We start from the raw sequence: 40386 nt of genomic DNA on the forward strand, positions 1-40386 counted from the left end.
CGCTCTCAGCTCCGGGCATAGGCTATGTACTTGCTGGATACCAATCACTTCAGTCGCCTGATTCAAGGTGATTCTGCCGTGCGCCACTTTCCCCTGGAATCCTGGTTTTAGAGATGCCGTCCAGCCCCCTGTTCACCGCCGATAGAACGTCTTTCCCCCCATCTGGGAAGTGTGATCTGGGCTGCGGCAGACAAACTGCTGCATGCCCTTGTAGGTGTTCCGCCCCTTGCCGTTGGGCTTGAGTGTGTCCCCACAGATTGGGCAGGTGGGCTCTCCCTCGGTTTTGGGCAGCACCTTAGGATCGACGGCGACAGCGACATTGCCCTGGCTGGGGAGATCTGGGGCATGGCTGCTGGCTAACCCGTTGCTGGCAGCTCCTTGGCCCCCGCTAGAGGCCAGCAGGGGCAGTAGACTGGTGCGCTCCACCTGCTCCCTAGAGGCCATCAAGAGCGCCTGGTCGAGGCTTCTGGCCCCGGCGTACTCATAGGCGTTGAAGTCCTCAAAGTCGTAGGGCTGGCTGGGATCGAGCTTGTCAAAGCCAAATTCCCCCAACGGTGGTAGCTCGATCACCTCCCGCTTGCCCTTGTTGACGAACAGGGCCGGACGGTACTTGCGGGCCTCGTCGGGGATGGTTTCATTCTCCTTGTCACACCAGTCGTAGACGGCTCGGTAGTCGCTGGCCAGACGGGCACTCTTGGTCTGGTCGGTGGAGGCGGCTAGGTAGTCAAACACATTGGCTTCCACCACGATCTGGGCCAGGTTGTTGAAGAAGGCTTTGTCGATCACCTCTGACTTGCGCAACTGCATGACGTTGGGGGTCTGGGTGCAGAGAATGACGCCGATTTGTAGGTGCTCCCCTTCCTTGACGGCCTTGGCGATCGCGTTAATCACCACCTTGGCGGCGGAGATCTCATCGTCCCCTTCCACCACCTTTTCCCCAGCCAAGGTAGACAGGGTGTTGTCCAGCTCATCGATGACGTAGTATACCCAGTCAAATTCCGCGCCCTGGCGAGCACTCTTTTCCCGCTGCCGTCGCAGGATCAGGCTTTCGATATCCGCTGCCATCTTCAGGGCTTCGCGGTAGGAGCGCCAGGTGGGAGCTACCCGCCAGTAGTCCTTGCGACTCCCGGCACTGGGGTCATAGCGCCGTAGCTTGAACTTCTCCCCCTCCAGCAGCTTGGCCCCCAGGATGTTGCGCACGGTGGGGGATTTAGAGCCGCCTTTGTTGGCGGAGACGCGAAAGGCACAGGCATCCTTGACCAGGGCTTTGAATTTGGATGCCTTCAGCCACTTGCGGTCAATTTCATCCCTCGTCAGCCGCTTCTGGAAGAGTTGAATGGCGCAGCGGTAGGTGAGGGACTCGGAATCGTACTCAAACTGCACGGTCTTTTTAGAATCCAGCTCGTGCTGAAGTTTCAGGGATTGCCCGTTGAGCTGGGCCAAGACTTCGCGGGGGGGTGCAGGGCGGCGGGCGGCAAAGTAGTAGGTTTCTTGCCCTGCTTCAGTATTGCGGCTGCGGTGGAGGGCATCCAGGAGGATGCCCTGGGCGTGGGCATGGCGAATCAGGAGATTGCCCCGGTGGTGCTCATAGCCTCCGGGAAACAGTCGCGGGGCTTCTAGATCCGCGATCGCACTTTGGTAATTCTGAATCGTGCGATTTTTCTGCTCGATGGCCCCCTGGAGAGATTCCACCTGGGCCTGGAGCGCCTGGTGCAGGTCAGCGTCATGGATCTGCTCCACATCCGCAGCAAGGCCGACAAATTCCTGCTCGTAGTGCTCCAGCTTCTGGAAGGCGCGATCGCGCTCTGCCGTGACGGTGGCCAGTTCCGCCCGCAGCTCCGCCAGCCACTTGTCCCGATACTTATCGCAGCGCTTCCGCACCGCTTCCGGAATGGCATTGGCCACCCGCTGAAGGCGGGCCTCGTAGTCTTGCCTGACCGTCGCGACGACTCTCGCCAGAATGGCCTGTTCCTGCTCATCGGCAAGGCGTTGGAGCTGGGTTTCAAACTCGGTTTCCCATGCCTGGATTTCGGCTTGTGCCGCTGCCAGTGCCGTGGACACCGCCGCAACTTCCTGGGCCATCTGCTGTTCCATCGCCGCGATCGCCCGCGACTTGTCCGCCTGCACTTGGGCTATGCGGTGTTCAGCGGCGCGGTGCTCGTAGGCGCGACCCCGCTTGAAGTCGGCTTCCCGATTAACCGCGATCGCGGCTTGGAGAGCCTGCACCCGTGCTTCCGCCTGGTGGAGTTTTGCCATCAAGGAACGCTCAGAGGCAGTTAAGGCCGTGACCGTAGCTTCCGCCACCCCCAGCCGTTTTTGCGTGGGTTCAAGGGCATCTGCCGCTGCCTGGGCCTGGTGTGTGGTCTCAGTGAGCTGGGTCTGGAGAGTCTGATTTCGGGTCTCTAGACCCGCCTTGTTGCGTTGGACTTGGGTCAGCTCGTGGTTGAGAATCGTCAGCCGCCTGTGGAGATCACGGGTTGCGAGGCGGTGATCTTTAGCGGCTTGGCTACCGTGCAGCGTCGCGATCGTCCCCACCAGCACCGACCCCGTGAGCAGGCCCATGGTGAACCCAGTCCGAGCATGATTGCCCTGAATCCGCGCCACCAGGTTCGCCCCGACCATAAAGCCCCCGATGGCAACGAGAGCCCAGAGCCAGAGTCGTGGCGTTAGTGCAGCCGCTCCAGAGGAGCATCGCCGACCGTGTTTCATGGTGTCTCCTCGTTTGCCCCTGTATACAAACCTGCCTACAACCTGATTCCACCCTCCACCCTCCACCCTTCACCCTCCACCCTCCACCCCCCTACTCCCCTACTCCCCCACTCCCCCACCCCCCCACGCCCTAATACTCCGCCCCAATCGGCAAAGGTTCAGCGCTGTCAGCATTAATGTCCTCATCCAGTAGCTTCGCCGTCTTCCGCTCCAGGCGGGCAATCTGGGCGGCTCGAAAGGCGTTTTCCTGTTGGGCCTTTTGGGTCACCAGTTCCCGCAAGCCCTCCAGTCCCTCCGCTTCCAGAGCTTTGTGGAGGGTTTTCTCCCGCTCTAGGCGGGTGGTCTCGATTTGGGCTTCATGGCGAGCCACTTCCGCACTCACCCCTTCTAGTCCCGTCGCGGCCTTGACGCGGGCGGTCAGCATCCTGGCCAGGTCGCCGCGCAGCCCCTCCACCTCATTACCGAGGAGGGTGTTCTCTCGCATGATTTTGATGCTGTTGATCTTGTGGCGAATGGCGGCCAGCATCCGATTGAATTCCGGGTCAGTCACCTCTGGGGCATTGCCGGAGACCTGGGTATAGTCCGTGGGGGACAGGTCAGAGACGTTTTCCAGGTTTTGGATAGGGGGTTTGGAATGCTCATCCCGCACCAGGGCGGCGCTTTGCACCAGGGTTTGGGCCACGCTTTCCTGGGCGGTGGGGTTGGCTCCCGTTTGGACGGCCTTAGCAATGCCGGGGGAACGCTTTGCGGCCCGGTCGGTGGCACCTTGGATGTCACGAATACTGCGAGGCATGGTATCTCCTTGACTGTTGAGTCTGTGCCTTGTGTTTCAGCTCTCCGGCCCCCCGGCCCCAATACTGGGGGAGCCGGATCTGAAGTCCCCCGGACTCGGGGGATTTAGGGGGCTAGATCGCGGTGTTGCTGGTAGAGGCGGATGCAGTTAATCGCTACCCCTAGCGCTGCCTGAGTGCTGTTGAGCAGGATGGTTTTGGTTGACGCACACTGGTTCGTGACTTGGCGTTCTAGGCTGTCGCCCATGGCGGTGAGCTGGTCAGCGATTTCGCTCAGTACGTCCCGATACCCAGCCGGGGGTGCCTCCCGCAGCGGCGGGGATACCGGGTCTGCTGAACGCGGGATGGAAACGCAGTCAACCCTATCGGGCTTCTGGCCCAGGGTGGCAGCAATAACGCGGGTTTTGCCGTACTGGTGGGCCAATGACTCCCCCACAGCACCGATGCCGTGGGTTTCGACCAGGGCTTGCAGTTGCACGTCCAGGTCAGAGGGGTTGGCGGTGAGTTGGAAAGGGTTGGGTGGGATGGGGAGTGCGGTCATGGGTTTGCTGGGTGATGAGGATCATCAGAGCGATGGCGATGAGGGTGGCGATCGCGAGAAGTGCGATCGCGGCCATTGGGAGCTTTATGGTGCGTTGTTTTTTTGAGGTGGGGCTGGAGACTTTGGGTTGGTAGCTGTAACCCCCATCTCGGCAAGAGCATTAGCCTTCAGAGCTTCGACGGTGTGTTCGATCTCCGTAAAGGCTTTTTGAACTCGTGCTCTGGCATATTGCGAAAACAGGCCATCCAGGTTTTCTACTTGGTGGCTGATGTCGTCCTGGATCAGCGCTAGTTCTCCGTCAGCCAGTTCCTGATCAAATTCAGAAAAAGAGCTTGTAATGGCTGTCGAGCGTCGTTTAACCAGCGATCCTCCTCTCAGAACGCCCGTATAGTCAGTGTTTCCGTTGACTGACTGGGGTTGTCGGCTATGGCCATCCAAGTCAAATTCGAGATGCGGATTTGCCTGGAAAACAGCTTTTATATAGCCAGTCCGATCTCCTTTTTGGATGAAGTGGGCAGCCTTCCTTAATTGCTCAAGCCCATATCCCGTAAGGCTTCCATTGGGTTCTGTGACGAGTGACGGCTCTTTTCTGAATGCTTCGAGCACAAGCTTCTTATAAATTTTGATCGAAGATTCAGATTTTCCGAGTGCTTGGCTAGCTTGCGCGATGCTGTAAGCCTTGTCGTGCAATTGTTCCATTGCTCCACCTGTATCTGAGGTGCTGCCTTTAGTAACAGCTTGTCAATGACTGGTTAATGCCTAGTCATTACCCTGGCAATGCCTAGTCATTGACGTATCATGCATGACCTGTCATTAATGTGTCAAGGACTGATGCATGACAAAGCATGTAAACTTGACTCAACAGATTGAAAACTGGTGAGTCGCCCCAATGGATTGGAAGAGCATGGAATTGCCAAAACCCAAGAATCCAAGGCCACAGGCTGGCGAGCTAGGACTCTATGACTACTGGCGGCTTGTTGTGGCATCCAAGTTGGTTAAGAAGTCTGTGGCGGCAATGTTGCAGACTGCTGTCATTACCTACTTGGAGCGCAACTGGGAGAAGCACGAGACAAGGCTTACCTTAGAAGCCAACGAGCAAGGAATTTCACCAGAAGAGATGTTCTTGCGCTATGTCAACGAAGATAGTGACAAATAAGCTGGGCTAAGTTGAGTGGATCCATGGCCTTGGCTTGTAACGAGGATGGCTAATTCTGACGACGTTCTACTTACCCTATCGACAAGGCTTGAGAGCATCGATAATTCTCTTCAGACCGTGGTGGCCTTGCTGGAGTCTATGAACAGCCATGTTGGCGCGATCGCGACCGACACCCGCACCAACACTCAGCAACTAGCGACCCTCTCTGAGAATCAAACCCGTACCCATGATGAATTTGCTGAACTCAGGGCCATGATTCGACAACAGCACGAAGTCAGCCAGCAGCAAGCGGCTACTACAGATAGATTGGTCAGCATTGTTGAAACCCTGATCGGACAGCGGGTCGCCTAAAGCACAAACTTACATAGCAAGGTGGAGCCATGAATATCGCCCAGAATGTGGACCAAATCGAAGCCTTCATGGAAGGGCTGGCGCGACTGGAAAACACTGTCAATACTGGCTTTGATAGACTTGAACGGAATCTGACTAACCTGGAATCCCTAATTCGCCAGCAACACGAAACCACCCAAATGCAGGCTAGACACATTGATCGACTGATAGCCCTGACTGAGACGCTGATTCAACAACGGGTGGCCTAAAGGGCAAGCTCCCACAGTGCTGCGTTGTCCCACGCTGAGTTTGATCCCGAACCTTCAAAGCCAGTCAGCAGCCCCAAACCCGCTATATCTGCCGATTCAGGAGCGAGATAGAGCCATGAATATCGCCCAATTAGTCTTTTGTTGGCCCCGTGAGGCAAAATATTCGTGCGAGCCTGAAACCTATGAAGGGTGGGCTATTGAGCATCACTCCCTGGAGCTGGGAACGACACCCCTGCGGGTAGGTGATATTCGCCACTGGGAGGATCTCGATTGGAAGGTGGCAAAAATTGAAGCGTATGCGGCTCAAGGGGATACCCACAGTCGTTTCAGCGTTGTCATGCTGACCTTGGATGGGGCAGAGCCTCAACACGATCCCTGGGATGACGATGATCCCCAACTGATGTCGATTTATATCAGTGGCGAGGATTTTGTATTTGGGTGGCCAGAGCACAGTGAATTTTTACCCAAGCTCGGTGGCTCGGCTCCCCAGTTGGATGGCTGGGAAGTCGCAAGCCTTCAAGACTTTGAAGGTCTGCACGTTACTAATAGCTATACTCGTGTGCGGGTCTGCTGGTGTGCGCCCACTAGGGTCAGTGAACCGGCAGTAGCTATGGCATCCGCATAGGTTAGGCAGCAAGCGCTTTCCCTATGGCTCCCAGAGGGGAGCGTCCAACATTGTCTGAATCACTAGCGATCGCCGCTCCAGCTCCAGCAAGGCATCCCGCCGCTTAATGTGGTTTTGCCAATCTCGATGCTCAGACGAGCCTACCCGTTTCAACCCCCTCAACGGAAGTGGTTTGAACGAACTCAGGAAGATGGCCAATGGCGACCATGAACTTCAACACCACCAACTCCACCTTCCGCCAACTCCTGGGTAATGGCCTCACTTATCATGTCCCTCCCTTTCAGCGCGACTATTCCTGGGGCGAAGACGAATGGGATGATCTCTGGCAGGACATCATTGGCCTTTTTGAGGAAGATGGTGAACCCGCCCACTATATGGGCTACCTGGTGTTGCAATCGTCCGACAGCAAGCGCTTTGACATCATTGATGGGCAGCAGCGGATGACCACCATCAGCATTATGGTTTTGGCGGGTCTGTCGTACCTTGACGATCTGGTCGCTGCTGACCTAGATGCTGACAATAACCGTCGCCGCAAAGAGCAACTCCAAAATAGTTACATCGGCTATGTCGATCCCGTGAGTCTGGTGCCGCGCTCTAAGCTGGAACTCAATCGCCACAACAATCGGTTCTACCAAACTTATCTGGTGCCTCTAGAACGCATTCCCCAACGGGGACTCAATGCCTCAGAACACCAACTCCGCAAAGCCTTTGGTTGGTTCAAAGACCGCCTCAAAGCCCGCTTGGGTATGCAGCCCAACAGTGGGCAAAACTTTGCGGCCTTTATTGATTCTCTGGTGGACAAACTGTTCTTCACCGTCATTACCGTTACCGATGAGCTAAACGCCTTTAAGGTCTTTGAAACCCTCAATGCCCGAGGCGTCCGCCTTTCTGCAACCGACCTACTGAAGAACTACTTGTTCTCTCTAATCAGCACTGGGGAAACCCACGAAACTGAAATCCAGTCCCTGGAAGAGCGGTGGGAGCGCATTGTGGGCTTGCTGGGGAGTGAAAGCTTTCCAGAGTTTCTGCGGGTATTTTGGAACAGCCGAAATCGGTTGGTGCGTAAGACCGACCTGTTTAAGGCCATTCGCCGACATATTACGACCCGTGAGGGGGCGTTTACCCTGGTGCGGGATCTCGACTACTGCGCCGATATTTACTCAGCCCTGCGAGATTCCCAAGATGCCCGGTGGGATGTAGACGAGCGCCAAGCCCTGAAGCATCTGGTAATGTTTGGTGTGCGCCAGCCGTTGGCAATGCTGCTGGCCTCTTATCAACGCTTCTTTGATGCTGAACGGGCCTCTTTTACGCGCATTCTTCGGGCCATAGCAGTAATCTCGCTGCGCTATAACGTCATCTGCAACCTGCCGACCCATGAGCAGGAGACGCTCTACAACGACATTGCCTGGAAAGTCTCTGATGGCACCTATGGGAGCTATCAGGCAGTCCAAGCAGCCCTGCGGCGAGTTTATCCAGACGATCGCCAGTTCAAAGGGGCCTTCTCGGAAAAAGAACTCCGCACGACCAGCAGCCGGAACAAGAAAGTGGTGCGCTATATCCTGTTTGAAATTGAACGACAGCGATCAGGGCAAGATTTTGACTTTGAAAGTGAGACCTATAATCTGGAGCACATCCTGCCAGAAAAACCCTCAGAAGACTGGGCTGACATTGAGGAGGCCAAGCAAAACCGCTTGATTTATCGCCTGGGTAACATGACGCCCTTAGAGACCAATCGCAATCGAGACCTGGGGAATGCGAACTATGCCGCCAAACGAGCGGTTTATGAGACGAGTGATTTTCAGATTACGAATGCGATCGCAGAGCGCTATGAAACCTGGGATGAGACGAAGATCGAGGCCCGACAAAAGCACCTAGCGGACGTAGCAGCCAGTATTTGGCGGATAAATTTTGTTGATTCTTAGCGGCTTAAGGCCGGATTCAGATCAGACTTTTGCTGATGGGTGCTTTTCGCGATCGCGCTTTCCTTCAGGGCTCCCAGATGGGGGCATCCAGCATGGCTTGAATCGCCAGCGATCGCCGCTCAATCTCCAGTAAGGCATCCCGTCGCCGAATCCGTTGCTGCCAATCCCGATGGTCAGCCGACCCCACCCGCTGTAATCCTCTGCTGCGCGACTTGCCCCACATTGCCTTCTCCGCCTTGAGTCGGGCATAGTCCACCTCCCGGCCACCGGGACGATACACCTCGATCCAAACCCCCGATGGCGCGATCGGGCCGCTGGCTTCAATGCGATCTCGGTGGGTACGCAGTTCTTCGATGGCCTGGTGAAGGGCGTTCATATCGTTTGGCTGCACTGCTTTGACACGACAATTCTATCATCTTTGTCGTTTGATTGGCAGAAAACCAAACGACAAAAAATGAAATCAATTGCGTTCCCTAAGAGGTGCGATCGCTTAGCTACAGGTCTGCTGGGTCAACGCCGAGTTCGAGGAGTTTGGCAAAAGCGAGATCGCGTTCCTGTTGGGCCTGATCGCGTTCCTGCTGGGCCTGGTTGCGTTCCTCAATGAACTCCCTGGGATCTTTGAAGCGTTCACCGTTGGGATGGAAGATGGCAAGACCGTCCTCAAACATCTCGAAACGGATGCCCATTGTGGGAGATGCCCAGGGAAAATCCATCCGCATGATGGGGGTCAGGTCTTCGTTAGGGGCGGATCGGACTAAGCCCCAAAAGTCGAAGGAATCCGGGTCGTAGAAAAACATCTCCAAGACCCCGTACTTGCGGTAGAACCCCTGCTTCGCCAGCATTTCGCGGGCACTGTTGCTGGGGGAGAGAATTTCAAAGACAACCTGCGGCGCGATGTTGTCCTCTTCCCATTGTTTGTAGCTGCCGCGTTCGTGGAACGTCGCCCCTGGGGAATCACTATCGGGCCGTCCCAACACCACCATGACATCCGGTGCCTGGGCTGGCACTGGGGGCTCATCAACCTGAACGGGATACCACAGCAGATCCCCGGCCACTAAAGCTGTTTGCCCCTGGAGAAGCTGCTTCAGATTCGTAACCAGGCGAACAATCCACCGATACTGGAGGGTGTTGTCGGCCATTGGCTTACCGTCTGAATCAGGATAGAGTGTTGTGCTGTCTACAAGGGTTTGCACCATTGCGGGTCACCGCGTCGGGACTTCTGCGAGATAGCTGTATTGTAGCGATGACGGGCTACCCGCCCCATTTTATGTAGGAAATGGGTAATCCAAGGATGAACCCAACGATGCACTAAGTAGGTCAGGTTAATTAATCCGAGGCTTGTGAACACGTACTTGAGCACCTGAAACAGTCTGTGTGCAAGGATCTAAGAGGGTTTACTGTTCGTAACACACCTCGAACTTTATACGCTGACCTACTTAGCAACTAAAGCTAATTTATTGAGGTGTCCTATTATTTTGATTCCGTAACCACATGCGTAGTTCATTGATCAGGCTATTATGATTGTTAGATTGCTTGCCACGCTCCAGAAGATTTTCAAGACTTTCTGCTGAAAGTAACGCAAAAATTGAGCTGTATTTACACTCAACATATTCCCGCTGGTGCAATTGCAAAATTGCTAACCCCTGACGGTTATAACGCCAGATTTCTGGTACGCCCATGGACTTGTAGATATTCAGGCGCGATCGCGACGAACTAGTAATGTCTACTTCAACCACTAAATCGGGTGGAAAATCTTTTGGAGGGACAGGATCTTCGGGATTGACTCGCTCAGCATTCTGAATATAGAAACAAGAATCTGGCTCGACTCCTTGTTCTACTTCTTCGGAATCAAACGTTGTTGATCCGAGAGAGAGAACATTCATCCCTAGTTCTTCTGTCAATGTCGTGATAATGCGTTCTAATAGCCGGTTAATCAGCTCGTGTAATTTTGATGGCATCTTAATTTCCAGGGTGCCACGATCATAGGCAAGTCGAGCAGAGCGATGTTCTCCCATATCAGCAAGGAGAGCCTGATAGGTTTGCCAGGTGACGTTATGAAGAACCACAAAAGGAAGTTGTAGAACTCCCCCATCATTTGGAGGAATGTGATTAATGGTTTGTGCTGAGCTGACCATCAGGGATTACCTCTCAAGGCGATTGCTCGACTGCGCGCTGACTTTAGTCGAATTGAAACTCGACTTTAGCACCCACAAACCACTTTCATGTAATGGAAGGCCCCAAAATGGGGCTATGGTTTCCCTATGGCTGCGCGGAATCCTGTGGTGGAGGTGACCCCTCATCCTGTGGAGTCTAAAGGCATAGTCCCCATCGCGGCATCGCGGCCACCCAGATGAGAGACCGCAATCCAACCCCCTGATAGCGCGATCGCGCCAGATTTAGCACCAACTCGCCCTCTACACCCCAGGGATGTTCAGCACAGACCAGATAAAGGCTGTAGGCATAGAAGCGGCATTGGTAGCACCTGGAAGCTTGTGAAGATGGCTCATGTGCTCTGGGGCAGATTCAGGACTGTCTTACAGGACAGAGGACAAGGATGCCCAGAATCTCAGTCACCCGACTTACACCGCACCCGTGAACCCTCCCCAATGCTGTTAACAGGATACGCCTGATAGATGCGAGTCACCGCATCGGCATAGCTCTCTCGCGTGTAGGCCGCCGCCGTCCCTAGCAGCGCGTCGATCAACCTTTGGGTAAAGAAGGGAGACAGGGTAAAGAACCGCAGCCCCTTTACCGTCATACCGGGCCAGGTGGTGAGGATGGTGGCGATCGCGAGTCGAGCGTCGGGTTCGGCCCTGAACTCATCGAAGTGGGGCAGCACGTCAGGATCGAAGCGAGACAGGTGGAAGGGGCATTCCTGCCACGGCAGCACCACCTTGGCCTGGATGTGCTTGCCGAAACCTTTGGTGGGTAGGAGTTCCAAGATTCGGTAGCAGACAAAGGGCATCTGCTCAATGATGTTGAGGCCAAATTCAAATACACCCCGCTCAACGCCACGGATCTCTGCGGCGTTGAGGTTACTGAGGCTGATGTGGAGTTCGCAGGCGCTATCCATCCAGGTGAGGCGGGAGCCCTCGGCTTCTTGGGCAGGATGAAGGCGATCGCCAATGCTGATCTGCTCTAGGTAGCGCTCTGCCATGGGTGGGGTGGGTGGAGTCGCTTGTATGGTACCAGGGTTTCCTAGCGGTGTCAGGACTGTCCTGTGGGACGCTATTCCCTCTAAATCTTACGAATTGCTTTGCCAGCTCAGCCATGTGCCAACTGCCGCCGTCTTTACATCCGGCTTTCTCCAACACACTGATGTGCTTTGCGATCGCGGCCAAGGACATCGCATAGGGTTCCGCTAATTCGCTGATAGTACACTCTGTTCTCGATACCCGTTCAAGGATCTCTCGTCGTGTCACGTCGGCGAGAGCAGCAAAAATTTTATTGAGGGTAATACTTGAATCAATCATGTGGTTGAATGATGGATCCTGGCAAAGGCACTGTCAAGCGTATTGCTACTAATCTAGGTTGTAATTTCAGGAGGCCGAGGTGTATTAACCCAAATTGTCATGCTCTTAAAACTGGGTGATACAGAATCTTTCGCCCGTCTGCTTCATCGACTGGTTAGCTGGCGGCAATATTCAATCCATAAGCGCACACCTAACCCGAAATAGCCTGCTTGAGAAAATCAATGAACACGCGAACTTTGAGTGGAACATAGGCGCGAGAAGGATAAACCAACCAAGCGGCGGTACTGAACTCCGTTGCCGTTACATCGTAACTTGGAAACACATTGACTAGTTTCCCGTTCCGTAAATCGTCGTCAATTAGCCAGTGCGGTAGTAACGCCAACCCCATTCCTGTGATTGCACACTGCTGAAGAGCGATCGCATTCGAGATAATCGTATCTCCTTGAACAAGAATTTCACTTTCGTTTTGCTCGATATCTCTAAATTTCCACTTAGAGCGGAATCCTGCTAAGGGAAAAAGGAGGCAGTTATGGTTTGTGATATCACTAGGACATTGAGGATACCCTGATTGTTTAAGATACTGTGGACTTGCACAGACAGAATAACGAGTTTGCAGCAATTGTTGGACAATCAACGTTGAGTCCGCTAATAAACCTAGTCGAATTGCAAGATCAATATGTTCTGCAAAGAGATCAACGTTTGTATCTGTTAGCACTAGATCAATCACGAGATCAGGATATATCAATCGAAAGTTGGGCAATAGCGGAACAATGGACTTCAGCCCGAAAGCAACAGATGCTGTAACCCGCAGCGTTCCTTTCGGTTGGCCAGAGATATCAACCGCCACATCAATCGCCTGCTGCATCTCTTTGACCAGTGGTTCAATCCGCTGAAAATACGTCACCCCGGCTTCTGTGAGAGACAATTGCCGCGTTGTGCGCTGGAGCAAGCGGATACCAAGTTCTTTTTCTAAACCTGTGATCGCCCGTGATACTGACGAAGGATCAACATTGCGCTCCCGTGCCACCGCCGCAAAGCTGCCTTGCTTGACAACATCCACAAAGGTTTGCAGAACAGATAGTTCCATCGCTAAGTGTACAGACCTCACCCTATTCGTGCATTATAAACATTGATTTTTATTTGAATAACAGGATTCACGGATTTACGAGCATGGGTCATGGGATATTCGTGCGAAATTTGCACGAGATAAGTTCATGAATTCGTATTTATTGTTGATTTGGCAGTGACTATAGTGAGGTCATCTTGAAAGACTGCTCACAGGAGATCGGAAAAATGAACACAAAAACAGTGGCAGTAATCGGTTTGGGTGCAATGGGTTCACGAATTGCTCAGAACCTCTTAAATTCAGACTATTCAGTAGTCGTTTATAACCGCACCTCTGAAAAAGCACAACCCTTGATCAAACAAGGTGCAGTGTTTGCCACAACCCCCCGTGTGGCTGTTGAACAAAGCGATGTGGCGATCAGTATGGTGACGGATGACGAGAGTTCTCGCCAAGTGTGGCTTGCGCCTGAGACGGGTGCAGCCTGGGAATTAACACCGGGCAAAGTCGCCATTGAGATGAGTACGTTGACCGTGGATTGGGTACGAGAACTGAACAAAATCATTACTCAACGCGAAGTCGGCTTTCTGGATGCGCCTGTGGTCGGTTCTCGCTCTCAAGCAGAAGCTGGAAAACTTATTTCACTCGTGGGTGGAGAGATAGCTACTTTAGATCAAGTACAGTCAATTTTGAGTGCTGCCGGAATCACAACAATTCAGCGTGTCGGCCCCGTGGGTCAAGGTATGGCGATGAAACTCGCTGTGAATGCTCTGTTTGGTATTCAGGTCGCAGCCTTGGCGGAATTGTTAGGGATGTTATCTAAGCATGAAATCGAACCGAGCAAGGCAATGGAATGCTTGGGAGATTTACCTGTTCTGAGCATGGCTGCCAAGGGTGCTGGCAGTTTGATCGTTGCACAAAATCATGCGCCGCTATTTCCGATCACTCTCGTCGAGAAAGATTTTCGATATGTGCTTCAAACTGCCCAAGGTTTGGCGGCAGAATTGCCTACCTCAAGCGCTGTGATTGATATTTACCGAGCTGCTATCGCGCATGGTTATGGCAATGAAAACATTACAGGTATTGGTCAACTTTTTGTCTAAATGTCCTGGCTACTGACAAGTTGGACGCCACCAGAAAAAAGTCAAATAATTGCCATGCCCGAAAATCAAGCAAGCTAACGGTTATGGTCAGCGGCTGCTAATAACCTTTGCAACGCCGCAAGCAGCTTAGTTTAGTCCGCTGCACCAACATAGTGTGTACGCCCAGTAGGGGCGTGAGCTAATGGGGTGAAAGTCCTCGTGGGAGAACCAGCCATCCAAATGCTCGCAAGTCATAGGCGTCGAGAGATGGAGAACCCCTAGCTTAAGGCAAGGTCGTCTTCGCGAGGAGGAAGCCAGGGGCAAAAGTGCGAGCCGACAGACAGAAACGTCATAGAAGGCCGAATCTCTGAGGCGAATTGGCACAACACAATAAAGCCCTATGGTTCAGGAGATACGGTAAATGACGCGATGCGACTTAATTTAAGTATGCTCTTACAGCGGCAGATACAACACGACATTTTTCCATTCTGCTTGCTCGCTACAATCTAGCAGCAGCAGCAATTCGTCGATCGCTTGTCGAACAGGCATTCGATCATTGACCACAAACATCCCTGCTATCGGTTCTCCTCTAACCAGGCGGTTGTAAGCAAAATCTGGCATCGTTGCCCGGTCGTGAGTGAGCAGGATACGCCCATTACTTGCCGCCCAGGCTAAGATGGCTGGATCGTCTACCTCTCGCAGACCAACATCCTGAACTCGAAGCAAATCAAGATTGGGTTGACGCAGCATTAATCCTCGAACAATGTCGCCATTGAAATTTTCGTCACTCAACAAACTCAGCATATTCGCCGCTACGAATTCCGTTGAGATAATAACCGAGCACGGATAGAACTCAAATCGGGCTGAATATCAGCTAAACGTTGTTGTACAGCATCAGCCAACTGCTCTCTTTGACTCAAGTACACCTCTACAGCATCTCGGTGTCGAAGATAATAACCGATTGTGTTGTATACATCAGACAAGGATAGAGTCGAGTAACGATGAACGATAGCTTCAGGAGGCGCGCCATCTTGAAAAGCTCGGATCACAGTCTCTAGTAAAACCCTTGAATTTTCAACTCGAATCACTCCAGTTTCGTCTTCGCGAAGAGGCGGGATCTCACGTTCTAAAGCAAGGCTCATGGATAAACCTTCCTGCTCATGTACACAATGACTCAGTATAATCATCCCTCCGATTCTAGGCTGAACCTGTTTAGAGTTTGTTCATCATCTCTTTTCAGGCAGTCTACCCATGCAAGCAGAACCTCGTCCCAAGAAGTTACTCAACCAGGTTTGAGATGTTATTCGTCTGAGGCACTATTCCTATCACACAGAGCACCCAGCAGTTCAATAGCGAGTGCTTGGAGCAATTCATCTCCGACTTGTGCTTATTCTGTAACCCAAAAGATCTGAAACCATTGCCATATCTACCTTTTGTAGTATTTCTGGCGATTAATCCAAAGCACCCAGCTTATTGTTTCTTCTGCGATCTTTTGCCGTACCATGGGGGCATTGGCACCATGCGTGCCCCTATTATTCCAGAATAATAGCCCGTCTCAACGGCAAGGAAATGACTGAAAACCAAATCAGAGTCGCCTTGATGAGTAACGCTGGGGGGTCGGGAAAGACCACCCTGGCGGTCAATGTCGGCTACGAGCTGTTCTCGGCAGGCTTCTCAGTTTGCCTGTTTGGCCTCGATCCCAACGCCTCACTAAAAACCTTCGTAGGTCTGGGGGGGGAGAACCCAGGGCCAGATGGAAAGATTGACTGCATCTTTGAGGATGACTTCGAGGGTGCATGGCCCCTGTATGACTGCTGGGAAAAAGCAGGTATTCAGGCACTCCTGGGCGACGAGTCCTTGAGTGAGCTAATTGAAAAACTTTCCACCGCCGATCGCAAGACTGAAATTCTCCGCGATCGCTTGGAGGATTATCCGCTCCCCTATGACTACCTGATTTTTGACTGCCCTGGCACCATTGACCTCGCCCATAAGATCGCCCTCACGGCGGCTAATTTTGTCATCATTCCCATCCAGCCTGATTCCAAAGACATGATGAGCGCTGCGACCCTGTTGGGTTGGGTGATGGAAAAGTCTGACAAGCTCAGGCTACGCCCTGCCCCCAGCATCCTGGGCATTGTCCCCAACCGGGTGCAGGATCGCGCCCTCCATAGGGACAATCTAGGGTTGACCGGAAAGCCCGCTGACGAGGGGTTTCCCACCTTACCCGCCTTGCTGAGTCAGATTGGGGTTCATTGCTTCAACTACATCAAGGACTCCGCTGAAATCAGTAATGCTGCCGCTGCGGGAATGCCGCTGCGGGCCTATCGACCCGGCCACAAAGCCAATCAGAACTTCAAAGAAATTGCCCAAGCCCTTATCGACCTGCGGTAGAGAAATACAGGTAAGACCATGACCCAGAAACGTCAGGCAACTCAACAACCCATCTTTCAAAAATTCCAGCAAGTGGGAGCGGCCCAGGCTGGACAGCTTCAGCAGCGGGATGAAGAGATTGCCCAGCTCCGGCAGCAGATCGAAGAATTCCAGCAAGCCCCAGCTACTGGGGCAGGGGTGCCGCAGTACCCAATCCAGGAATTTGTGCCCCTCCGTCTGCGGCAGGGGTTAACCCAGCCCCGGAAATATTTCGATCCCACGGCCATGGAGAAACTCAAGCAATCCATTGCCAAAGTGGGGGTGAGAGAACCCCTGTTAGTTCGTCGGGGGTCTGACGATAAGCTGGAAATTATCTCTGGGGAGAGCCGCTGGCGGTGTAGCAAAGCCCTGAACCTAGAGACGTTGCCCGCAGTTGAGAGTGACCTCAATGATGAGCAGGCCCTAGAAATTGCCCTGATCTCCAACCTGATTCGAGAGAATCTGAGCCTGGTGGAGGAGACCGACAGCATCATTGCCCTTATGGGCCTAAAGTTTGCCCTGGATGCCGAAAGTCTCTCCCAAGCCCTTATCCGAATCAAGAATCTGCGTCGTGCCCGTAGCCTGGATGATGAGCAGGTGGTTGAGGAGATGGAGGACTATTATTCCGGAATAATAACCCTGGATACCCTCGCCCAAATTGACCGAATCTTTGCTCAGTTTGGTCTGACCCTGGAAAGCTTCGTGACAAATCGCCTGATTGCCGTACAAAAGATGCCGGAGAATCTGCTGGCAGCGGTGCGAGAGGGGCGGGTTGCTTTTTCCAAGGCGGATGTGATTCGCCGCTCTAACTTACCCCCTGAGGTTCAGGCGGACTTGCTGCAAGAGGCCGAAGGGGGACTGGCTAAAAGTGAGCTGCTAGAGCGGGTGAAAGAACTGAAGCAGGCTGATGCCCATGCAGATGGCGGGGCCGAAGGCGATCCCCCCCAGCAGTTCCGCCAATCTGCTCAGAAGCTCTACAGTCAGAAAGCCTGGAAGCAGATCCAATCCGATGCCAAGCTGAAGAAGAAATTTCAGCGACTACAATCCTTAGCTGATGAACTCTTGGCGGCACTTCAGGGTCAGGAGTAATATCGATTCTCCAGGCCAAGATTGGCACCCTACCCGCCGATGGTGATTCGGAGAACGGAGAGCGGAGGACGGAAATTCAAGAGTCACTCTCCAACGTGTCGGGTTTTTTGAGAGACTTTTTCTCTTCTGATGCCAACCTACGCTCCACTTTCTTGACATCTTCGTCAGGTAGCAATGACTCAGGCCGAATTCCCCTATCTAGAAGGGTTTGGCGTACCGCTTGGTTATTGGTGACATGCTCGGCTGAAATTGTATTTTCAGTATCCGTCAACTTCTTGCGGGCTGAAACTCGCTCGGCTTCTAATAACCGCTGCTCGATCAACTCCGCTCGTCGAGTCTGAAGCGCAAAGTAGGTTTGGGCAAAGGCGATCTCTTGCTTCCGAGGATCACCATTTTGGGCGATTAGGTAGCAGGCGTAGCGGGTCAGCATGATGTCATAGACCTGTCTTTGGCTCCCTGAGCCAAGTTCGACCATTTTGTTGACGTTAACAAAATGGTCAGTAATCGCGTGGCTCGACACATCACAGGCAGTCTTGGCCTTGTTGACCACTGCTCGCCACTGCTACGGCATTAGGGTTCCCAGATGGGATCGTCCAGCATGGCTTGATGCGATGGCCCTTTGTAACTGTCTCTGTCGCCTCTGAATGAGCAGAGAGGAGGATCTGTCTATAGATCATCAATCAGCTTTCCGGCAGCTAGGGGGTGGGCCGATGGAGGGGTGCCAGGGGAGGCAGTCTGAATCTTTGTGGCCCCACCTGGATTGCCTTGGTCTTCTTCCTCCCTGGAGTTTAGACTAAAGCCATAGAAAAAAGCGGCAGAGCAAGGCTCGGGCCGCTTTTTAGCCGAAGCTGAGAAAGTACAACCCATCTCGGCACCGGCCTATGACTTACGATAGCTTGTATGGATTCCGGCACCGCGCCCATAAGTATCTGGGCCGGGCACGCGACGCAACCTTTGAACTCGTTGATGCGGTGCTGACCAGCCGTCATCTCTCTAGCTTTGTGGAACTCTCGCAGTCCCCGCTATTTCGACGAAAGTGGCCGAGTGCTTATGAGGCCCTGCAAGATAGTCGCCCGCAACGGCAACGGCTGATGCGCCTCTATCTGGAGCAGCTCCCGAGCGATGGCCCGATTGTGCTAGCGGGAGACCATACCGGATGGCCACGGCCAGAGGCGAAACGGTTACGGGAGCGCACCCATGAGCATCAGGCCAATGGGGGCGGGAGTTTAGGTCCGGTGAGTCTAGGTCAAGGGTATAGCACCTTAGCGTGGGTTCCTGAAGCCGAAGGCAGTTGGGCGCTGCCCCTACGCCATGAGCGGATCACCAGTTGGGAGAGCCCGATTAGCTTAGCCGCCTTTCAACTCAGACAAGTGTGCCAGTCCTTACCCCATCGTCCGCTGAGCCTATGGGATAGCGAATATGGCTGTGCCAGCTTTGTGCTGAAAACAGCGGACATTAAGGCCGACAAGCTGATGCGTCTGCGCTCTAACCGCAATCTCTGGGGTGCCCCGCCCCCCTATTCAGGTCGGGGACGGCCCCGAGTTCATGGCGACTGTTTCAAGCCTAATGACCCCGCAACCTGGCCAGAGCCTAACCAAGACCTGACGGTTGTGGATCCGAAATTGGGTGCTGTGCGGGTGCGCGCTTGGCACCAGATGCATTTTCGCCAAGCCGCCCCGCATCCCATGACCCTGATTCAGGTTCAACGTCTTGGTGAGGACGGCCAGCCCCGCTCGATTCGCCCCTTGTGGTTAGTCTGGGTCGGCGACACGATGCCCGACCTTGAGCACCTCTGGCAACGCTACCTGCGACGCTTTGCCCTAGAGCACTGGTACCGATTCTTGAAGCAGCGCCTTCACTGGATGGTGCCCAAACTCGGTGAACCCAAAGCCGCCGAGCGCTGGAGCGATCTGATGCCCTTGGCCACCTGGCAACTCTGGCTCGCCCGAGACCTTGTGCAGGATGCCCCTCTGCCCTGGCAGAAAAAGCTGCCTATCCTTACCCCCGGACGGGTCGCTGATTCCATTGCCTCACTTTTAGCCCGGTTGGGCTCTCCCGCCCAGGCTCCCAAACCCCGTGGAAAGTCCCCTGGGTGGCCCAAAGGTCAAAACCGTAACCGCAAACCTCGCTATCCCACGGTCAGAAAACGCCCTAGTCGACCCAAAAAAACGTCGCAAACGGTCGCTTAGCTCTCCGATCGCCCTCAAATCGCTATTTCTTCTCTCCCTATCCTCAGGGAGAAAATTTGCCTTAGTCTAAACTCCAATCCTCCTCATCCGGGGGTAAAGGCAATAACCGCTCCGCCTCATCAATGCGACGCTGAAGCTGTTCCTCAATATCGAGGGGAGGTCGCCGTCGCTGCTCCCGCTGCACCAGAGATCGCCGGACTTTTCTGGCCCAGAGGTCTTCACAGTCCTGCTCTAGGGCAATCTCAGCCTGGGAGATGGTGATCTGGTCAATGTGCTGGGGCAGGTTGGCCTGGTGTTGATTGCCGTAGGCCGGATTGATGAACACACATTCCCCAGTGCCGAAGCGAGTAAATTCGTCAGGGAGAATTAGGGGACGAGTGCGGGTCTGTTCCGAGATGGTGCGGTTACGCCCCCCGCTGCCCCCCCGCTGCCTTGACCAGGACTTGTTCTGCATCGTAATTTCCGTCTCGCCGATAAAGTCGCTGTAGGACTTGGCGGTGTCCCGGTTGCCAGGGTTAAACCAGAAGTGGGTGCCGACCCCGGAGAGGAGCACGTCTGTCTTTTCTCGCCCGTAGGCATCCCGAATTTGTGGGAAAGACTGAAAGCCAAAGAGCCCGACAAATCCCTTGCTGCGGTGTTCGTTGGGCCAGGTGGGGCATTGAGGGAGATAAATGGTCGGAAACTCGTCGGCACTAAAGACCAGGGGCACCTGGCGCTGAATCGAAAAGTTGCGGTTGATCACCACATTGATCAGTGCTGCCAGTAAAGGATTCACCACGTCCTGCCGGAAAATATCCGACTGAAACACAATCAGTTCCTTCCGCCCTAGCTCAATGCTGATGTTGGTTTCCCCCAGCAGAGAAGGCAGAATGCGCTGGCTCATGAATCGGGTCAGGACATCACTGGCGGTGGCTGTGATGCCGCTGGTGGTCTTGGCTGCTCCAGCGGTCTGCATGATTTGAGAAAAGGCAATTCTGACGGCCAGGGGTAAGCGTCCCTGCTGATCGGCATAGATTAGCCGTTCGGGGAGCTGCGGTAACCGCACCAGGCTGAAGGCCATTGCCAGATCGGGATATGGGGTGGCCTTGGCAAATTGCAGTAGTGCTTGAATCAGGCGCTGGCCAGCAGGGCCAAAGAACTCATCCCCCCGGCTCTTGTCCCCCTTGAGATTCTTGTGAAAGACCTCAGCCAGTACCGCTGCGGTGGTGTCGTCATTTTCATCTTCAAGAAAGTCCAGGGGATTGATGACGCAGGTATAGTCACGGCCTGGGGCAAAGACATTCCCTTTGTAGCCGTGCCGTGCCGCCAGGGTGGCGATGTAGGCCATCTGTCCTCCGTTTCCCTGGTCGTCGGCTTTGTAGTCGTAGAGTACGATCGCCATCTCCTGCTCGATGGCAGATTTGAGCATGGGGTTAATGGCGCTAAAGGTTTTACCGGATTTTGGCCGACCAATCACCACCGCCGACTGATTGGCATCGGGAACATAAAGGGGGAGCTGAGGGAACAGACTCCGCTGGTTGCCGCCGCACCAGAGGGCGACATCATTATTGATGCGATCGCTCTCCATCTGCTTCTTGGCTCGTTTAATGGCGCGGCGTTTTTCCGCCCCCCCTGCCCACTTTGCCGAGGTGAGCACTTGGCGGTTGTGGTTGATCACGTTGTAAATATCGCCACCTCCATCGGGAAGTCTGCTTGTTCCAGGGCTTGCCGGAAGGGAACGCCCTGGCCACTGAGGCGGATCACCTGCTGCGCTTGGGCGACGATGGGATCATCGGTGGGGGTGTACCCTGCCGCGATCGCAACCTCCAACCCCAGGGTGAAGTCCTGGATGGAGCCATTCCCCACGGTGGTTTCCAGGGTGGTGGCGGAGACGGTTTGAGCCGGAGTGCCGCGTCGATTTTGTCGGTGGGCGACCCGCTCCCGTTCCGCCTCAGCAGTCGGGACAATCGCCACGCCATTGATGTCATCAGAGAGGGGCTGTCCTGACTCGGGCACCAGGTTGAAGGTGTAGGTACGCTGATTTCCGGCGGGATCAGCGGTGGTAATAATCAGGTTGGGCACTGGTGCGCCCGTCGCGCCCGCGAAGGCCAGGGGTTGAATCCTCCTCAGCACGATCAGCTTGGCCTGCCCTGACTCCAGGGGCGCATTGGTCTGGTAGACAATCTGGGAGAGGTCAGAGAGCTGGATAAAGGTGATGACTTCGTCGGTGCGGAAGTCAATGATGACGCTACGCCCCGGATAGAGGGAAACGGGGGTCGCATAGCGGTAGGCCCGGTCTTTGGAGACGAACTCCACCGACTGCTGCGCGTTGACCAGCGGCGGTAGGTGCTCTGACGGGGTTTCAGGAAAGACCTGGGCCTCCACCCGCTCCACTGGAAAGCCTGACAATGCGATGCCAGCTAGGACGGGGGGAGCGACCCAAGACAAAGGAATCGAGAAACGCGATCTCCACATGATGATTACCTCCTAACGGATTACCTCCTAACGGATTACCTCCTAACGGTCAAAAAGCCATTGACAAAGACCTGTAGATTTTCGGCATCCTCCACCACCAGAACAGGCTCAGTTTCGTCTTCACCCAGGGAAGCCTCCGCTTCTGCCAGCAACAGGTCAGAGGATGCGCCAAAGAAGCCTTCCAGCGCTGCCCCCAAAACGTTCGTTCGCCCCTGGCGGACGACGGTCGTGCTGGAGGTGGTAGTGCCTGACCCCGCAGTGCCAGCGGTGGTCTGAAGGATGTCATCGGCGTTGAGGCTGCTGCCTATCTGTGCCAGAGCAGAGGCGACACCGACCCGTAGGATGCCTCCACCATCAACGCCGGTGCGGCCCCCCTGGCGACGGGCGATCAGCGCCCCGCCATTGTTGCCGCGAATGATCAGGGTGTCCGGGGTGATGGGTTCCTGCTGCACCTGGCCGCTGGCATCCTCGTAGATGACCGCCACCACGGTCTGCTGAATCGCCAGGGAATTATTGTCGATGTCAGTGATATCTTGGCTGAGTTTAGAGTGAAATCAAAGTGTCTTGTTGTGGAAAACTTCAGTGACAAGGCGACCAGGAAATGTAATTAGTCACCGCAACAAGAGGGGGCTATTGCGAATGAGGGGAAAATCGGTAAAGTAAGAGTCATGACGATTCAGCCGCCCTCAGACCTGAACCTGCCGGAGATCGCCCCCGAAGAGCAAGGGGCGAGGTATTGGTATGAGCGCTACTGCGAGCAATGCTCAGAGACTGAGCGCCTCAAGCAACGGGTGAAAGAGCTAGAGGAACAGTTCGAGACGTTGGGCGAGAAGCTCAAGAAAGTGACCGGGCGCACCAGTGAAACGAGCTCTCAGCCGCCCTCTGCTGATGGCCCAAAGAAACCGAACCGGGATAAACGCAAGCCCCAACGCAAACGAGGCCCCAAATACAACCACCCCGGTACGACGCGCAATGGCTTTGGTTGGATTGATCACACCATATTGCTCGACGTGGAGAAATGCCCTGTCTGCGGCGGTGCCGTCGAGCGCCAACCCCAGGGGACAAAACGCCAGCAAGTAGCTGAACTGGTGCCAGACCTCGTCGAGATTTGGGATTACGAGCGCCCGTTGTATCGGTGTCCGGCCTGCGGGTGGCAAGGCCACCAGGAGTTGCCTCTGGGGTGCCGGGAGGGGTTTAGCTATGGCGGACGGTTGAGTAGTGTGGTGGGCTGGTTGGGGTATGGGGGCAACCTATCCTGGTCAAAACAGCGTTATGTCGTCGAGAGCATCTTCGGTGTTCCGATGTCTCAGGGGAGTTTAGCAAAGCTGCATCAGTGGTTTTGTGAGGCTCTGCAACCTGCCTATGAGCAATGGTGGAGCTGGATTCAACAACCGGGGGTGCGCTGTGTCGATGAGACCAGCTATCGCTTGAACGGGGTGAACCATTGGATTTGGATCGCCACCGCCCCGGAGTGCTGCGCCCTGTTCTTTGCCCCGACCCGCAGTTCAGCCGAAGTCAAGACACTTTTGGGCGAGGACTTCGCAGGCATTCTCAGCAGCGATTGCTGGTCGGCCTATGGGCCGCAATCTGCGGTCGCCAAACAGAAATGCTGGGCTCACCTGGAGCGGGAGCTAAAGGCGTTAACCACATCTCGGTTCTCAGAAAACCGGGAATTCGCCCACCGGATCTTCCCCATTATCTACACCGCTCGCCAAGCCCACCGGGACTATCATCAGGGGCAGCTCAGTCGGGCTGAACTCCAGGCTCTGCGGCCCATCATTGAGGCGGAGTTAGCCTATGTCCTAGAGCATCCTCTCCACGGACGCTGGGCTGCGGATGCCCAAGGGTTGGCGAATCGGTTTCGGCGGCATTGGGCAGACTGGTTCACATTTCTTTCCCAGCCTGAGGTCAAACCGGACAACAATGATGCAGAACGGGGTCTACGGCCCGTGGTGATTCATCGCAAAGTCAGTGGCGGTGCCCGCAGTGATTGGGGCGCTCAGTTAGTGGCGATGATGTTCAGTTTTCTTGAATCCATGCGTCGTCAGGGTAAAAACGCCGTAGACCACCTCTTTGAGCTCATCGCCTCATCGGGGTGCTCCCCTCCTGCTCTCTTACCGGGATAATCCTGGGTCTCTGGAGGCTTTCTCATTAAGCCTCTCCTATTGCGGTGACTAATTACCAGGAAATTTCTTAGGATGGCATAGGCTCTTTCTGGGGTGTGCTGAGCGTTGCTGAACAAGGATCCTTCTATCTATAAACTCCTAGAGGACGGCACGCTTCCCATGTGCAATAGCAGCAAAAGGCACTGACAGTAATCCGGACACTTTTTTGGGCAAGTGCTGAAACCCTTGATTTCTCGTTGACTGAGCTGCTGTGGAAGAGGCATGAAACTCGCATTCTACCGTTGCCCATCCAAAACTGTCCGGAGTGTTGACTGAGAATCAATTTTTAATGGACATCCCGAAAAATCCAAGTCTTATTGAGAATAGTGACGAGTTTTCAGGGAGTTTCAGCTCCATTTTTTCGCAACTAGGCAATTACTAGGTAATTAATCGAGGTGGCCTAATGATAGACTTATGAAGTTATTGGTACCATTGTAGAGTAAAGAGGAGCTAGTTATGCATCTGAAGACGGTCTTTATTCGTTTCTATAAATCTTTCAATGACGACTTCATACGAAAAAATGATAGCAGAGTAAGGCCAAAATCTTGGGAACTTATAAATCAAGTTTTCCATCCATATATTGAAGTTCCTATAGAGCCCAAGATAACGACTATTGTTGGGGCTAATGAATCGGGTAAATCTCACTTATTAAGCGCAATAGAGAAGGCCATATCTGGCGAAAAAATAAAGCGTAGTGACTTTTGTAGGTACTCCACTTTTTTCACGGTTAAGAAAAACGAGTTGAAATATCCGGACTTTGGCCTTGAATGGGCCGCATTATCTGACTCTGAAAGGGGGAAAGTGCGAGAATTGGCAAGTATTCCTGAGAGTATAAGCTTCGATGAATTTTTAATCTTTCGACAAAACATTAATGAACTCTCTGTGTATTTGTCTGATAAAGGCAAATATACTAAGTATAAAATTGAAAATCATAGAAATGACACTATTCAAGAATTGCTGCCTGAGGTTATTAAGATAGCCTCTAATATAGCTTTGCCTTCGAGTGTGCCTATTAAAAAGCTGGTTGAATTAGGGCAATCTGATTACTTTGGTAGTAGAAAGTTTGAATTGCTAGATCGTAAGCAAAGAAACGAAATTGTAGACACTCTTGATGTTTTCGGCGACAATCCAGATCTAATTACGAAAGCACGTAATCTTTTGGGATATCTATCTGAAGAGATAGATAATGTAGCTGTTGATTCATTAAAGTCGATTGTCGCTGCAATTGATGAAAATAAACTCAGTGATGAAGAAAAAGGAATGAGGGAGGCAGAGTTCAGTTTAGCATACAAGCTTATTTGTAAAATTGCTCAGGTTGACACTGATGCTCTTCTCGATTTAGCAGAAGCCGTAAAAGACGGCATGCAAGGTTATGCAAATGGAATTCTTGAGAAGATAAATCGACAGCTAGCTGTAAATCTTAATTTTCCGAACTTTTGGGCTCAGGACAGAAATTTTTCTCTTAAGGTCATGGCTAGAGACTATGATCTGGTTTTTACTATTACGGATAGAACAGGAACAGAGTATTCTTTTGATGAACGAAGTCAGGGACTGCGATTTTTCCTGAGTTACTATATACAGTATCGTGCTCATCAGCCACATTTGAGTAAGTCTGAAATCCTATTAATGGACGAGCCAGATGCTTATCTTTCAAGTCAGGCTCAGCAAGACTTATTGAAGGTTTTTGATCTCTTCTCAAGTCCGTCACCTGGTTCACATCTTACAAAACCTATTCAAGTGATCTATGTGACACACTCCCCCTTTCTGATTGATAAGAACCATGCTGAACGTATCCGAGTTTTGAAAAAAGGAAATGAGGATGAAGGTACAAGAGTTGTTAGAGATGCAGCAAAAAATCATTATGAGCCTCTCCGATCTTCTATTGGTGCTTATGTTGGTGAAACTGCATTTATTGGTAATTGCAACTTAATGGTAGAAGGACTTTCTGATCAGATTTTGATTGCCGGAGCTACGACTTACTTAAGATCTATAGGGACACCAAATTTAGAGACGCTAGATCTAAATCAAGTGACTATTGTTCCTGCTGGATCTGCATCACACATACCGTATTTGGTTTACTTAGCGCGAGGAAGGGATGTTGAACAACCAGCAGTCATTGTTCTTTTAGATAGTGATAAAAGTGGTGATGATGCAAAAAAGCATTTATTCGGGAAGGGCGGTCAGCACAGAAGACCACTTCTCAAAAAAGAATTTGTTTTCCAAATTGCCGAGTTGAAGGATGCTGATTTTTTCTCGGGTTGTTCTAACTTAGAATTTGAAATTGAAGATCTTGTACCACTTCCAATTTGTGTACAAGCGGCAAAGTTATATCTAAGAGAATTCCTTGGATCTGACGAAAACGATCTTGAATTTTTGACAGAAGATGCTGTAACGAATAAGTTTTCTGGGAAAACTGTTCTTGACACTATAAAAGATCTTCTTTCAGATTTCCCAGACAGGGATCTAACTATTAACAAGGTTGGGTTCTCCAGGAACGTTGTTAGAGTTGTTTCTGATTGGTCAAAGAAGAAAGGAATTTCTCCGTATGAGGAAGATTCTATTAATAAGTTTGAGTGTAATTTTAAGCTTTTATTTAAACAGTTGAACATGATGCAAAGGCGTGCCCAACAAAAGCTAAGCGATGAAAAGCTATCTCAAAAAGTCGAAAGGTTAAAAGGGAATTTTAATGCGATGCATCCTATTTCCGCTCGACGAGAAGATGGAATTATTCTTCTAGATGAAATTGATGCAATCTTAGATAATAATGTTAAAAATGAGTCGGTACAGGAAATAGAAGCAATTAGAAATGCTATTAAAAATCTTCGTCGTGACTACAAGCTTGATGAAGATATGAATAAATCAATCGATGACTATGTCGGCTTTCAAAGAGGTCTGGAAAGAGTTAAGTATGCAGGTTTATTATCTAGCCAGGAAGAGGATTTAGTTATGCCTCAACCGTTAAGTGAAGTCGAAGATAGTGACATATTTATTGAAAATCCGAAATCTGATGATGATTCAAAAGTGAAGGTTCCTCTTAGGCAACCTCCAAAGCAGAAAAATCAAGAAGGGAGTAATGGAGATGTAAGTCAAGGAGATATTCATGAAAAAGATATTAAAAAAACGCCTTTGATGAAGCAAAAGAGAAAAGATAATTAGACCTAATTGTAGCGTCAGGTTCAGAAATTTTAAGAGATGGAAAGACCAGTCCGGCAGACCCGAAAAGCAGGTGGGTAAGCTGTTGGAAGAGGCAAAGTTGTCTGAGGCCATCATGGCTAATACGGAAACCGCTTCCCCCGTGCCATCGGCTCCGGAACTGACTCAGGAAGCGAAAGGGCAAACGGCTAAAGAACTGGAACGCCTGGATTACCGGCAAACCCTCGACAGTCTACGGGAAACGGCGGATGCCCTGCCAGAGAGATCGCGAGCAACTCTGCTGAGTGCTATTTAGCAGGCGGATGCGCAGCTGAGTGGCGAGGCGACCCCAGAGAGATCGGAGGCTTTTCGCCAGTCTGGAGCGGGGTGAGAAGCCCATTCTGGCAGTTTCCAATACCATGGGCAGCTTTATCGACAACTATGCCAAGGACAATGACCTCAACCCAGGGGATGAGGTAGAGGCTAACTTCAGTGACATCCTGACCCGTTACCTGGAGCGCAGCCGGGATGTGGTGGAGACGGATTATGACGGCACTCAAACGCGACGGCGACTGACCGACGAAGAACTCGGACCGCAGGCCGTTGAAGCCTTTGACCGGGCCAAGGAACTGATCCAGGAGACCAACCTGAGCTTTCCCGTGTCTCCCATCGATACCATCAAGCAGAAGGTAGAGGCCGCTGGCTATACCTTTGGTGAGATTACCGGGCGCACTGCCCGCTTGGACTACAGCGGTAACGGGAATCCGACCTATGAGCGTCGCTCCAGCTACGAAACCAGTAAAGCGGCCAAGGTAGAAATGACCGATAGCTTTAACAGTGGCCGAACGGATGTGCTGCTACTGAATCGCTCTGGCTCCACGGGCATCAGCCTTCACGCCTCGGAAAAGTTTACGGACCAACGGCAGCGCCACATGATTGTGGGTCAGGCGGAGCGCAACGTGAACGACTTCATGCAGACCCTAGGCCGTGCCCACCGCACTGGGCAGGTGGTGCCACCCAAGATTTCTTTGCTGATGGGGGACACGCCAGATGAAAAGCGTCCAGCGGCCCTGCTAGAACGCAAGATGTCTAGCCTCAATGCCAACACCATCGCCGACAAGAATGCAGGCTTTGATACCTCTGAAATTCCCGACTTTTTCAACCAGTATGGGGATGCCGTTGTTGAGCAGCTCCTGAGCGAATATCCCGAAATCAACGCCAAGCTGGATTACCCGATCACCGTGTCCCCTGAAGGGGTCGGCAGTGTCGAGGAGGCTACTGAGGGGGCGATCGCCAAGGTGACCGGGCGATTGCCCCTGCTGACGGTGAAAGAACAGGAAGCGTTCTACAACGCTCTGGAGAGTGAATACACGTCTTTTGTGGATCAGCAAAAAGCCTTGGGGAATAACGTTCTGGAGGCAGAAGCGGTAGACCTGGATGCCCGTTCCCTGGCCCAGGCACAAGTGATTCCGAGGAAAGATGGTGTCTCTTCTGCGTTTGGCTCCGGGGTCAGCGTGGAGATCATGGATGTGAAGGCCCAGAGTCATGCCAAGACTCAGCTAGAGGTGATCAACGAAGTGCGGGACAACCTGGGGCTCGATGCCGTGGATGCGGTGGAGGCGCACGACTCAGCAGCCGTGGATGAAGTGTCCCAAGGCTATTCCACGCAACTGCTAGAGAAGGCGACTCAGGCCGCTGAGGTGTATCTGGCGGAGCAGTCTGCCCAGGCGCGGCGAAAGACCGCTGATCCAGAGCAACAGCAGTCCATGATCAATCGAGCAACCAAGCGCCTGGATAGGCAAAAAACCCAGCTTACTCAACTCAATCGGTTGCGGCTGGGGCAGACCGTCCGGCTGGATACGGGGTCGGGTCGCATCTTCTACGGTGCCGTGAGCAGCATCACCAAACGGGGCGAATCCCTGGAGACAACCCTGAGCAAGGGGGCTCAGTCTGAAGCCTCAGACGATGCCGATAGCCTGGGAGCGACCAATCCGGTGGCTCCATCCAAGTGGGAAATCAACGTGTCCCTGGCGGATTCTGCCCGAGAGCTGCCCCTGCCGCTCTCCAAGGTCAATACGAAGGGGATGGGCAGTGTAGACCTCACCCCAGTCAAAAAGACTCTCCTGGGGAAAGGTGTGATGGCGCAGTTTGACGAACGACAGACGGGGCAGCGAGAGGTGCGCCAAGCCTTTCGCGGTAATCTGCTCCGGGCCGCTGAAAAATATGGTCGTCAGGGTAGCGTCATTAACGCCACCGTCTCCGGGGGTGGGGTTGAACCCATGCTGATGCTGCCCCAGGGCTATGACGTGCAGCGCGATATCCAGGAGGCTCCGGTGACTCTACCTGCGGCCAGAAATATCCGGCAGTTTATGGAAATCACGGACAACCAGGGCATTGTCAAAACCGCTGATGAGCAGATCACCCTCAAAGCTGCGCCCAACGATGAGAATTTCTTGCTCCAGACCGGGAAGAAGCAAAAAGATGTCTTTCTGGATGAAGGACTGATGCAGACGATTGGCGATGAGTTCTACTCAGTCAGCGATCGCATGGAGGTGATGATTCCAGCGGATCGCTTAGGGGAGGTCGCCCACTATATCCAGGCGGGGCGCAACCAGCAGCTAGAGGCCACGACCCACCTGGACCAGGCGCGGGAGCTGGTGGGAGACAAACTCCCAGAGTTCTCTTGGTCCGCGTCCGTTGATGAGGTGGTGGAGCAGGCGGGGATAGCCCCTGCTGTTGATCTGTCCAACCTGGATGCCGTCCGTGAGGGGCTAGAAACTGTCTTGCAGCAGGAGACTGATCCGACTGGAACCGCTGAAGAAGTGAGTTCCGATTCTAATCCCAGTGCTCACGATGCCTTTGAGGCGAGTCCAGTTCCTCCTCAACCGTCCGGTGCTGATTTAGCGGCAAAGGTGCAGCAGGCTAAGGATCTGGCCAATGATGGCATGATGATGACGTTTCAGGTGGATGTAGACCTGAATACCCCTGACCTGGAAACCAATCTGGACATAGGGGCAGACGGTCAGCCACGATTTGACCTGTTCGACCCCGATGACATTCGCCTGGAGAACGGTACGGCCCAGGTTCAAGTGGGTGTCGATGCCAGTGGGGAGACCCTGGCAGACGTGTGGGCCGAGATTCCCCATGCTGAGACACAGCTAGAAACTGCGATCGCGCAGGCCCAACCCCTCAGAGCAGCCCTGGAAGCGAAGTTTCAGGGAGTGGCCCTGGAGGCTGAACCGGAGCCGGAGCCGGAGCCTGAACCGGAGGCTGCACGGATTGGGGGGTGGAAAGCCCAGTCCGGCAGACCCGAAAAGCAGGTGGGCAAGCTATTGGAAGCGGCAGGGCTGTCTGAGGCCATCATGGCGGACGACGAGTTTTATCTCAAGGTCGAGAACCAGCCCTTTATCCCCCTCAGCATTGAGCGTCAAGATAATCGGCTGATGCTCTACCACACCCTGGTTGAGAACGGAGATGCCTACCTTGACTCTGAAATGGTCTTTAACCTATCGGAGGAGGGCTCCTTGGCGTTGGCCGAAACAGCCGTGCATGGCCCTAGGGGTGAAGTGCGCGGATTAGATCGCAGCTACGCCAATATGTTTGCCAAAAATTTGAGGGCGCAAGGCTTTGCTGAGGCAGCTCAACGGCAGCAGCAGTCCACGAGAACTTCAGCGGATACCAAGGCTGCTAGAACGGAAACCGCTTCCCCAGTGACACCGGCTTCGGAACCGAATCAGGAAGCGCAAGGGCCAACGGTGAGAGAACCGGAACCCCTGGATTATCGGCAAACCCTCGACAGTCTACGGGCAACGGCGGATGCCCTGCCAGAGAGATCGCGAGCAACTCTGCTGAGTGCCATTCAGCAGGCGGATGCACAACTGAATGGCGAGGCGACTCCAGAGAGCCCGGAGTTGATGCCCGATGCCAGGGGCGGGAATGAAGTCCTTCAGGCGGCGATCGCCCAGCAAGACCCTGAACTGAATGACCAGATGGTGCAGGGGGCTGGAACGGGAGTCCCCAGTGTGGAGGAGTTCCGCGACTGGTATCGCAAGGCCAGTGTCATGGGCAAATCTGAAGCCGTCCTGGGGCAGATTGCCAATGCGGGGCGGCAGGCCAAGGTGGGCACCCTGCCCGCCGATGGCTATGATGCCGATGCCATGCAGGCTCACCTACAGGGATACGATCATCAAGCCGCGATCGCGGCTGACATCATGCCCAATGCGGATCGGTTTCTGGCATCAGCCCAGGCAGCGGGGATTGTCCAGGAAACGACCACGGGGGCGATCGCTGAGGGTAAAACCTACCGGGTCACTCTCGCTGAGGGTGAAATGAGCATCCACAATAAGCAGACCGGGGGGAAGCTGGCTTTCCGGGAAGACGGCATCACCTCAGTGCAGGGCATGACCGAGGCGGATCGCGATCGCTGGCAACGCTTGGGTCAAAAGAGCGCCGATGAGCTGAAACACCAAATTGCTCAGCGGCAACAGCGGCGGCAACCGTCCCTATCCCGCCTATCTCAGCCGGAGCCAGAGATGGCTTAGCTGATCCAGTACAGCCCTCGGACAAGGCAATAGGTGACCAAGGCTCCCAGGGCTAAGGCCAAGGCCGCAATGCTGATCCAGGTTGACTGGAGTCCTTGTTGGCGGGTCTCTTGCACCTGGGTGGCGACCAGCCGGAGAAAGGGCACCGCCAGGATCAGGAGTGGGATGGCTGAGAGAAATGCGATCGCAGCCCATTGCCCCGGTGGGGTCACCTGCTGAGCGGCTAACTGGGCAATCAAGGCTCTGACCTGTGCCTTCCGGGGCAAGATGAGGAACACCAGTCCCACCACCAAGAGATAGCGGCTATCCACAAAAATCTGTTTCTTGACCGGGTGCCTGACCATGGCGGGCAACTGTAGACGGCAGGGTTTTGCTACCGTGACGCTATCAGAGTCTTCTGGTCACAGCGACAGCCAAAAGATAGAAGTGGTGGGTATGAAGAGCCGCTGTCCATAAACTGTATGTCTGCCTGTTGGGGGCTAAACTTCGGGGGGCACATCATTGAGGTCAATTCGGATGCTGGAGTGGTCGAATCAAGATCGCCAACGGCTGCGCCAAGCCCTAACCTCTAGTTTTCGTAGATACTCGCTCCTGAAGATATTCGTCTCGGACTATTTCGATCAGGTTCGCCTCAACGAAATTGCCACATCCCAGGCGCTGAAGGTTGCAGCGGATGATCTGATTGAGCATTTTGAGGAAAGCGGTGATTTGTCCGATTTGATTCTGGCGTTGTGGCAAGCCCGCCCCCAGAATCCCGAAGTCCAAGCCTTTGTGGCCCGATTACGGGAAGAGGTTCGTCAGCGCCTGCAACTCGACCCCCCTACGGTGGATGCACCTGAGAATTCCTTTGAGTTGCCCAGCGCCTTCGAGGAGGTTCAACTCGAAGCGTTTCTGCCCAAGCAGTATTCCTATAACGTCGATTTCGGCAAACTATACCGGGGCCTGAAGTCAGCCAGTGCAGTCTGTCGAGTCTCCTTTACCAATCGCCCAACGATGGGAACCGGCGTGCTGATTGCGCCCAATTTAGTATTGACGAACTACCATGTCTTGAGCCACCAAGTCACCCCGGCAGAGCACCTGGCTACCCAAGCTCAGGCTCTGCGGTTAGAGTTCGGTTATTTGAGTTCAGAGGCGGTAGCCGCTTCTGGTCCTGAAGCCTTTGGGGTTGAGCGGGTGCTGGCCTGGAGCCCTCCAGAGAAACTGGACTATGCCCTGCTGCGGGTAGAGGCCGCGATCGCTCAGGCCACCCAGGCCCAATCGCTTCGCCTACCATCTGTGATCCCGGCCTTAGCTCCCCATGGGGGTCTTAATGTGTTGCAGCATCCCCAGGGGGCGGTCATGCAGGTTTCCCTAAGTGCCAGTGGGGTGGTGCAAGCGGATCCTCAACGGGGGCGAGTCTGGTATGTGAATCGAACCCAAGGTGGTTCCAGCGGCTCTCCCTGTTTTAATGATGAATGGCAGTTGGTGGCGTTACATCACGCTGCCGTGTCGCGAGGCTTCGGTAGCGTACGCGAAGGCATTTTGATGGCATCAATTTTGCCAGAGATTTTGGGCTACCTAGGGTGAGTAAGGAAAAACAGCCATGAGTCGCCGCATTGTTTGGACTGCCTATGAATCGAGTGAGCCAGAAGCCCAGGTTGATGGCTATTTTGACCGCCTGCTGAAGTACATTCCGGCGGATGTGGTGGGCCTGTGGCTAACCGGAAGCGGCTTGATTCGCAGCCAAGCAGCGGATACTTCCAGGGTAGGGTTGCTCTGGCTGTTATTTATCGTCGGGTTGGTCTTCTCGTTTTTCTGGACCCGCAAGCAAACGCGGGCGGCAGGACAGCCAACCCCGTGGCGGCAAATTGGCCTGTCTTGCCTTTCCTTTTTTGTGTGGGTGTTCGCAATTGGGGGGCCATTTGCTGAATATTCTTTGTATGAGCCTTTATATGGCTCGCTGCTGCTGTTGATTTACACCACAGCCATTCCATTGCTGCCACCGCCGAAGGGACGTAAGTAATAGACTGTGACGATTAAGTGGACAGGCCCAAACCAAGGAAAACTACGGGAGACGCTACTGAAGTTTTATCCCAAGGTGCGCCCATTGAGGCGTTTTGTTCGGGATCACTTTGATTATCCCCTGGCGGATTTGCCAGAAATGATACCGGCAAGAGATTGGGCTGAGGAGCTGATTGAGAAAGCCCACGCTGAGGGGTGGATTAATCAGCTATACAAAGAATTTTGTTTGGCTCACCCCGATGACTTCCTTATCGTAGTTCTGCGGAACGAACTAGGTGATTCGGCTCTGGATGTGCCCATTGGTGACGCTGGTGAGATGGCGGGGGTTGTACGGCGATCGCCCCTAGAATCTGCCTGCGATGGGGCTGAAGCCCTGCAAGAAGATCCGCTATCCACCCATCTTGTCGTCGCAGTGTTTCGGCAAAAAGGCAACAAGCTACGGGTACAGCCCTGGCTCTACTATCGAGCTGCCGATACCGGTGAGATTTGCCAAAAGTCACTGGTGGAGGATGGCTGTACGGTCTCGCTAGAGACCTTTCCTGAATTTCTGAAACAGTTAGTTAAGTTCACCTATGAGGTCGTTAAAGAACTTTTCCCGCCACCCTCCCCCTGGACGCTGACGATCGAGCTCTTTGTCCCCATTGAGTTGCTGGGTCAGCCGTTATCGACTTGGTGCGGGGCGGATGGAGCCTTATTATGCGATCGCCCCCTTGTCATGGGCTGCTCCGACCGCTTCAATCCTGACCTTGGCGGGGATGCCATAGACCTGCACAACAAACTCACCCTGGGCTGGCAACGCTTTCAGGCAAAGGTACCCGATCAGGTGGGTTCTAATCTTCGTAATCTGGCATGGCTTACGTCCCCGATGGCGGCAACAGCCGCCTTGGGCGAGTATTCCGGCTTTCGATGCCATGGCGATTGGCTGAAGTCAGACGAAGCCGCTGTGAAAAATTGGCAGGAGTTGGTCAACTCTGGGATTCCCCTAGCGCTGTGGATGTGCGGGGGGAATCCAACTCCGCCTGATGCCGAGGCTGTTTTTGAGCAGTTGGTTGACTGCACCCGATTTGAGTTTCCAAAGCGGTTGCCACTGAAACGGGATCGACAGCGGAAAACCTGCGACTATTATGTCGGTGTCTTGTATGAAGATCCCAACTATGTGCCCCCTGTCCCCTTACCCCCCTCAGGAGAAAGCTTTGTTTGGCCCGAAACGTAATGCCTTAAGGGGGGAGTTGTAATGGCAGATAACCAATGGAAACGATTTTTAGGCAATGGTCAATCCGCTCCCCTGACGGAAGCAGCGATGCCCCCGGCTCCGGCTTGGCGCACCTTTATGACCGAGGCGGCGTTTGCTGCTGAACGGGAGGCCAGCGGAGAGCGCTGGCTGGCAATTCAAACCCTGGCTGAGCAAGACACCCGAGGCCAAGAGCGGGGCGAGAGTTTCCGGCTAGATGATGACTACAAGGATGTCATCAATGCGGTCAATGCTGCCCTGTATCTGCGGCGGCCCCTGCTGGTGACGGGCAAGCCGGGATCGGGGAAGACCTCGCTAGCCTATGCCGTTGCCCATGAGTTGAAGCTAGGGGCGGTCTTGTCTTGGCCTGTAAATGCGCGGACAACGCTAAAAGAGGGGCTGTATCAATACGATGCCGTGGCCCGCTTGCAGGATGCTCAACTCAAGCGGGAACGGCAAATGGGAGATTACATTCGCTTGGAGCCAGTGGGAACTGCCTTTTTGCCCGCTCCTGTGCCCCGTGTGTTGCTAGTAGACGAGATTGATAAGTGCGACATTAACCTCCCCAATGACCTGCTAAATCTCTTTGAGGAAGGGCGCTACGAAATCCCTGAGCTGGTGCGCTGTAAACAGGATTTCGGCACGGTCAATGTCCGCACGGCGGACGCGGATGTCTTCGCCGAAATCACAGGGGGACGCATCCTCTGCCGAGAATTTCCCTTTATTGTCATGACCAGCAATGGGGAACGGGACTTTCCCCCTGCCTTTTTGCGTCGCTGTCTGCGCTTGAAGATGCCCGATCCCAGCCAAAATAAAACGGCGTTGGAGCGCATTGTCGAAGCCCATCTAAGACGGGGACAGGACGCTGTACTCTGGCCGAGCTTGCAGGATGACGTGAGGGCTTTGGTGGAGGCATTTATCGCCAAAGGCAGCGCTGAGACCGCTGACATTGCCACTGACCAGCTTTTGAATGTGGTGTACCTGCTGACCCGTGAAGTCAAGCCTGACCAGGACGATCGCGAGCAGCTCAAGACGCTATTGCTAAAAGGGCTGAATCAGGAGGACTGACCCATCGAACCCTCTCTGCCTCCCATCGTTCAAAGGCTGGTGGCCCTCCTCAGCGACCCGACATTAACCGACCTGAAAGACCAGGGGTTGACCGGGCAGGAAATTGCTGAGGCGATTTGGCTGGCAACCCAAACCGACGACGGTGCGCCCTTTGTCTGGGATGTGGTCAGTGAGGCGGTTGAAGACCCGGAAGCACCGACTGAAAGCGATAGCTCCCCTCCTGCCGATATTTCAGCACCGCCGCCCCGTGAACCGCAGGCGGATATTGTTCCCGCTCCCGTTGAAAAGAAGGCTTCCCTGGCGTTGCCCGACAATTACAGGCCAATCCCTGTTCCAGATGCCCCAGCCCTCTCTCAAGCCCTCCAGCTCGCCCGATCGCTGCGACCCCTAGCCCGTCAAGTAGCGGTCGGCTTGCCCGCCCTAATCGACGCAGAAGCCACAGTAGAGCGCATTGCCGAAACGGGGGTATGGCAGCCCGTTTTGCGCCCCGCCTCAGAACTCTGGCTCGATGTCGCATTAGTTTTTGATGCCAGTCCCTCCATGTGTCTGTGGCAGCGATTGGGTAAAGATCTGCATCGGCTGCTGTCTCGCTATGGCGAATTTCGTGATGTGCGGGTGTGGCAACTCAGGCAGGTCGATGGCCGGGTTGAGCTGACTGCGCGCAATGGCGCAATCCATCAGCCACGGGAGTTGTTAACGGGCGATCGCCGCCGTTTGGTGGTGATTGTAAGTGATTGTGTGTCGCGACCCTGGTACGACGGCACGATGCACGATTTGGTCAAGGTATGGTCAGACCATCTGCCCACGGTGATTTTTCAGGTCTTTCCAGAACGGTTGTGGTCGCGCACGGCCTTGACGCGATCGCTCACGGTGGAGTTCAAGCGCAAACGGAATGGGTTACTGAATCATACCCTGCACCCCATTCCCCGCTCGGTGTGGCAGCGAGAGCGGCTGGCGAACAGTTTGCAAACCTCACCCGTGCACTTACCCGTGGTTACCCCAGATGATCCGGACTCCCTGGCTGACTGGGCAAACCTGATTGCCGGAAATCGCCGGGTGAGATCCCTCGGCATTGTTTGGGATGCGACGGCTGTGGCTCCACCATCCTCTCGTCAGGCGGCAAAACCATCTGCTTCCCTAATTCAAGATCGGGTCGATAATTTTTTGTTGACGGCCTCGCCTATCTCTATAGATTTAGCGGCGCTGTTGGCCTCTGCTCCGGTGATCACGCTGCCCATTGTGCGGTTGATTAAGCAGTCGAATCTGCGTCAGGCCAGTGCGGTACACATCGCTGAAGTCTTTATGAGTGGCCTGTTGAAAGTCTGTGGGGATAACACGCCTGACTTTGAGAATGCCGAGCGCATGGCCTATGAGTTAGTTGATGATGAAGTCCGCGATCGCCTGCGGGCAGGTTCTCTGGTGGCCGATGCCCTAACGGTTTACCGCAAGGTGTCTAACTATGTGGCCCAGGGCTTGGGGCGATCTGTGGACGAGTTTTGGGCGCTGTTGCGTACCCCCAGTCAAGCGGCGGCAGAAGATGACGATCTGCCGGAATTTTTGGAGGCGTTTGCGACGGTGACGGGCGATATTTTGCGGGGGTTGGGGGGCGAGTTTGAGGCCATTGCCGATGCCCTGGCTCCCTTGCCTGCTCCAGCCGAGACGACGGTAGAAGACACGGAAGCATGGCCGCCGTTGCGCACCCTGGAGTTTATGACAGCGGAGGTGGTTGACCTGGAGGCAGACCCCGAAGCTGATGCAGAAGCCCCAGGGCTGGAGCCCTTTGACTTTGAAATGGCCACCGTCATTCGCCGCCAACGAAAGTGGGTGATTGAGCGCCAGCCGCGATCAACTGATCGCTTTATTGAAGTGCTAAGCAATGATCCCGCCGCGCTGGGGCTGGAACTGGTGGCGATACCGAGCGGCACTTTTACCATGGGGTCGCCAACTACCGAACCGAACCGTGCCAGCGATGAAGGCCCCCAGCACAAAGTCTCCATTCAACCCTTTTTTATGGGGCGTTACCCCGTGACCCAGGCCCAGTGGCGGTTTGTCGCTAGCCTAGAACGAGTAGACCTAGACCTAGACCCAGATCCGTCCCGCTTCAAAGGCGATCAGCGTCCGGTAGAGCGAGTGAGCTGGTACGAGGCGGTGGAGTTTTGCCAACGGCTCTGCCGCTATACCGGACGCGACTATCGCCTGCCCAGCGAAGCCGAGTGGGAATATGCCTGCCGTGCGGGCACGACGACCCCCTTCCACTTCGGGGAAACAATTACCCCAGAGGTGGCGAATTACGACGGTAACTCTACCTACAACAACGGCCCTAAAGGAGACTATCGGAAAGAAACCACCCCCGTAGACCACTTCAAGATTGCAAATTCCTTTGGCCTGTCCGACATGCACGGCAACGTGCGGGAATGGTGCCAAGACCACTGGCATAGCAGCTACGAAGGGGCACCCACCGATGGCAGCGCTTGGTTAACTGACAACGAAGGTGCGCGTCGTATCAGGCGCGGCGGTTCCTGGTACCTCAATCCTAGGCTTTGCCGTTCTGCCTATCGCGACTACGACAATCCCGGCTTCCGCAACTACTTTATCGGTTTTCGAGTTGTCTGTCGTGCCCCGTAGACGCTGTGCGGCTTCCCGCAGGGTTGACTCTTCAGTAACCCTTTCTCCCTTTTTCCCTCTTATCCTTTCGACTTCGCTCAGGGCATGCCCTCTTTGGCGCTCCGCGCCTCGAATTTTTTTTGAATATTTCCCTACTCCCGTAGCGTGGGTTGAGGCCACGTTCGCGCCGCATCCCCTCCAGGAGAAAACCCACGAACCCCACGAACCCGTGGGTCGCACTTCGTTTAACCCACGCTACAACTCAAACCTGTTCCCGTAGCGTGGGTTTCATGGCTTCAACCCACGCTACGGCAGGGCGGCTCTGCCTGAGCACTAGGGACTCCTGGCTGCTGACTGCTCCTCTGGCACAATAACTTTTGTTCTTTAACCCTCTTTGCCATGAGCGACTTGCCCATCATCCAGAAAACCCATGATCTGATTCAGTGGTATGTCCCTATTTTGAATCGCCTGCCCCGTGACCATAAATTTGCGCTAGGAGACCGAATTGTCACCGGACTCTATGACCTGCTAGAAGGCTTGATTAAAGCCCGCTATGCCAAAGAAAAACTGCCTCAACTCCGACAGCTCAACGTGCAGCTCGAAATTCTGCGACATCAAACCCTACTGTTGCTAAACTTCAACCTGCTCTCAGCCAAACGCTACGAGTACGTGGGGCAGCATATCAACGGTATCGGTATGGAGCTAGGGGGCTGGATTAAGCAGCAGGGAGCCAAGGATCAGAAGCCAGAAGATAGCCTGTTCTCCTGACTCCTGAATTCTGACTCCTGAATTCTGACTCCTGAATTCTGACTCCTGTCTTCTTTACCATGAAACGTTACGGCAACCTGTGGCCCCAGATTATTGACTTTGAAAACCTGCTGCAAGCGGCACGGCAGGCTCAACAAGGCAAGCGATATCGGCCTAATGTGCTGGCCTTTAACTACCACCTGAATCAAGAGCTGCTGCGCCTTCAGCGCGAACTGAAAGAGCAGACCTATCGACCCGGCAAGTATCGTACCTTCAGCATCTATGATCCCAAGCCACGCATGATTTCGGCAGCACCCTATCGAGACCGAGTAGTGCATCATGCGCTGTGCAACGTTATCGTGCCGCCTCTGGAGCGTACCCTGATTGCCGACACCTATGCCAACCGCATCGGCTACGGTACCCACAAGGCACTCAAACAGTTCATTCACTTTGCCCATACCAGTCGCTATGTATTGCAGTGCGACATTTGCAAATATTTTCCCAGTCTGGATCATGAATTACTCAAGGGTATGATTCGGCGGAAGCTGAAGTGTCCTCAAACCCTATGGCTGATCGATACGATCATTGATGGCAGCAACCCCCAGGGCGGTGAGTTGGAGTACTTTCCGGGAGATACCCTGCTGGTAAGCCTTCAGGGGTTCACGAAGAATTAAGGGTTCCAGGGTCTCGATAGGGGTTAAGGTAGGCTCATGAGTGAAGGCAACGAGCCCACCATAGACATCGGCGGCATCTCCATTTCTGTGTCAGATTGGGATGCCACCCCGGCTAGCGTAA

General features: G+C 53.9%; 39 protein-coding genes (1 of these 39 running past the window's edge). 21 read left to right on the forward strand and 18 right to left on the reverse strand.

Annotated features, from left to right (window positions below):
• Positions 1-21 carry the 3' end of a hypothetical protein gene (locus tag LEP6406_RS0225730; RefSeq protein ID WP_008311685.1) on the forward strand. The gene continues 237 nt to the left of window position 1, outside the view, so only the last 21 of its 258 coding nucleotides appear in the window; its start codon lies off the left edge, out of view; the stop codon is at positions 19-21.
• Between the two features lie 111 nt (positions 22-132).
• Here the strand turns inward: LEP6406_RS0225730 and LEP6406_RS0225740 are convergent, their stop codons facing one another.
• The 4 genes from LEP6406_RS0225740 to LEP6406_RS0225755 all read right to left on the reverse strand — a co-directional run bounded on the left by LEP6406_RS0225740 (position 133) and on the right by LEP6406_RS0225755 (position 4740).
• Positions 133-2709 carry a coiled-coil domain-containing protein gene (locus LEP6406_RS0225740; RefSeq protein WP_008311687.1) on the reverse strand — a complete coding sequence of 859 codons (2577 nt, stop codon included), beginning with the start codon at positions 2707-2709 and terminating at the stop codon, positions 133-135.
• A gap of 130 nt (positions 2710-2839) precedes the next feature.
• Positions 2840-3502 (reverse strand): hypothetical protein, encoded by a 663-nt coding sequence (locus LEP6406_RS0225745; protein WP_008311689.1) that lies wholly within the window; start codon positions 3500-3502, stop codon positions 2840-2842.
• A 104-nt stretch (positions 3503-3606) separates the two neighbouring features.
• Entirely contained in the window at positions 3607-4041 is a 435-nt protein-coding gene (locus LEP6406_RS0225750; protein ID WP_008311690.1) for a hypothetical protein, read from the reverse strand.
• A gap of 84 nt (positions 4042-4125) precedes the next feature.
• The gene (locus LEP6406_RS0225755) at positions 4126-4740 is read right to left on the reverse strand and encodes a hypothetical protein (protein WP_008311693.1); all 615 of its coding nucleotides are present in this window, start codon (positions 4738-4740) and stop codon (positions 4126-4128) included.
• A 205-nt stretch (positions 4741-4945) separates the two neighbouring features.
• On the opposite strand from LEP6406_RS0225755, the gene LEP6406_RS0225760 reads away from it, so the two are divergent.
• The 4 genes from LEP6406_RS0225760 to LEP6406_RS0225775 all read left to right on the forward strand — a co-directional run bounded on the left by LEP6406_RS0225760 (position 4946) and on the right by LEP6406_RS0225775 (position 6421).
• A complete protein-coding gene (locus LEP6406_RS0225760) occupies positions 4946-5197 on the forward strand; it encodes a hypothetical protein (protein ID WP_155834887.1) in 252 nt (83 codons plus the stop codon).
• Positions 5198-5242: 45 nt separating this feature from the next.
• A complete protein-coding gene (locus tag LEP6406_RS0225765) occupies positions 5243-5548 on the forward strand; it encodes a hypothetical protein (RefSeq protein ID WP_008311697.1) in 306 nt (101 codons plus the stop codon).
• 29 nt (positions 5549-5577) lie between these two features.
• Complete coding sequence (locus LEP6406_RS0225770; protein ID WP_008311699.1) at positions 5578-5796, forward strand: hypothetical protein; 219 nt, start codon at positions 5578-5580, stop codon at positions 5794-5796.
• A 115-nt stretch (positions 5797-5911) separates the two neighbouring features.
• Positions 5912-6421 carry a hypothetical protein gene (locus tag LEP6406_RS0225775; RefSeq protein WP_008311701.1) on the forward strand — a complete coding sequence of 170 codons (510 nt, stop codon included), beginning with the start codon at positions 5912-5914 and terminating at the stop codon, positions 6419-6421.
• A 21-nt stretch (positions 6422-6442) separates the two neighbouring features.
• On the opposite strand, the gene LEP6406_RS35005 is transcribed toward LEP6406_RS0225775, so the two are convergent.
• On the reverse strand, positions 6443-6574 hold the full coding sequence (locus LEP6406_RS35005) for a hypothetical protein (RefSeq protein ID WP_263971276.1): 132 nt from the start codon (positions 6572-6574) through the stop codon (positions 6443-6445).
• 44 nt (positions 6575-6618) lie between these two features.
• Between LEP6406_RS35005 and LEP6406_RS0225780 the strand changes: the two genes are divergently transcribed.
• On the forward strand, positions 6619-8343 hold the full coding sequence (locus LEP6406_RS0225780) for a DUF262 domain-containing protein (protein WP_008311703.1): 1725 nt from the start codon (positions 6619-6621) through the stop codon (positions 8341-8343).
• A 64-nt stretch (positions 8344-8407) separates the two neighbouring features.
• Here the strand turns inward: LEP6406_RS0225780 and LEP6406_RS0225785 are convergent, their stop codons facing one another.
• The 6 genes from LEP6406_RS0225785 to LEP6406_RS0225805 form a co-directional block, all read right to left on the reverse strand.
• Complete coding sequence (locus LEP6406_RS0225785) at positions 8408-8719, reverse strand: hypothetical protein (RefSeq protein WP_008311705.1); 312 nt, start codon at positions 8717-8719, stop codon at positions 8408-8410.
• A gap of 118 nt (positions 8720-8837) precedes the next feature.
• Positions 8838-9539 (reverse strand): Uma2 family endonuclease, encoded by a 702-nt coding sequence (locus tag LEP6406_RS0225790; RefSeq protein ID WP_008311706.1) that lies wholly within the window; start codon positions 9537-9539, stop codon positions 8838-8840.
• Between the two features lie 258 nt (positions 9540-9797).
• Complete coding sequence (locus LEP6406_RS0225795; protein WP_008311708.1) at positions 9798-10478, reverse strand: Uma2 family endonuclease; 681 nt, start codon at positions 10476-10478, stop codon at positions 9798-9800.
• A gap of 431 nt (positions 10479-10909) precedes the next feature.
• On the reverse strand, positions 10910-11500 hold the full coding sequence (locus tag LEP6406_RS0225800; protein ID WP_008311710.1) for a hypothetical protein: 591 nt from the start codon (positions 11498-11500) through the stop codon (positions 10910-10912).
• A complete protein-coding gene (locus LEP6406_RS34580) occupies positions 11409-11816 on the reverse strand; it encodes an ArsR/SmtB family transcription factor (protein WP_071992364.1) in 408 nt (135 codons plus the stop codon). Before LEP6406_RS34580 ends, LEP6406_RS0225800 begins: the two co-directional genes overlap by 92 nt.
• A gap of 190 nt (positions 11817-12006) precedes the next feature.
• Entirely contained in the window at positions 12007-12903 is an 897-nt protein-coding gene (locus LEP6406_RS0225805) for a LysR family transcriptional regulator (protein ID WP_008311711.1), read from the reverse strand.
• A gap of 176 nt (positions 12904-13079) precedes the next feature.
• Between LEP6406_RS0225805 and LEP6406_RS0225810 the strand changes: the two genes are divergently transcribed.
• Complete coding sequence (locus tag LEP6406_RS0225810) at positions 13080-13982, forward strand: NAD(P)-dependent oxidoreductase (RefSeq protein ID WP_263971277.1); 903 nt, start codon at positions 13080-13082, stop codon at positions 13980-13982.
• A 432-nt stretch (positions 13983-14414) separates the two neighbouring features.
• Here LEP6406_RS0225810 and LEP6406_RS0225815 read toward each other — a convergent pair whose 3' ends face one another.
• Both LEP6406_RS0225815 and LEP6406_RS31765 read right to left on the reverse strand, forming a co-directional pair.
• A complete protein-coding gene (locus LEP6406_RS0225815) occupies positions 14415-14765 on the reverse strand; it encodes a DUF5615 family PIN-like protein (protein ID WP_008311713.1) in 351 nt (116 codons plus the stop codon).
• Positions 14766-14773: 8 nt separating this feature from the next.
• A complete protein-coding gene (locus LEP6406_RS31765; RefSeq protein WP_008311714.1) occupies positions 14774-15103 on the reverse strand; it encodes a DUF433 domain-containing protein in 330 nt (109 codons plus the stop codon).
• Between the two features lie 457 nt (positions 15104-15560).
• On the opposite strand from LEP6406_RS31765, the gene LEP6406_RS0225820 reads away from it, so the two are divergent.
• Together LEP6406_RS0225820 and LEP6406_RS0225825 are read left to right on the forward strand one after the other, a co-directional pair.
• Positions 15561-16352 carry a ParA family protein gene (locus LEP6406_RS0225820; RefSeq protein WP_162160924.1) on the forward strand — a complete coding sequence of 264 codons (792 nt, stop codon included), beginning with the start codon at positions 15561-15563 and terminating at the stop codon, positions 16350-16352.
• An 18-nt stretch (positions 16353-16370) separates the two neighbouring features.
• Positions 16371-17459 carry a ParB/RepB/Spo0J family partition protein gene (locus LEP6406_RS0225825; protein ID WP_008311718.1) on the forward strand — a complete coding sequence of 363 codons (1089 nt, stop codon included), beginning with the start codon at positions 16371-16373 and terminating at the stop codon, positions 17457-17459.
• Positions 17460-17535: 76 nt separating this feature from the next.
• On the opposite strand, the gene LEP6406_RS29820 is transcribed toward LEP6406_RS0225825, so the two are convergent.
• Complete coding sequence (locus LEP6406_RS29820) at positions 17536-18009, reverse strand: hypothetical protein (RefSeq protein ID WP_008311720.1); 474 nt, start codon at positions 18007-18009, stop codon at positions 17536-17538.
• 331 nt (positions 18010-18340) lie between these two features.
• Here LEP6406_RS29820 and LEP6406_RS0225840 point away from each other — a divergent pair, with 331 nt between their 5' ends.
• On the forward strand, positions 18341-19648 hold the full coding sequence (locus LEP6406_RS0225840; protein WP_008311722.1) for an NF041680 family putative transposase: 1308 nt from the start codon (positions 18341-18343) through the stop codon (positions 19646-19648).
• 61 nt (positions 19649-19709) lie between these two features.
• On the opposite strand, the gene LEP6406_RS29825 is transcribed toward LEP6406_RS0225840, so the two are convergent.
• From LEP6406_RS29825 to LEP6406_RS0225855, 3 genes are read right to left on the reverse strand one after another with little or no spacing between them, the layout of a single operon-like run.
• A complete protein-coding gene (locus tag LEP6406_RS29825; RefSeq protein ID WP_008315637.1) occupies positions 19710-21305 on the reverse strand; it encodes a type IV secretory system conjugative DNA transfer family protein in 1596 nt (531 codons plus the stop codon).
• On the reverse strand, positions 21302-22102 hold the full coding sequence (locus LEP6406_RS30750) for a hypothetical protein (protein WP_008315636.1): 801 nt from the start codon (positions 22100-22102) through the stop codon (positions 21302-21304). Before LEP6406_RS30750 ends, LEP6406_RS29825 begins: the two co-directional genes overlap by 4 nt.
• Positions 22103-22137: 35 nt before the next feature.
• Positions 22138-22587 carry a hypothetical protein gene (locus LEP6406_RS0225855; protein WP_155834888.1) on the reverse strand — a complete coding sequence of 150 codons (450 nt, stop codon included), beginning with the start codon at positions 22585-22587 and terminating at the stop codon, positions 22138-22140.
• A 183-nt stretch (positions 22588-22770) separates the two neighbouring features.
• Here LEP6406_RS0225855 and tnpC point away from each other — a divergent pair, with 183 nt between their 5' ends.
• From tnpC to LEP6406_RS0225875, 4 genes are all read left to right on the forward strand, one after another.
• Entirely contained in the window at positions 22771-24228 is a 1458-nt protein-coding gene (gene tnpC, locus LEP6406_RS0225860; protein ID WP_008315340.1) for an IS66 family transposase, read from the forward strand.
• A 495-nt stretch (positions 24229-24723) separates the two neighbouring features.
• On the forward strand, positions 24724-27423 hold the full coding sequence (locus tag LEP6406_RS0225865; RefSeq protein ID WP_008310063.1) for an AAA family ATPase: 2700 nt from the start codon (positions 24724-24726) through the stop codon (positions 27421-27423).
• A gap of 70 nt (positions 27424-27493) precedes the next feature.
• Positions 27494-27715, forward strand: coding sequence for a hypothetical protein (locus LEP6406_RS0225870; RefSeq protein WP_027269464.1), 222 nt, complete (start codon positions 27494-27496; stop codon positions 27713-27715).
• 103 nt (positions 27716-27818) lie between these two features.
• The gene (locus tag LEP6406_RS0225875; RefSeq protein WP_008310066.1) at positions 27819-31940 is read left to right on the forward strand and encodes a strawberry notch C-terminal domain-containing protein; all 4122 of its coding nucleotides are present in this window, start codon (positions 27819-27821) and stop codon (positions 31938-31940) included.
• On the opposite strand, the gene LEP6406_RS0225880 is transcribed toward LEP6406_RS0225875, so the two are convergent.
• A complete protein-coding gene (locus tag LEP6406_RS0225880) occupies positions 31937-32284 on the reverse strand; it encodes a hypothetical protein (protein WP_008310068.1) in 348 nt (115 codons plus the stop codon). The two genes, LEP6406_RS0225875 and LEP6406_RS0225880, sit on opposite strands and share 4 nt — an antisense overlap.
• 172 nt (positions 32285-32456) lie before the next feature.
• On the opposite strand from LEP6406_RS0225880, the gene LEP6406_RS0225885 reads away from it, so the two are divergent.
• From LEP6406_RS0225885 to LEP6406_RS29840, 7 genes are all read left to right on the forward strand, one after another.
• The gene (locus LEP6406_RS0225885; RefSeq protein WP_008310071.1) at positions 32457-33506 is read left to right on the forward strand and encodes a trypsin-like peptidase domain-containing protein; all 1050 of its coding nucleotides are present in this window, start codon (positions 32457-32459) and stop codon (positions 33504-33506) included.
• Between the two features lie 16 nt (positions 33507-33522).
• A complete protein-coding gene (locus LEP6406_RS0225890) occupies positions 33523-33942 on the forward strand; it encodes a hypothetical protein (protein ID WP_008310073.1) in 420 nt (139 codons plus the stop codon).
• 6 nt (positions 33943-33948) lie between these two features.
• Positions 33949-35154 carry a VMAP-C domain-containing protein gene (locus LEP6406_RS0225895; protein WP_008310075.1) on the forward strand — a complete coding sequence of 402 codons (1206 nt, stop codon included), beginning with the start codon at positions 33949-33951 and terminating at the stop codon, positions 35152-35154.
• 21 nt (positions 35155-35175) lie between these two features.
• On the forward strand, positions 35176-36240 hold the full coding sequence (locus LEP6406_RS0225900) for an AAA family ATPase (RefSeq protein ID WP_008310078.1): 1065 nt from the start codon (positions 35176-35178) through the stop codon (positions 36238-36240).
• Positions 36241-36279: 39 nt separating this feature from the next.
• On the forward strand, positions 36280-38865 hold the full coding sequence (locus LEP6406_RS35420; protein WP_008310080.1) for a formylglycine-generating enzyme family protein: 2586 nt from the start codon (positions 36280-36282) through the stop codon (positions 38863-38865).
• 378 nt (positions 38866-39243) lie between these two features.
• Positions 39244-39612 carry a diversity-generating retroelement protein Avd gene (avd, locus tag LEP6406_RS0225910; RefSeq protein WP_008310082.1) on the forward strand — a complete coding sequence of 123 codons (369 nt, stop codon included), beginning with the start codon at positions 39244-39246 and terminating at the stop codon, positions 39610-39612.
• A 59-nt stretch (positions 39613-39671) separates the two neighbouring features.
• On the forward strand, positions 39672-40265 hold the full coding sequence (locus tag LEP6406_RS29840; RefSeq protein WP_008310083.1) for a Retron-type reverse transcriptase: 594 nt from the start codon (positions 39672-39674) through the stop codon (positions 40263-40265).
• Positions 40266-40386 lie beyond the last annotated feature (121 nt).

It is taken from the genome of Leptolyngbya sp. PCC 6406 (assembly GCF_000332095.2).
Classification (GTDB): Bacteria; Cyanobacteriota; Cyanobacteriia; order Phormidesmidales; family Phormidesmidaceae; genus PCC-6406.

Coding starts and splice junctions, on each gene's coding strand:
- LEP6406_RS0225740 (WP_008311687.1), bottom strand. CDS start 2,709: ATGAAACACGGTCGGCGATGCTCCTCTGGAGCGGCTGCACTAACGCCA.
- LEP6406_RS0225745 (WP_008311689.1), bottom strand. CDS start 3,502: ATGCCTCGCAGTATTCGTGACATCCAAGGTGCCACCGACCGGGCCGCA.
- LEP6406_RS0225750 (WP_008311690.1), bottom strand. CDS start 4,041: ATGACCGCACTCCCCATCCCACCCAACCCTTTCCAACTCACCGCCAAC.
- LEP6406_RS0225755 (WP_008311693.1), bottom strand. CDS start 4,740: ATGGAACAATTGCACGACAAGGCTTACAGCATCGCGCAAGCTAGCCAA.
- LEP6406_RS0225760 (WP_155834887.1), top strand. CDS start 4,946: ATGGAATTGCCAAAACCCAAGAATCCAAGGCCACAGGCTGGCGAGCTA.
- LEP6406_RS0225765 (WP_008311697.1), top strand. CDS start 5,243: ATGGCTAATTCTGACGACGTTCTACTTACCCTATCGACAAGGCTTGAG.
- LEP6406_RS0225770 (WP_008311699.1), top strand. CDS start 5,578: ATGAATATCGCCCAGAATGTGGACCAAATCGAAGCCTTCATGGAAGGG.
- LEP6406_RS0225775 (WP_008311701.1), top strand. CDS start 5,912: ATGAATATCGCCCAATTAGTCTTTTGTTGGCCCCGTGAGGCAAAATAT.
- LEP6406_RS0225780 (WP_008311703.1), top strand. CDS start 6,619: ATGGCGACCATGAACTTCAACACCACCAACTCCACCTTCCGCCAACTC.
- LEP6406_RS0225785 (WP_008311705.1), bottom strand. CDS start 8,719: ATGAACGCCCTTCACCAGGCCATCGAAGAACTGCGTACCCACCGAGAT.
- LEP6406_RS0225790 (WP_008311706.1), bottom strand. CDS start 9,539: ATGGTGCAAACCCTTGTAGACAGCACAACACTCTATCCTGATTCAGAC.
- LEP6406_RS0225795 (WP_008311708.1), bottom strand. CDS start 10,478: ATGGTCAGCTCAGCACAAACCATTAATCACATTCCTCCAAATGATGGG.
- LEP6406_RS0225800 (WP_008311710.1), bottom strand. CDS start 11,500: ATGGCAGAGCGCTACCTAGAGCAGATCAGCATTGGCGATCGCCTTCAT.
- LEP6406_RS34580 (WP_071992364.1), bottom strand. CDS start 11,816: ATGATTGATTCAAGTATTACCCTCAATAAAATTTTTGCTGCTCTCGCC.
- LEP6406_RS0225805 (WP_008311711.1), bottom strand. CDS start 12,903: ATGGAACTATCTGTTCTGCAAACCTTTGTGGATGTTGTCAAGCAAGGC.
- LEP6406_RS0225815 (WP_008311713.1), bottom strand. CDS start 14,765: ATGCTGAGTTTGTTGAGTGACGAAAATTTCAATGGCGACATTGTTCGA.
- LEP6406_RS31765 (WP_008311714.1), bottom strand. CDS start 15,103: ATGAGCCTTGCTTTAGAACGTGAGATCCCGCCTCTTCGCGAAGACGAA.
- LEP6406_RS0225820 (WP_162160924.1), top strand. CDS start 15,561: ATGAGTAACGCTGGGGGGTCGGGAAAGACCACCCTGGCGGTCAATGTC.
- LEP6406_RS0225825 (WP_008311718.1), top strand. CDS start 16,371: ATGACCCAGAAACGTCAGGCAACTCAACAACCCATCTTTCAAAAATTC.
- LEP6406_RS0225840 (WP_008311722.1), top strand. CDS start 18,341: ATGACTTACGATAGCTTGTATGGATTCCGGCACCGCGCCCATAAGTAT.
- LEP6406_RS30750 (WP_008315636.1), bottom strand. CDS start 22,102: ATGTGGAGATCGCGTTTCTCGATTCCTTTGTCTTGGGTCGCTCCCCCC.
- tnpC (WP_008315340.1), top strand. CDS start 22,771: ATGACGATTCAGCCGCCCTCAGACCTGAACCTGCCGGAGATCGCCCCC.
- LEP6406_RS0225865 (WP_008310063.1), top strand. CDS start 24,724: ATGCATCTGAAGACGGTCTTTATTCGTTTCTATAAATCTTTCAATGAC.
- LEP6406_RS0225875 (WP_008310066.1), top strand. CDS start 27,819: ATGGGCAGCTTTATCGACAACTATGCCAAGGACAATGACCTCAACCCA.
- LEP6406_RS0225880 (WP_008310068.1), bottom strand. CDS start 32,284: ATGGTCAGGCACCCGGTCAAGAAACAGATTTTTGTGGATAGCCGCTAT.
- LEP6406_RS0225885 (WP_008310071.1), top strand. CDS start 32,457: ATGCTGGAGTGGTCGAATCAAGATCGCCAACGGCTGCGCCAAGCCCTA.
- LEP6406_RS0225890 (WP_008310073.1), top strand. CDS start 33,523: ATGAGTCGCCGCATTGTTTGGACTGCCTATGAATCGAGTGAGCCAGAA.
- LEP6406_RS0225900 (WP_008310078.1), top strand. CDS start 35,176: ATGGCAGATAACCAATGGAAACGATTTTTAGGCAATGGTCAATCCGCT.
- avd (WP_008310082.1), top strand. CDS start 39,244: ATGAGCGACTTGCCCATCATCCAGAAAACCCATGATCTGATTCAGTGG.
- LEP6406_RS29840 (WP_008310083.1), top strand. CDS start 39,672: ATGAAACGTTACGGCAACCTGTGGCCCCAGATTATTGACTTTGAAAAC.